Annotated in this window: 50 protein-coding genes and 1 tRNA gene (1 of these 51 running past the window's edge); 17 read left to right on the forward strand and 34 right to left on the reverse strand. The window is 73.1% G+C overall.

What is annotated here, in order from left to right; translation table 11 throughout:
- Nucleotides 1–142 precede the first annotated feature (142 nt).
- Nucleotides 143–607 (reverse strand): GatB/YqeY domain-containing protein, encoded by a 465-nt coding sequence (locus tag AB0E88_RS24365; protein WP_361634024.1) that lies wholly within the window; start codon nt 605–607, stop codon nt 143–145.
- Between the two features lie 196 nt (nt 608–803).
- On the opposite strand from AB0E88_RS24365, the gene AB0E88_RS24370 reads away from it, so the two are divergent.
- From AB0E88_RS24370 to AB0E88_RS24380, 3 genes are all read left to right on the forward strand, one after another.
- Nucleotides 804–1,730 (forward strand): metallophosphoesterase, encoded by a 927-nt coding sequence (locus AB0E88_RS24370; RefSeq protein ID WP_361634027.1) that lies wholly within the window; start codon nt 804–806, stop codon nt 1,728–1,730.
- Nucleotides 1,731–1,935: 205 nt separating this feature from the next.
- On the forward strand, nt 1,936–2,733 hold the full coding sequence (locus AB0E88_RS24375; RefSeq protein WP_361634030.1) for a Pr6Pr family membrane protein: 798 nt from the start codon (nt 1,936–1,938) through the stop codon (nt 2,731–2,733).
- A 33-nt stretch (nt 2,734–2,766) separates the two neighbouring features.
- Nucleotides 2,767–2,840, forward strand: a tRNA-Pro gene (locus AB0E88_RS24380).
- Between the two features lie 64 nt (nt 2,841–2,904).
- Here the strand turns inward: AB0E88_RS24380 and AB0E88_RS24385 are convergent.
- From AB0E88_RS24385 to AB0E88_RS24430, 10 genes are all read right to left on the reverse strand, one after another.
- Entirely contained in the window at nt 2,905–3,450 is a 546-nt protein-coding gene (locus tag AB0E88_RS24385) for a Pycsar system effector family protein (protein ID WP_361634033.1), read from the reverse strand.
- An 83-nt stretch (nt 3,451–3,533) separates the two neighbouring features.
- The gene (locus AB0E88_RS24390) at nt 3,534–4,790 is read right to left on the reverse strand and encodes a DUF4407 domain-containing protein (RefSeq protein ID WP_361634036.1); all 1,257 of its coding nucleotides are present in this window, start codon (nt 4,788–4,790) and stop codon (nt 3,534–3,536) included.
- 268 nt (nt 4,791–5,058) lie between these two features.
- On the reverse strand, nt 5,059–6,135 hold the full coding sequence (locus tag AB0E88_RS24395) for a hypothetical protein (protein ID WP_361634039.1): 1,077 nt from the start codon (nt 6,133–6,135) through the stop codon (nt 5,059–5,061).
- On the reverse strand, nt 6,132–8,423 hold the full coding sequence (locus AB0E88_RS24400) for a hypothetical protein (RefSeq protein WP_361634041.1): 2,292 nt from the start codon (nt 8,421–8,423) through the stop codon (nt 6,132–6,134). The genes AB0E88_RS24395 and AB0E88_RS24400 overlap by 4 nt, the downstream gene beginning before the upstream one ends.
- Nucleotides 8,416–9,294: a hypothetical protein gene (locus AB0E88_RS24405; protein ID WP_361634044.1), complete on the reverse strand. Its 879-nt coding sequence runs from the start codon at nt 9,292–9,294 to the stop codon at nt 8,416–8,418. The genes AB0E88_RS24400 and AB0E88_RS24405 overlap by 8 nt, the downstream gene beginning before the upstream one ends.
- A 96-nt stretch (nt 9,295–9,390) precedes the next feature.
- The gene (locus tag AB0E88_RS24410) at nt 9,391–10,098 is read right to left on the reverse strand and encodes a Crp/Fnr family transcriptional regulator (protein WP_361634047.1); all 708 of its coding nucleotides are present in this window, start codon (nt 10,096–10,098) and stop codon (nt 9,391–9,393) included.
- Between the two features lie 205 nt (nt 10,099–10,303).
- A complete protein-coding gene (gene tatA, locus AB0E88_RS24415) occupies nt 10,304–10,498 on the reverse strand; it encodes a Sec-independent protein translocase subunit TatA (protein ID WP_361634050.1) in 195 nt (64 codons plus the stop codon).
- 101 nt (nt 10,499–10,599) lie between these two features.
- Entirely contained in the window at nt 10,600–12,450 is a 1,851-nt protein-coding gene (locus AB0E88_RS24420) for an LCP family protein (RefSeq protein ID WP_361634053.1), read from the reverse strand.
- Nucleotides 12,451–12,553: 103 nt separating this feature from the next.
- Entirely contained in the window at nt 12,554–15,424 is a 2,871-nt protein-coding gene (locus AB0E88_RS24425; protein WP_361634197.1) for an HAD-IC family P-type ATPase, read from the reverse strand.
- Between the two features lie 81 nt (nt 15,425–15,505).
- Nucleotides 15,506–15,868 (reverse strand): metalloregulator ArsR/SmtB family transcription factor, encoded by a 363-nt coding sequence (locus AB0E88_RS24430; RefSeq protein ID WP_361634056.1) that lies wholly within the window; start codon nt 15,866–15,868, stop codon nt 15,506–15,508.
- Nucleotides 15,869–16,038: 170 nt separating this feature from the next.
- Between AB0E88_RS24430 and AB0E88_RS24435 the strand changes: the two genes are divergently transcribed.
- Nucleotides 16,039–16,431, forward strand: a complete 393-nt coding sequence (locus AB0E88_RS24435) for a BlaI/MecI/CopY family transcriptional regulator (protein WP_361634059.1) — start codon at nt 16,039–16,041, stop codon at nt 16,429–16,431.
- A 3-nt stretch (nt 16,432–16,434) separates the two neighbouring features.
- Nucleotides 16,435–17,463 carry a M56 family metallopeptidase gene (locus AB0E88_RS24440; protein ID WP_361634062.1) on the forward strand — a complete coding sequence of 343 codons (1,029 nt, stop codon included), beginning with the start codon at nt 16,435–16,437 and terminating at the stop codon, nt 17,461–17,463.
- Nucleotides 17,464–17,473: 10 nt separating this feature from the next.
- Here AB0E88_RS24440 and AB0E88_RS24445 read toward each other — a convergent pair whose 3' ends face one another.
- On the reverse strand, nt 17,474–18,103 hold the full coding sequence (locus AB0E88_RS24445; RefSeq protein WP_361634065.1) for a hypothetical protein: 630 nt from the start codon (nt 18,101–18,103) through the stop codon (nt 17,474–17,476).
- A 267-nt stretch (nt 18,104–18,370) separates the two neighbouring features.
- Here AB0E88_RS24445 and AB0E88_RS24450 point away from each other — a divergent pair, with 267 nt between their 5' ends.
- Together AB0E88_RS24450 and AB0E88_RS24455 are read left to right on the forward strand one after the other, a co-directional pair.
- Complete coding sequence (locus AB0E88_RS24450) at nt 18,371–18,583, forward strand: DUF4287 domain-containing protein (protein WP_361634068.1); 213 nt, start codon at nt 18,371–18,373, stop codon at nt 18,581–18,583.
- A 280-nt stretch (nt 18,584–18,863) separates the two neighbouring features.
- Nucleotides 18,864–22,889: an AAA family ATPase gene (locus AB0E88_RS24455; protein WP_361634071.1), complete on the forward strand. Its 4,026-nt coding sequence runs from the start codon at nt 18,864–18,866 to the stop codon at nt 22,887–22,889.
- Nucleotides 22,890–22,945: 56 nt separating this feature from the next.
- Here AB0E88_RS24455 and AB0E88_RS24460 read toward each other — a convergent pair whose 3' ends face one another.
- Nucleotides 22,946–23,689, reverse strand: coding sequence for a PIG-L deacetylase family protein (locus AB0E88_RS24460; protein ID WP_361634073.1), 744 nt, complete (start codon nt 23,687–23,689; stop codon nt 22,946–22,948).
- A gap of 130 nt (nt 23,690–23,819) precedes the next feature.
- Entirely contained in the window at nt 23,820–27,143 is a 3,324-nt protein-coding gene (locus AB0E88_RS24465; RefSeq protein WP_361634076.1) for a FlgD immunoglobulin-like domain containing protein, read from the reverse strand.
- 296 nt (nt 27,144–27,439) lie between these two features.
- Here AB0E88_RS24465 and AB0E88_RS24470 point away from each other — a divergent pair, with 296 nt between their 5' ends.
- Nucleotides 27,440–28,234: a glycosyltransferase gene (locus AB0E88_RS24470; RefSeq protein ID WP_361634079.1), complete on the forward strand. Its 795-nt coding sequence runs from the start codon at nt 27,440–27,442 to the stop codon at nt 28,232–28,234.
- Here AB0E88_RS24470 and AB0E88_RS24475 read toward each other — a convergent pair.
- Together AB0E88_RS24475 and AB0E88_RS24480 are read right to left on the reverse strand one after the other, a co-directional pair.
- On the reverse strand, nt 28,222–30,156 hold the full coding sequence (locus AB0E88_RS24475) for an NAD-binding protein (RefSeq protein WP_361634200.1): 1,935 nt from the start codon (nt 30,154–30,156) through the stop codon (nt 28,222–28,224). The two genes, AB0E88_RS24470 and AB0E88_RS24475, sit on opposite strands and share 13 nt — an antisense overlap.
- Before the next feature lie 143 nt (nt 30,157–30,299).
- Entirely contained in the window at nt 30,300–32,126 is a 1,827-nt protein-coding gene (locus AB0E88_RS24480; protein WP_361634082.1) for a prolyl oligopeptidase family serine peptidase, read from the reverse strand.
- A gap of 170 nt (nt 32,127–32,296) precedes the next feature.
- Between AB0E88_RS24480 and AB0E88_RS24485 the strand changes: the two genes are divergently transcribed.
- Complete coding sequence (locus tag AB0E88_RS24485) at nt 32,297–33,148, forward strand: SURF1 family protein (RefSeq protein WP_361634085.1); 852 nt, start codon at nt 32,297–32,299, stop codon at nt 33,146–33,148.
- Here the strand turns inward: AB0E88_RS24485 and AB0E88_RS24490 are convergent.
- The 8 genes from AB0E88_RS24490 to AB0E88_RS24525 all read right to left on the reverse strand — a co-directional run bounded on the left by AB0E88_RS24490 (nt 33,118) and on the right by AB0E88_RS24525 (nt 40,733).
- Entirely contained in the window at nt 33,118–34,188 is a 1,071-nt protein-coding gene (locus tag AB0E88_RS24490; RefSeq protein WP_361634088.1) for a hypothetical protein, read from the reverse strand. The genes AB0E88_RS24485 and AB0E88_RS24490 overlap by 31 nt on opposite strands.
- A 113-nt stretch (nt 34,189–34,301) precedes the next feature.
- Nucleotides 34,302–34,904: a SigE family RNA polymerase sigma factor gene (locus AB0E88_RS24495; RefSeq protein ID WP_361634091.1), complete on the reverse strand. Its 603-nt coding sequence runs from the start codon at nt 34,902–34,904 to the stop codon at nt 34,302–34,304.
- A 454-nt stretch (nt 34,905–35,358) separates the two neighbouring features.
- Complete coding sequence (locus tag AB0E88_RS24500) at nt 35,359–36,411, reverse strand: aspartate-semialdehyde dehydrogenase (protein ID WP_361634093.1); 1,053 nt, start codon at nt 36,409–36,411, stop codon at nt 35,359–35,361.
- Between the two features lie 28 nt (nt 36,412–36,439).
- Nucleotides 36,440–37,711, reverse strand: a complete 1,272-nt coding sequence (locus AB0E88_RS24505; protein WP_361634095.1) for an aspartate kinase — start codon at nt 37,709–37,711, stop codon at nt 36,440–36,442.
- A gap of 194 nt (nt 37,712–37,905) precedes the next feature.
- A complete protein-coding gene (locus AB0E88_RS24510; RefSeq protein ID WP_361634098.1) occupies nt 37,906–38,487 on the reverse strand; it encodes a Uma2 family endonuclease in 582 nt (193 codons plus the stop codon).
- Nucleotides 38,488–38,537: 50 nt separating this feature from the next.
- A complete protein-coding gene (locus AB0E88_RS24515; RefSeq protein WP_361634101.1) occupies nt 38,538–39,467 on the reverse strand; it encodes a hypothetical protein in 930 nt (309 codons plus the stop codon).
- 307 nt (nt 39,468–39,774) lie between these two features.
- Nucleotides 39,775–39,960, reverse strand: a complete 186-nt coding sequence (locus AB0E88_RS24520; RefSeq protein ID WP_361634104.1) for a DUF397 domain-containing protein — start codon at nt 39,958–39,960, stop codon at nt 39,775–39,777.
- Nucleotides 39,957–40,733 (reverse strand): helix-turn-helix transcriptional regulator, encoded by a 777-nt coding sequence (locus tag AB0E88_RS24525; RefSeq protein ID WP_361634203.1) that lies wholly within the window; start codon nt 40,731–40,733, stop codon nt 39,957–39,959. The genes AB0E88_RS24520 and AB0E88_RS24525 overlap by 4 nt, the downstream gene beginning before the upstream one ends.
- Before the next feature lie 96 nt (nt 40,734–40,829).
- On the opposite strand from AB0E88_RS24525, the gene AB0E88_RS24530 reads away from it, so the two are divergent.
- Nucleotides 40,830–41,270 (forward strand): hypothetical protein, encoded by a 441-nt coding sequence (locus AB0E88_RS24530; RefSeq protein WP_361634107.1) that lies wholly within the window; start codon nt 40,830–40,832, stop codon nt 41,268–41,270.
- On the opposite strand, the gene AB0E88_RS24535 is transcribed toward AB0E88_RS24530, so the two are convergent.
- From AB0E88_RS24535 to AB0E88_RS24545, 3 genes are all read right to left on the reverse strand, one after another.
- On the reverse strand, nt 41,221–41,883 hold the full coding sequence (locus AB0E88_RS24535) for a DUF5063 domain-containing protein (protein WP_361634110.1): 663 nt from the start codon (nt 41,881–41,883) through the stop codon (nt 41,221–41,223). The genes AB0E88_RS24530 and AB0E88_RS24535 overlap by 50 nt on opposite strands.
- Entirely contained in the window at nt 41,876–42,475 is a 600-nt protein-coding gene (recR, locus tag AB0E88_RS24540; RefSeq protein WP_361634113.1) for a recombination mediator RecR, read from the reverse strand. The genes AB0E88_RS24535 and recR overlap by 8 nt, the downstream gene beginning before the upstream one ends.
- A gap of 76 nt (nt 42,476–42,551) precedes the next feature.
- Entirely contained in the window at nt 42,552–42,896 is a 345-nt protein-coding gene (locus AB0E88_RS24545) for a YbaB/EbfC family nucleoid-associated protein (RefSeq protein ID WP_361634116.1), read from the reverse strand.
- A 279-nt stretch (nt 42,897–43,175) separates the two neighbouring features.
- On the opposite strand from AB0E88_RS24545, the gene AB0E88_RS24550 reads away from it, so the two are divergent.
- Nucleotides 43,176–43,928, forward strand: coding sequence for an SLATT domain-containing protein (locus AB0E88_RS24550; protein WP_361634119.1), 753 nt, complete (start codon nt 43,176–43,178; stop codon nt 43,926–43,928).
- A 195-nt stretch (nt 43,929–44,123) separates the two neighbouring features.
- Here the strand turns inward: AB0E88_RS24550 and AB0E88_RS24555 are convergent, their stop codons facing one another.
- From AB0E88_RS24555 to AB0E88_RS24565, 3 genes are all read right to left on the reverse strand, one after another.
- The gene (locus AB0E88_RS24555) at nt 44,124–46,769 is read right to left on the reverse strand and encodes a protein kinase (RefSeq protein WP_361634122.1); all 2,646 of its coding nucleotides are present in this window, start codon (nt 46,767–46,769) and stop codon (nt 44,124–44,126) included.
- Nucleotides 46,770–46,840: 71 nt separating this feature from the next.
- Nucleotides 46,841–47,299 carry a MarR family transcriptional regulator gene (locus AB0E88_RS24560; RefSeq protein WP_361634125.1) on the reverse strand — a complete coding sequence of 153 codons (459 nt, stop codon included), beginning with the start codon at nt 47,297–47,299 and terminating at the stop codon, nt 46,841–46,843.
- A complete protein-coding gene (locus AB0E88_RS24565; protein WP_361634127.1) occupies nt 47,296–47,913 on the reverse strand; it encodes a DJ-1/PfpI family protein in 618 nt (205 codons plus the stop codon). Before AB0E88_RS24565 ends, AB0E88_RS24560 begins: the two co-directional genes overlap by 4 nt.
- A gap of 180 nt (nt 47,914–48,093) precedes the next feature.
- Between AB0E88_RS24565 and AB0E88_RS24570 the strand changes: the two genes are divergently transcribed.
- From AB0E88_RS24570 to AB0E88_RS24580, 3 genes are all read left to right on the forward strand, one after another.
- Nucleotides 48,094–49,452 (forward strand): aspartate aminotransferase family protein, encoded by a 1,359-nt coding sequence (locus AB0E88_RS24570; RefSeq protein WP_361634130.1) that lies wholly within the window; start codon nt 48,094–48,096, stop codon nt 49,450–49,452.
- Nucleotides 49,453–49,556: 104 nt separating this feature from the next.
- Complete coding sequence (locus AB0E88_RS24575) at nt 49,557–50,294, forward strand: GntR family transcriptional regulator (RefSeq protein ID WP_361634133.1); 738 nt, start codon at nt 49,557–49,559, stop codon at nt 50,292–50,294.
- Nucleotides 50,295–50,384: 90 nt separating this feature from the next.
- Nucleotides 50,385–51,035 (forward strand): hypothetical protein, encoded by a 651-nt coding sequence (locus tag AB0E88_RS24580; protein ID WP_361634135.1) that lies wholly within the window; start codon nt 50,385–50,387, stop codon nt 51,033–51,035.
- Nucleotides 51,036–51,047: 12 nt separating this feature from the next.
- Here the strand turns inward: AB0E88_RS24580 and AB0E88_RS24585 are convergent, their stop codons facing one another.
- From AB0E88_RS24585 to AB0E88_RS24595, 3 genes are all read right to left on the reverse strand, one after another.
- Entirely contained in the window at nt 51,048–51,338 is a 291-nt protein-coding gene (locus tag AB0E88_RS24585) for a hypothetical protein (protein ID WP_361634138.1), read from the reverse strand.
- A 90-nt stretch (nt 51,339–51,428) separates the two neighbouring features.
- Nucleotides 51,429–51,623: a hypothetical protein gene (locus tag AB0E88_RS24590; RefSeq protein WP_361634141.1), complete on the reverse strand. Its 195-nt coding sequence runs from the start codon at nt 51,621–51,623 to the stop codon at nt 51,429–51,431.
- A 67-nt stretch (nt 51,624–51,690) separates the two neighbouring features.
- Nucleotides 51,691–52,974, reverse strand: coding sequence for an adenylosuccinate synthase (locus tag AB0E88_RS24595; RefSeq protein ID WP_361634144.1), 1,284 nt, complete (start codon nt 52,972–52,974; stop codon nt 51,691–51,693).
- Nucleotides 52,975–53,182: 208 nt separating this feature from the next.
- On the opposite strand from AB0E88_RS24595, the gene AB0E88_RS24600 reads away from it, so the two are divergent.
- Entirely contained in the window at nt 53,183–54,013 is an 831-nt protein-coding gene (locus AB0E88_RS24600) for a diacylglycerol kinase (RefSeq protein ID WP_361634146.1), read from the forward strand.
- A gap of 32 nt (nt 54,014–54,045) precedes the next feature.
- Here AB0E88_RS24600 and AB0E88_RS24605 read toward each other — a convergent pair whose 3' ends face one another.
- Complete coding sequence (locus AB0E88_RS24605; protein WP_361634149.1) at nt 54,046–54,549, reverse strand: MarR family transcriptional regulator; 504 nt, start codon at nt 54,547–54,549, stop codon at nt 54,046–54,048.
- Between the two features lie 73 nt (nt 54,550–54,622).
- Here AB0E88_RS24605 and AB0E88_RS24610 point away from each other — a divergent pair, with 73 nt between their 5' ends.
- Complete coding sequence (locus AB0E88_RS24610) at nt 54,623–55,525, forward strand: ABC transporter ATP-binding protein (RefSeq protein WP_361634152.1); 903 nt, start codon at nt 54,623–54,625, stop codon at nt 55,523–55,525.
- Nucleotides 55,522–56,835 carry the 5' portion of an ABC transporter permease gene (locus tag AB0E88_RS24615; RefSeq protein WP_361634155.1) on the forward strand. 255 nt of this gene lie beyond the right edge of the window, so the window shows 1,314 of its 1,569 coding nt (coding positions 1–1,314); its start codon is at nt 55,522–55,524; its stop codon lies off the right edge, out of view. Before AB0E88_RS24610 ends, AB0E88_RS24615 begins: the two co-directional genes overlap by 4 nt.

The raw sequence follows: 56,835 nt of genomic DNA on the forward strand, positions 1-56,835 counted from the left end.
CATCGGGCCCAAACACGGCCCCGGCCCCGGGCCCGGGGTTCCCGCGCCCCCCCGCCCGCGGGGTTTTACGCCGGGGGGGCCCCCCCTTGCGCAAGGGGCGCCCCGCCGTCGTATCGGCTTGTTCAGCCCGCGAGGTGCTGCTTCAGCCCGCGAGGTGCTTCTTCACCGCGGCGGCGACGCGGCCGCCCTCGGCCTGGCCGGCCACCTTCGGGTTCACGATCTTCATGACGGCACCCATGGCCCGCGGGCCCTCGGCGCCGGCGGCCTTCGCCTCCGACACGGCCTGGGAGACGATCGCCTCCAACTCGTCGTCGGACAGCTGCTTGGGCAGGTAGGCGGCGAGGACCTCGCCCTCCGCCTTCTCCCGCTCGGCCTGCTCGGCGCGGCCGCCCTGGGCGAAGGCCTCGGCGGCCTCCCGGCGCTTCTTCGCCTCGCGGGTGATCACCTTCTGTACCTCGTCGTCGGAGAGCTCGCGCTTCTCCTTGCCCGCGACCTCCTCCTTGGTGATCGCGGCGAGCGTCAGCCGGAGCGTCGAGGAGCGGAGCTCGTCGCGCTCCTTGATCGCGGCGTTGAGGTCTTCCTGCAGCTTCGACTTGAGCGTGGTCATGGGGGCGATTGTCGCAGGTGCGGCGGGCGCGACGCCCGTCGATTAATCGTGGAGCTCGGTTTGTCCCCAGGGGTTGGTCGCCACGGGGGCGGGTTGTCGACGGGTGCTGGTTGTCCACAGGGGGTTGGTTGTCCACAGGGGGCTGGGTGTCCACAGGCCGGCGCGGCCGGGTGAGCGCATCTGACACGATGTCCGTATGCGCGCGCGATACAAGGTCCCCCTGGGAATCGCGGCGGCTGGCGCCGCCGGTCTGGTGTACGCGGCGGGCTTCGAGGCCCGCTCCTTCCGTCTGCGACGGGTGACGATCCCGGTCCTGCCGTCCGGGATGCGCCCCCTGCGCGTGCTGCAGGTCTCCGACATCCACATGGTCTCCGGCCAGCGCAAGAAACAGCGCTGGCTGCGCTCGCTGGCCGGTCTGCGCCCCGACTTCGTGATCAACACGGGCGACAACCTCTCCGACCCGGAGGGCGTGCCCGAGGTGCTGGACGCGCTCGGCCCGCTGATGGACTTCCCCGGGGCGTACGTCTTCGGGTCCAACGACTACTACGGCCCCCGCCTGCGCAACCCCGCCCGCTACCTGGTCGAGAAGGTCCAGGGCAAGCACGGCCTGAACGGCAACCCGCCCGCCGTCGGCGTGGTCCACAACCCCTGGGAGGACCTGCGGGACGCCTTCGACGCGGCCGGCTGGCTGAACCTGACCAACACACGCGGGATGCTGAAGATCGACGGGATCTCCGTGGAGATGACGGGTCTGGACGACCCGCACATCAAGCGGGACCGCTACACCCGGGTCGCCGGCGGCCCCTCCGGCGCGGCCGACTTCTCGATGGGCGTGGTCCACGCGCCCTACCTGCGGGTACTGGACTCCTTCGCGGCGGACGACTACCCGCTGGTCCTGGCCGGCCACACGCACGGCGGCCAGCTGTGCATCCCGTTCTACGGCGCCCTGGTCACCAACTGCGACCTGGACACGGACCGTGTGAAGGGCCTGTCCACGCACACGGCCGAAGGCCGTACCGCCTTCCTCCACGTCTCCGCGGGCTGCGGCACGAACCGCTACACCCCGGTCCGCTTCGCCTGCCCGCCGGAGGCGACGCTGCTGACGCTGGTGGGGAAGGACTGACGGCGCCGCCAGCAGGGTGAGGTGAGGTGGCCCGGACGGCCGGGAGAACGGAAGGCGCGTCGGGGGGCGCAGAACCCCCGACGCCCCGGAGGAGCGGACGGCCAGGGTGCCTCCGCACCCCGGACGTCCTGCCAGGGTGCCTCCGTCCCCCGGACGGCCCAGCCCGAAAGGCCCCTGTTGCCCCTTTCCGCCTAACTTGGGGAGCATGACCGCCCCGATACCCAGGGACATCCCGGACCTGCCCGCGATCCCGGGAACCCACCCCGCCGTACTGCCCTCACCGGTCCCCGCCGCGGCGGTGGTCCCCCCGATCCGCCGCCCGCTCACGGCGGTGTACCGCGTGCTGATCGCCCTGCTCGCCGCCGCGGGAGTGACGCTCTACGTCCTCCTGGGCAGCCCCGCACGGGTCCTGTCGTACTTCACGATCCAGAGCAGCATCCTGCTGGCCGTCGTCTGCCTCTTCTCGGCCCGCCGCGCCTGGACGGCCCGCCGCCCGCTCCCCTCGGCCATGACCGGCGCCGCGCTGCTCTACGTCGTGATCACGGCCCTCGTCTACCACCTGCTCCTGGCGAACACGGCGAGCCCGTTCTCCATGGCCGGCGCCGGCGCCCCGACCGGCTGGCAGGCGGTGGCCAACCAGCTCCTGCACACGGTCGTCCCGGCAGCCGCGGTGCTGGACTGGCTGCTGCTCACCACCCCCGGCCACCTGCACCTGCGCCAGGCGGCGACGTGGCTCGTGTACCCCCTGGCCTACCTGGCCTTCTCCCTGGTCCGCGCGGAGTTCCTGCTGCCCGGCACACCGGCCCGCTACCTCTACCCGTTCCTCGACGTGGAGCAGCACGGCTACAAGAGCGTGCTGGCGAACGCGCTGCTCCTGGGTCTGTCCTTCTACGCCCTGGCGATCGTCCTCGTGATCCTCGACCACGTCCGCCCCAACCCGCTGCGACGCCACCCGCGCCCGCGCTCCAGAACCGGATTTCGTCTCCAGCCGCCAGTGGGCTAAAGTAAACGTCGTCGCCGCGACAAGCAGCGACATCGGGGTGTAGCGCAGCTTGGCAGCGCGCTTCGTTCGGGACGAAGAGGTCGTGGGTTCAAATCCCGCCACCCCGACACTGGTCAGGACCCTCCTACGGATATCCGTAGGAGGGTCCTGATGCGTTTGCGGGACGCGGGGTCACGTCGTCGCTCCTGTCGCCACCCCCAGCAGGAAAAGTACGCAGGACGCCGTGGCCCAGGCCAGTGCGTGGCGGATGCAGCGGTACTTCGTCCAGGCGATCTGGGACAGGGCCGCCAGCTGGCTCAGGTCGCGGGCCGTGGGATCGGTCCGGCGGACCATCTGCTCCAGGTGCGCGACCGAAGCCGTCCTCGCGTCGCCGAAATAGTGGGCGCCGCGGGAGTCGGCGCCGGAGCCGGAGGGACGGCCGAGCCGGGGGGTCACGGCCAGGCCCAGCAGCACGAGGGCCGGGGCGCAGGCGGCGCACCCCGTCCAGAACAGGAGCTGAGGGACGGCCGGGTAGTGACGCGGCGCGATGGCCCCGCTGCCGATCGCGCCGAGCACCGCGGCCAGGGCCGCGCCCAGGAACCCGAGCATCACGGCGGCCTTGCTGTCGGCCTTGACGAGCTCCTCACGGACTTCGGCCAGGAGGATCCTCGTCAGCTGGGCGCCGCCGTCGGCCGGGAGGTTGGTGCTGGGGCCCGTGTCGTCCCCGGGCGTGGTCATGGCATGGTCTCCTTCACGTTGCCGGCAGGCGGCCGCCCCGGTGTGCGAGGCGGCCGCGGTGCCGTGGCCGGACGGGCGGAGCGTCAGATCGACGAGCGGCGGATCTCGTCCTCCAGTGCGTTGATCGCCTGCCGCACCCGTATGTTCATGGCTGCCGTGTGTTCCCGGAACGCCGCCTCCTGCTCGGCGCGATGGCGGCGCACCTCCTGCTCGATGCCGTCCTGGGCCATCTCCAGATCCGCCAGGGCCCGGCGCTCGGCGAGCCTGACCTCCTCGGCGTGGATCTTCACCGCGCTGTTGCTCTCGTTGCTGAGCATCCGGTCATAGGTGGTCTCGCCACTCTGGAACTTCACCAGCACGGGAAGCACATCGAGGAACACGAACAGCAGGCGCACCAGCCAGACCCGAGCGGCCAGCGAAGCGTTCCCGCTCGCCAGTTCGTCGAGCGCCCGGACCCGCTCCAGGGCGCCGATCTCCTTCTGCTTCGCTCGCTCCTCGGTCAGCCGCTGTTCGATGGCCTCGGCCCGCGCCTTGCGGAAATCGCCCCGCGACGCGGTCAGCGCACCCTCCATCGCGGCGATGCGGCTGTTCATGCCGGCGAGACGCCGCTCGTTCTCCTGGGTGTGGTGCGTGTTCCGGTAGTCCTGTGCCTTGGCACGCAGACGCAGGCACTCCGAGGTCCGCTGAAGGCGTCCCGTGGACACGACGTAGATGAGCCGGCGGCATTCGTCCCGTACCTCGGAGTCGATCGCCTCCAGCGCGCCGCTCTCCGCGTCCACGCGCTTCTGCAGGGCGGCCGCGTCCGAGCGCAGGGTGCTCAGTTCCTCCGCCTGCTCCCCCGGCGCCGCGCCGAAGGACAGGATGTACGTCGTGTCGCAGCCCTCGGGGGTGACGGTCTGCGTCGCCGCCGGTACCGGGTTGCAGCGGACCAGGTGGGAGCGCAACTGGTCGATGTCGGCGGAGCGTTCGTCCAGGACGTGCTTCTCGATCGCCGTCTGGAAGATGCGCAGCACCAGCGGTTCGGCGATCACGACACCGACGAACAGGGCTATCAGCAGCCGCATCACCAGCGGCCCGACCCGGCGCCGCGCGTTCGGCTGCGGCGTGACCAGCCAGCGGTCGAGATTGAGCACGAACAGCATCCAGATGGCCGCGGGTACCAGCGCGAGGAGCGAGGGCCTGCCGAGCGCCTCACTCGCGAAGTTCCACATGGAGAACGCCGCGATGACGGAGGTGCCGAACACCACCCCGCCGAGCGCCGTGTACTTGCTCCGTTCGAAGCGGACCCTGGCCAGCAGTTCCTCGTCCACGCCGGTCAGGGAGCGCAGCCGTCGCGCCACGTCGGTGCCGGTCGGGCGGCGGAGGCCGCCCGGGGCCCGGGTTCCGTCACCGGACGGGCGCGGCAGCGGACCGCCACCCGCCGGACGGGGGCTGCCGACGACCGTGCGGGGGCCTGGACCCGGCGCGGAGGGGCCTCCAGCCGGCGCACCGGCGCCCTCTCCCTTGGTGCGGGCTGCGGCCCGTCCGTTCACGACGCGGGTCGCCTTGCCGTCACCCGCTGTCCGGCCTCTCCCTCGGCGGGGAGCCGACCCGTGGTTCGTCAGGTAGTCAGTCAACGAGATCGTCCTCGTCCTTGACGAAGCCGCCCTGCGGGTCCCGGGAGACGCTGCCGCCGCCCGCCGCACGATCGGGACGGGACGGTCCCGACTCGACCATGCGGACGGTGTCGGCGACGGCCCCGACACCGGGTGAGCCCAGTCCTCCGGTCTCCCGCAGAACCTGGTCCAGCACCTGGTGGTAGTCGACGTACTCGCTGCCGCTCATCTGCCGCAGCAGCGTCAGCAGCAGCTCGCGGCGCAGCTGCACCTCGGCCGTCTCCTGCGCCTGCGCGTGGGTCCGCTCCGCCACCTCGCTCTTGTACCGGCGGGCCGAATCCTCCTCGGCGAGGCGGTGGATGCGCGCCGCGACCTCGGTGACGTCGATCTCCTTGCGGGCGATGCCGAAGGCGTCCACATGGTCCGAGCCCTGCGCCAGCAGCTCCGCGATCCGCTGGGCGTCCTCCGTCTCGAAGTCACGCTGTCCGCGCCGCAGTTCCCAGGACCGCCGCTCGTCACGCAGCTTCTGCTCCCAGTTGCGCAGGTCGTCCGAGGCGGTGTGCACCTCGGCGCTGACGAACTCCACACTCATGCCGGCCACCCGCGGCGGCACGATCGCGCTGTAGGCGGTCATACGGCGGCCCACCTCGGCGCGCACCGCGTTGATCTCCTCGACACGGTGTCCGGCGCTCACTCTGGGCAGCTCGCCGTCGCCCATCAGATAGGCGCGCAGCGGAACGGTGACGTCGATGATGCCCTGCCGGGCGACAACGGCCGGGTCGATGACCTGGCAGGTGAACGAGGTGCGCATGGTGAAGGTGTCCGCCTCGCTCACCGACGGCAGCGGGCGGTCCACGTCGACCAGGCGGGCCCGGGTGTCGACCAGGCTGACCGAGGACGCCTCGAGCACGTCGGGGTGGGACGGGTCGAACACCATGCCCTCGGGGAACAAGCGGTAGTTCCCCCCGGTGCGGAAGACGTAGGCGGCGCCGGGCGGCAGCGGCGGCAGGTCCTCGCGACGGCGACGGCGGGACCACCAGGTGCCCTGCACCGTGGCCAGGATGTGCTCGGCTATGACGGGATAGTTCACTTGGCTCGGCCTCCTTGGGCGGAAGGGGAGGATGCGGTGGGGATGACGGGCGTGGCGGAGCGCCTGGGGCCCGCCGCCCGGCCGCGCAGTGTGCCGAGGAGCACCTGCGCCAGCTCGCGGGTGCCGGGGACGGCGTAGTCGGGGTGTCTGAGGGCGATGGGCAGGTGCCGGCAGAGCGCTTCCCACTGGCGTGGGGTCATGGCCTCACGCATGGCGTCGCCGAGCTCACGCACGGCGTCCGTGACGGACGGGTCCTCACGCAGGTGCACCAGGGTCCGGCACAGCGCGGCGACGGCCCTGCTGCGGCTGCTGCTGTGCAGGACGTCCGTCCAGAGCGCCGCGAGATGGCGGGCGCTGTCCGGGACCGTGCGCAGCAGTGCCGCGGCGACGGGTTCGGGAGCGTCCAGCCGGGCGGCTTCCAGAAGCTGGGCGGTGGTCCGCAGGGCGATCGACCGCTCCTGGGAGCCCGGCGCCGCCTTGCTCAGGACGGTCCGCACGTACCGGAGCGTGAGCAGGGCCCGCTCGGGGTCCTGCTCGGCGCTCTGCAACAACAGGACCAGGGAACGGCGCGCCGCGACGGCGATGCGCTCGCCTCGGTGGGTCAGGAACCACAGCCAGTTGAGCGCCTCCATGCGGTACAGCGAACCCAGGTTGCCCGTCAGCGCCATGGCCGCCGTCACCGCCCGGCCGGGACCGTTGTTGTCCGTCCAGTTCAGGACGATGTTCAGGGCCTGTGGGGCGAGGTGCTCGGACGTGGACATGAACTGGAGCGTGATCGCGGCGGTCACCCGCTGGCTGGTGATGCCGTCGGACCACACCTTCAGCAGGTTCTCGTCGACCTCGACGAGTGCGTGCCGGGCCAGCAGTGCGACGCCCCGGGCCACCTCGGTCCGCGTCTCCAGGTCCCCGAGCAGCGCCAGCTCGCTCAGCCACCGGCGCATCGGGTACCAGAGCGCGTACCCGTACAGCTCGTGCAGTTCGGCGATGACCAGTTCACGGATGCGGGGTGAGGTGAAGACCAGGCGCCGCTCGCTGCGGCCGGCGTCCTTGCCGGGGCCGGGACGGTGCTCGGTCGTCACGAGCCCGACCGCGCGCTCCCGCCACCGGGCGCGGGACTGGTGGTGCGCCGTGCCGCTCAGCAGGGTCGTGGTCGAGCCGTCGGACTCCGCGACCGGTTGCTCACCGCTCAGTTCGAAGGTGCGCACATGGGCGGCGAGCGCGGCGCACTCCCTTTCCAGCACCCTCTCGGGTATGCCCTCCAGGAAGGCCAGGGCCGCGAGGGCCAGCAGGTCGTCCGCGGCCGGCTGCTGACCGAACCACTCGCGGACCCGCTCCCGGTAGCGGTCCCGCAGGGTGTCCAGCGCCCGCTCCGCGCCTTCCTCGGACAGGGTCACGGCCGCGGCGACGACATCGGCGGGCCGCCGCTGCTCGCCGATCCGCCGCAGGAGTTCCTGCTCGGCATCCGGTTCGACGCGCACCCGCGGCAGCTTGTTCCGGCAGTGCTCGAACAGTTCCACGGGATCGGGGGCCTGCCAGGGCACGCAGTGGTCCCGCAGGGCCAGCCGCCGGTGGGTCGTCTCGCCCGCGGTGATCACCAGGTACGAGCCCTGCCGGAGCAGCTTCTCGCTCAACCGCCCGATCCCGTACGCCTGCACCGCCTCGACATGCAGCTCGCCGACGTAGTCGAGGATGACGTATCCCTGGCCCGCCTTGAGGTCCCGTGAACGGGCCAGGTCGGCGAGGGCGTTGGCCGGCGACAGGCTGCGCAGCCTGGCTCCCCGGCCCAGGACCGCCCTGAGCAGAGCGAGGGACCCGGCACCGCGGCCGCAGCCCTCCGGGCCGGTCAGCACGACGAGGCCGTGGTCGAGCAGCTTGCGGCGCGCTTCGTCGAAGCAGGGCCGGGGAGGCAGGTGGAAGCGCAGGGCCCGGTCGGTCCTGCCGGGGTCGATGGTGCCGGGGGAGAGCCCGACGGACGATGCGGCACCGAACCCGAAGGCGGCCGAGGAGGCGTCGACGACACCGTAGAAGTTGTTGTTGACGAGCTGGTGGACCTGGCTCAGATCGTCATAGCCCCGCTCGTCCTCCTCCCGTTCGTCCGGTGCCTTCCGGCGCTCGTGGCCCGCGTCGCGGACGGGGGCCGGACCGGGGTCCGTCTCCCCGGCCGGCGCGTGATCCAGGTCGTCCGGCGTCGCTGAGGCTTCGTCCGGCGCAGGGGGCGCGGGATCGGTGCCGCCCGGGGGGTTCTCCGCGTCGGGCGGCCCGCCGTCGGGGACGGAGGCGTCAGGCACCGGGGCTCCCGAAGCCGAAGACGGCGCCCCGGGCGTCCACCGGCCCGGACATGTTGTTCACGTTGATGTTGCCGGCCCGGTACTCGTTGCTGATGCCCGCCGAACCGCCCGCGACGGCCGGCGTGGACCGGTCCGCAGCGGGCTCCCCCGACACCGGGACCGACGCCGGGTCCGACGCCGGGACCGCGGACTCGCCCGACACCGGGACCGCGGGCTCCGACGCCAAGACCGACGCCGGGGCCGCGGACTCCCCCGGCTCCGCGCTCCCGGGCTCGTGCGCGACGGTGACCGGTGCGCCGGGTATGTGCAGCCAGGCCGCGGCGCGGTATTCCTTCACCTGCACGGCCACGCGCGTGAAGTCCTCGGTGCGCAACGTCGTGTGCCCGCCGACTACTTGGGACGCGAACACCTCGTCGGACAGCAGCACCACCAGGTCGGCGCCGGGGTGCGCGGACAGGGCGTCGTAGAGCGCGGGGGCGTTCAGGAGGCGCGCCGTGGCCACCACGGCCGCGCCGGCGAAGCCGTTGTCGGCCAGCTCCACGAGTCCCTGGTGCACCACGACCCGCAGCCGGGTCTGCGCTTCCCGGACGCGCTGGGCGTTGTGCTCCCGCAGTACGGCCGCGAGATGGCGGACGTAGTCATCGACCAGGCGGGCCTCGGTGCCGTCCACGGGACGCACGGCGAGCTGCTCGTCACCTTTGCGCTGGATCTGCCACCGGGTGCGGTCGAACCCGGCGCCCCTGGCGGCGCGGTCGAGAAGGCGCGGCAGCTCGTGCTGGATCTCGGACTGCCTGCGGTCGTTGTTGCTGCCGTAGGCCTGTGCGTCCACGGCGATGCATATGCACGGATAGAACCCGAGCCACTCAACCACCCGATCATTCCTCTCTGGCAGGCGGCCACAGGCGGAACACCGCCTGTGAAGTGCGTGCACGAGAGGCTAGGAGAGGTGCTGAGAACTGATCCCGTATCAATACGGGTTGTCGGCCACGACTTTGGCGAATTCCAGCAGTTTCGGAACATCACAGACGGTTATGCTGCGGTAACTGCGCTCCACCAGTCCCTTGGCGGTCAGTGCGGCCAGGCTCTTCTCGGCCGTGTTGAGCGCCAGACCGGCCAGTGAGGCGAGTTCTCCCTGGGTGAGCGTCACACCGAGATCGCACCGCTTGCCGTCGCCGTCGGGTACGGGCTGGGCGTACGCCTGGCTCAGCTCGGCCAGCACTCGGGCCAGCCGGGTCAGCGAGTCGTAGGCCCGGAAGTCGATCCGGCGCCGGTTCGCCCAGCGCAGCCGGGCGCACAGCATGTGGAGGATGGCCCGCATCGCGTCCGGATGGCGGCTGAGGAAGGCCTCCAGCGCCCCGACCTGGATGACCCGCGCGGCGACGTCACCGCACGCGATCACCGTGCCGGACCTGGGCCGCTCCTCGAACGCCGCCATCTCGCCGACCAGGTCGCCCCCTATGCGCACCGAGAGCAGCATGTCGTAACCGCTCTCCGTGCTGGCCACGACCTTGACCACGCCGCTCGTGAGCAGCAGGACGTGCCTGCTGTCGTCGCCCTGCTGCAGCAGCGCGCGATGCGGCGGGTAGGTGATGGGAGTGCCCTGGCGCAGGAGTTCGAGGCGCGTCGCGTCGCGCAGCCGGCCGAGAAAGGTGGACGGCGGCCATGAGTGATCCACGAACACCCCCGGCGGTCTCGGTGCGGCCCAGCACGCTGCTCACTGCCCGACCATGCTGCCGCGCCACCCCGCCTCGGCACACAAACTGCACCACATGTGGCCGGATCGGTCTCTTCACAGCCGAAATTGATCGAATGAATATTCGTCACGGGCGGGAAGGTTCGGGTGGGTGCCGGTACCGTCCCGGGTCACCCCCGGCGGATGCTCACCGTTCGACCGCTTCGCCGGCGGGGACGGCGGTGTCCGCGTCCGTCTTCATCGCCCTGGCCTCGCTCTTGAGGATGCGCAGGGACTTGCCCAGGCCACGGGCGGCTTCGGGCAGTTTCTTGGAGCCGAACAGCACGATGATGACGATCGCCACGATCAGCAGGTGCCAGGGCTCCAGGCCGTTGCGGAGCATGCGGTCCTCTTTCCTCTCGGTCGATTTCTTCTCGGTCGGGCAGCCACTTGTTCACTTGCTTTATTGCGCAAGTGTATAGCGTACGGGGTCGGGGTGACGGTTCACGCGTCCGAGTCGGGCTTCGTCCGGGCCGCCGCGTACGCCTCGGCCGGAGTCATCGGCACGCCGTTCAGCTCCACCGTCTTGTAAGGGCTGACCTTGGCGCACGTCTTGGCCTGGTCGGCCGTCTGGGCGTGGGCGTCGGCCGTGGCCGCCTTGGTGTCGGCGGGGGCCGGTGCGGAGGCGGTGCCCGGGTAGCTCGTGCCGGACGGCCAGTCGGCCCCGATCACCAGGGTCAGGGCCGCGCCGGCGCCTTCCTTCAGATGCGAGGCGGGCAGGTTCAGCGCCTTCGCCACCGTCTCGGCCTGCGCCTTCTGCCCGGCGCCGTAGGTCAGGGTCGTCGACGCGGTGCGGCTCGGGGCGTTCGCCGTGCCCGCGCTGCGGCTGAAGCCCTGCTCCGTCAGCGCCGCCGCGACCGCGGACGCCCGGCCGGTGATCGCCGTGCCGTTCTCCACCGTCACCGCGATCCGCGAGGCCGGGACGGGCGGCGTGGACTCCTCGGGGGTGGCGTCACCGGCGGGCGAGGCCGCCGTCGAGGGCTTGGCGCCCGGCGTCGCCGACAGCGACTGGTCGTTCGCCATGGTCGCGAAGAGGGTCCTCGCGCCCGGGCCCACCACGACACGGTCGCGGTCACGGGGGTCGGGGGCCGTCTGCATCGTCGTGAACGTCATGGCCTTGGTGGGGACCTTGTCCACGTCCGTCGCCAGGGCGACCAGCTTGCGCACGCTGCCGAGACCGTCGTCCACGGTCAGCGCCTTGGTCGCGGCGTCGGCGAGGTCGTAGACCGCGGTGGGGTCGGTGAGTGTGCCGGCGCTCTTGAACTTGCGGAGCATCGCGCTGAGGAAGATGTGCTGGGAGACGGTACGTCCCAGGTCGCTGCCGTCGCCGAAGCCGTGCCGCGAGCGGACGAACTGAAGGGCCGCCACGCCCTTGAGCGTGTGGGTGCCCCGCGACAGCTTCAGGTGCGAGTACGTGTCGTAGACGTTGTCACTGACACAGACCGAGACGCCGCCGACCGCGTCGGACATCTTCACCACGCCGGAGAAGTCCAGCTTCACGAAGTGGTCGATGGGGATGCCGGTGAGCTGGTGGACGGTGGCCACCTGGCAGGCCGGGCCGTACTCCAGGGCGCTGTTGATCTGGCCGTAGTAGCCGGGGGTCGAGCGGCCCGTGTCGGTGTTCTTGCAGGCCGGGACCTGGGTCATCGTGTCGCGCGGGATGCTCATCACGGTCGCGTTGGAGCGGTCGGCGGATATGTGCACCACCATCTCCACGTCCGCGTTGCTGCCGGTCTGCACCCCTGTCTTCGCGCAGCCGCCGCCGAGCTTGCAGTCCTCTTCGCTGGTGCGGCCGTCCGAGCCCATGACCAGGATGTTGATCGGGGTGCGGCCGAAGGCGTCCGCCGTCTCCGTGCCGCCCTTGCCGTCCAGCGAGACGCTGTTGATGTTGCCGTTCAGGTGCTCGTAGAACCACCAGCCGACGCCGGCCGTGACGAGGACGAGGAACGACAGGAAGATGCCGGCGGCCCTCAGCAGCCGCCTGCCCCGGCTCAGCTGCCGGGGCCGTCGCCGTGCGCCGGCGTCCGGGCGGGAGCGTCCGCGGGGGCCGGCGCCGTCAGCCCGGCGGTCCCGCTGACGGGGCGCCGGCCGGTCCGCCGTACGCCGCCCGCCGGGCTGGCCGGTCGCACGGCCACCGTCCGGACCGGTCGGGCGATTGCCGTCCGGACGGGCCGTGCGGCCACCGTCCGGGCCCGCCGTGCGGCCGCCGTCCGCCCCGGGTCCGCGCCCGCCGGGCACCCGGGTGCCGCGGTGGCGCGTGGTCCGGCCGCCCGGGCCGTTCCACGGCTCGCTCATCTGCCACTCCCCCTGAACGGTCGGGCGTGTTGCTTGCGTGATTGCGCAATCTAACAAACATGGAGCAGTGGCAGTACGGCACCTGCTCGGTACCACCAACCCTTTACAGGGGAGGCACGTGCGCGGCGCACGGTTCCACGGGGTCGGTCACATCACAGTGCTCCCGCGTGCGGCAGCGCCGTTCGTAGCGGGCTCTCGCCGCCAGCAGGAACACCGCGTACACGGCCAGGACGGCGGCGAGGAGGGCGTAGTACACGGCCGGGAGGGCGGTCAGGCCCAGGGCCGGGCCGAGCGGGGACGGCGGGAGGGCCAGGCCCACCGCGACCAGGGCGAGCGCCGCCCAGGCCACGGGCCCCGGACGGCGCCCGGACCCGCCCGGGCCGCCGCGCGCTCCGGCCGCCCGGCGGCCGGCCCGGAGCAGCAGCATGACCAGGGCCTGGGTGAGGAGGTTCTCCGTGAACCAGCCCGAGTGGAACACGGCCTGATCGTCCCCGGTGCCCGGGCCGTCCAGGGTGAGCGCGAGGACCGCGAAGGTGGCGAGGTCGGCGACCGCGTTGAGCGCGCCGAAGACGGTGAGGAAGCGCAGCATGTCACGCGGCCGCAGCAGCGTCGGCCGGCGCAGCACCGCGGGGTGCGGGCGGTCGTGGGCGAAGGCGAGCTGGGCGGCGTCGAAGAACAGGTTCTGCACGAGGACCTGGGCCGGGAGCATCGGCAGGAAGGGCAGCAGCAGCCCCGCCGAGAGCATCGCGATCACGTTGCCGAGGTTGGAGGAGAGGGTGACCCGCAGATACGTCGCGATGTTGCCGCCGGCCCGCCGGCCCGCGGCGATGGCGTGGGCGATCGCGGTGAGGTCCTTCTCGGCGAGGACGACGTCGGCGCCCTCGCGGGCCACGTCGGCCGCGTCACGCGGGGCGATACCGACGTCGGCGGTGCGCAGCGCGGGCAGGTCGTTGACGCCGTCGCCGAGGAAGCCGACGGTGTGCCCGGCGGCACGCAGGGCGCCGGTGATCCGCGCCTTGTGGTCCGGTGTGCAGCGCGCGAAGACGGTCGTACGGCCGGCCAGGTCGGCGAGGGCCGCGTCGCCGAGGGAGTCCACGCGGTCGCCGACGACGACGGCGTCGTCGGTGAGGTGCAGCCCGAGGTCGCGGCAGGCGCGGGCGGCCGTGGCCGGGTGGTCGCCGGTGAGGATCTTGACCGTGACGCCGCCGGCGGCCAGGCCCCGCAGCGCGTCGGCGGCGCTCGGGGTGAGCGCGTCGCGCAGGGTGACCAGGCCGCGGAAGGTGAGGCCGCGCTCGTCGGCCGGGGTGTAGGGGCGGGTGCGGGCGGGGCGCTCGGCGGTGGCGACCGCCAGGACCCGCAGGCCGTCACCGGCGTGGCGGGCGGCGAGGTCGTGGGCGCGGGCGCGCTCGGCGTCGGTGAGCGCGCACCGCTCCAGGACGGACGTGGCGTCTCCCTTGACGACCAGGGTGTGCCTGCCGAGGCGGCCGGGCGTGCGCACGACGGCCGTCGCGAGGCGCCGCAGCGGGTCGAAGGGGAGCGCGGCGACACCGTCGTACGCCATGGGGTCGCGCTCCGGGACGCACGGCGCGGCCTCCGGCTGCGGGACGCACGCCGTGGCCTTTGCCCGCGGGGCGTACGGCGCCGCCTCCGGCTGCGGGAGGTGCGCCGTCGGCTCGCGCTCCGGGGCGTCCCTCATCAGCTGGAGCTGTGGGGCGTACGCCGTGGCCGCCGACTGCGGGAGGCACGCCGTGACCTCGCACTCCGGGGCGGCGGGCGCCAGGGTGGTCGGCGCGGTGTCGTGCGCTGTCGGCTCGCGCTCGTCGGCGGGCAACGGCAGCGCCGCCTCCAGCAGTGCGTCGTCCAGCGCGTCCGGTTCCGGGAGGTCGGCCAGGTGCAGGGTCCACCAGGCGTTGACGGCGGCCCAGTGCAGGACGTCGGGGTCGTCGCGGCCGGTTGGGTCGAGGGCGCCGTGGACCACCGGGCGATCCTGCGTGAGGGTGCCGGTCTTGTCCACGCACAGCACGTCGGCGGCGCCGAGGTCGTGCAGCGCGGGCAGCCGGCGGACGATCACGCCGTGGGTCCGGGCGAGCAGCGCGGCGCCGCGGGCCAGGCAGGTGGTGACCAGGACGGGCAGCATCTCCGGGGTCAGCCCGACGGCCACCGCGACGGCGAACGGCAGTGTCTCCAGCCCGCGGTCGCGCAGCGCCGCGTTGGCCATGAGGACCAGCGGCGGGGTCAGCAGCATGAAGCGGATGAGGATCCAGGAGATGCCGTGGACCGACCGGTCGAAGGCACTGGCCGGCCGCCGCTCGGGCTGCCGGGCGTGGGCGGCGGCGAGGCGGGTCCGCGCGCCGGTCGCGGTCACGACGGCGGTGGCACTGCCCGAGACCACGCCGCTGCCCTGGTAGCAGTGCTGCGGCTGGTCCGGCGCCCCGCCGCTCCCGCCGGCCTCGGCCGACTTGGCGACCGGCGCCGACTCCCCCGTCAGCGCCGACTGATGCACCGTCAGGCCACGTGCGCGCAGCAGCCGTACGTCCGCCGGTACCAGGTCGCCCGGGCCCAGCCGGACGATGTCGCCGGGGACGAGCTCGCCGACCGGGATCTCCCGGCTGACGGGCGTCGCGCCCTCGTCGGCGCGGCGCCGCACGGTGGCGGTGGTGGCGACCAAGCGCCGCAGCGCGGCCGTGGACCGGTCGGCCCGGTGCTCGCCGCTCGCGCGCAGGACGCAGCTCACCGCGACCAGCAGCAGGATCACCGCGGCGGTCCCCCAGGCGAGGACGACGGCCGACACCAGTCCGAGGCAGAGCAGCACCGCGGTGAACGGCTCGCGCGCGCTGCGCGCGAACAGCCGCGGCCAGGACGCCTCGCGTCGCGCGGGCAGCACGTTGTCACCGCAGCGGGCCAGCCGCTCCTGCGCCTGCGCCTCGGTCAGGCCGCGCGGACCGCTGCCGAGTCCGCGCAGGACCTCCAGCACCGTGTCCGGTTCACGGCGACCGGCGTCCCGGGCCGCCGCGCCCGGCCCCGGGGCCGCGGTGCTCTCCGCCACCGGTCGCTCTCAGCCACCGATCCGGCGCAGCCGGTGGGCCGGAACTGCGCTCTGCCCGGCACGGGCGGTCATCTGGCCGACCATGACCCTGACCAGCGTGACGATGTCCGGGTCGTCGATGTAGTAGACCTGCCGCCGGCCCTCGCGCCGGGAGCGGACGAGCCCGGCGAGTTTCAGCTTGGCCAGGTGCTGGCTGACCGCGGGCAGCGCGCCGCCCACCCGGTTCGCGAGGTGCGTCACGTCGCTCTCGCCCTGCGCCAGGGCCCACATCAGGTGGAGCCGGGCCGAGGACGCGAGCAGTCCGAAGGCGGCGGCCGCCTCCGCCAGCACCTCGGCGGGCGGGTCCTCGAAGCCCCCGACGTTCTCCGTCACAGCCCTCTCCCGTCCCACCCTGTTCCCAGCCGACGCCTGTGCGCCCACCCATCGTAGAAGGGGCCGCCCACCGCCTTCGTTCGTACGGCGGTGAGCGGTCACGCCCTTTGTACGATGTGACGCCCACCCCACGGGGAACCGGGCGGGCCGAGGCGGAAGGGAGGCAGCGCGTGCGGGAACCGGAACCGGACTCGCGCCGTCGGCGCAGGGCCAACGGCACGCTGGAGACGCGCGTGCTCGCGGCGCTGCACGAGGCCGACGGGCCCGTGACCGCGGGCTGGGTGCAGGAGCGGCTGGCCGCCGGCCTCGCCTACACCACCGTCGTCACGGTGCTGGCCCGCCTGCTGGCCAAGAACGCCGTCACGCGCCGGCGCGAGGGGCGGTCGTTCGTGTGGATGCCCGCAGCGGATCCGGCGGGGCTCGCCGCGCTGCGGATGCGCAAGGTCCTGGACGGTGAGCAGGACCGCCGGGCGGTGCTCGCCAGCTTCGTCACCGGGCTGCCGGAGGGCGACGAGCAGTTGCTGCGCGAACTGCTGGACCGGGCCGGTGGCGAGGAGCAGTAGCGGATGGGGATCTTCGTCTTCCTTCCGCTGGTGCTGCCGCTGACCGCGTGGCCCGTCGCGCGCCTGGCGGAGGGCCGCCTGCACCCGCGTACGGCGACGGTGCTGCTGACCGGCGTCGCCACGGTCATGGCCCTGTGCAGCACCGTGTGCCTCGCGCTGCTGATGGTGGTCGGCACGGCGCAGTTGCCGGGCAATCCGCTGCCGGACGGCTGGTCGGATCCGGAGGTCCGCGAGAGCGTGCCGCGGCACGAGGTCGCCGGGAAGGCAGCGATCCCGGTGCTGCTCGTGGTCGTCGGCGCCTGCGGCCGGGTGCTGCTGCGCCACTGGCGGGTGCGGTGGCGCGCCCACCGAGCCCTGGCCGGGCTGCCGCGGCGCGAGGTCGCGGTGCTGTCCGACGCCGAGCCGTACGCCTACGCCCTGCCCGGTGGCCCGCGGGACCGGGTGGTGGTGTCCACGGGCCTGCTGCGATGCCTCGACGCGCGCGAGCGCCGCGCCCTGTTCGCCCATGAACGGGCGCATCTGGCCGCCCGGCACCACCGCCATCTGCTGCTGGTGCGCCTTGCGGCCTGCGCGAACCCGTTCCTGCTGCCCCTGCGGACCGCCGTGACCTATACGGCGGAGCGCTGGGCGGACGAGGAGGCGGCACAGGCCGTCGGCAGCCGCCGGACCGTGGCCCGCGCGATCGGCAAGGCGGCGCTGGTCTCCCGCGACGCCCCGACCCCCACCCTGGCCGCCTTCGCCGCACCGGCGCCCCCGACCCCGGCACCGCCCCCGACTCCGGCGCCGCCCCCGACCCCAGCGCCGCCGACCGCGTTCTCGGCGTTCGCCGCCGGCGACCCGCCCGGGCCGTTGCCCCGGCGGGTCGCCGCGCTTCTCGGGCCGGCGCCTGCCGTGCGGGCGTGGCCGTCCCTGTTCACGACCGTCGGCCTGGCCCTGTGGACCGCGGCCACCGGGGCCGTGCTGTCCGCGCTGTTCTCCGCCAACTCGGCCGTCACCCTGCTGTGCCTGCTCCGCGCCGCGACTCCCCTGTGAGCCGCGCGGATCAGGACACGCCCTTCGGTGCCTGCTCCCCCGCCGGCGCTGCCTCCACAAGGCCGAGCAGGAAGGGCACCACCCCGCGCTCGAGCAGCGCCCGTTCCCACCTCTGCCTGGCCCTGTCGGCGGCCGTGTCCGCCGTGTCCGCCGTATCGGCCGGCCCTGCGGGCCCGGTCGCCCACAGCCAGACCACGTCGGCGACCGCCGCTCCCACGGCCAGGGCGCCGATCAGCAGACCGGCCGTGAGGAAACCGTCGCCCATGTAGGGGTGGCCGTCGAAGGCGCGCAGGCCGTAGCCGGTCAGCAGGAACGCGGCCGCCACCACGGCCGAGACACCGGGCAGGAGCACCGCCGGCGGAGGCAGGGCCCGGCGTGCGCCGGCCTGCCCCGCGGCCGGGTCGGCAGTGGGTGCGCAGGACGTGGGCAGCAGGCGGGCGTAGTCCCGGTACTCGGCCTCCGCCGCCGCGGCGATGGCCGTACGGGCCCGCACCGCGCGCAGGCGCAGCTGCTCCCGGTCGACCGCGCCGTCGGGGGCGCGGTCGAGGGCGTCCTGGACGGGGCCGCACGCCAGGGCCTGGTCGAGCACCCGCTCGAAAACGACGGCGAGCTCCGGCGCCGACGGTCCACCACACGTCATACGTCCCCCGATGAAGGTGAGGACTGGCGAGTGTAATGGTTCCTGGGTTGCGCAAGCTTGAAAGACAAACAAGTGGGTAGCGGGCACCTGCGGAACGCAGGCACCGGCCCGGGGCATCCACGGAGACCGAACCAGCGTGGGAGAGCTACGGGAGGCCGGAGCCGGCGTGTGACGCATGCCACTCGTGCCGGGCGATCAGTGACCGCCCGGCGACCGGTCATAAGGAGTGACACGAAGCGAGCGACAGCCGACGAAGGAGCCGCAGGGATGACCGACGCAGTCAAGGGCCCCGCCAGTTACTTCCCGTCCATCGAGAAGAAGTACGGGCGTCCGATCTCGGAGTGGCAGGACGTCATCCGCGCGGCGCTGCCGGCGAAGCACATGGAGCTGGTGCGCCTGCTCAAGACGGAACACGGACTGGGTCACGGCCACGCCAACGCCCTCGTCGCCCACACCCTCGCGGAGGCCGATACGGCGTGAGCCCCGTGCCCCTCGTCCGAGGCGGGGGCCGCGTCCGTCGCACCGTCCGGCACCGGTCCCTCCCCTCGTGCGGACCGGTGCCGAGCGGTGCGGACGGTATCGATCCGGGCCCGGTCGGCGCTCGGCTCGGATCGAGAGCGGCGGATCTGGGATCCTGCCAGAGCGGGCCCGTCCCGAGGAGGCAGAGCCGTTCGTCCGGCCGCGTCCGCGCAGGTCAGGCGTATAGGGTGAGTTTTCCGGACCGGACGAAAGACGCGGGGGAAGTAAGGGGTGGGACACCTTGAGTTCCGACTCAGGGGCACGCACGGCCTTCGCGGAGCGGCTCGCGCTGCTGTACGGCGAGGCCGGTAACCCGCCTCTCAAGCGCGTGGCCGAGGCCGTGGTCCGGCTCCAGCGCGTCGACGAGCGCGGGCGGCCCGTGCGGGTGTCCGCGCAGCGCATCAGCGACTGGCGGCGGGCCAGGAACGTACCCGCGCAGTTCACCGCTCTCGCCGCGGTGCTCCAGGTGCTCATCCCGCAGGCGCGCCGGTTGCAGCCCACCCCGGTGAGCCCCGGCCTGTACGACCTCGGCGAGTGGCAGCGGCTGTGGGAGAGCGCGGTGGCCGGCCCGGTCGCGGAGCGCCCCGCGCACTCCGGGCAGGACCCGCCGCAGCCCGAGGAGAACGCGTCCGTGACCGGCGGGGTGTGCCCCTACCGGGGTCTGGCCTCCTACCGGCAGCAGGACGCCCGCTGGTTCTTCGGCCGGCAGCGCAGCACGGACACCCTGGTGGAGCTGCTGCGCTCGGCCGAGCGCAGCGGCGGACTCGCGATGCTGGTCGGTGCGTCCGGCGCGGGGAAGTCGTCCCTGCTGAACGCCGGTCTGGTGCCCGCGCTGCGGGACGGCGTCCTCGACGGCGGGGCGGAGCGGACCGTGGTGCAGATGGTGCCGGGCGCCCATCCCCTCGCCGAGCTGCGCCGCCGTATACCGGGGCTGCCGGACTCGCCCGGCCCGGCGGACGCCGTCGGGGTCCTACCGCCCGCGGTCTCCCCCGCCCCCCATGAGCAACCCGGCCCCCCGCACGAGCTGCCCGCCGCCGCCCCCGAGGCCGTGCGGAGCGCCGTCGCCGCCTGGGCCGGTGACGGGACCCGCCCCGTCGTCATCGTGGACCAGTTCGAAGAGACGTTCACTCTCTGCGTCGACGAGGACGAGCGACGCGCCTTCGTCCGGCTGCTGCACGCCGTCTGCGCGGGCGAGGATCCGCCCGTCCTCGTCGTCCTCGGCATCCGCGCCGACTTCTACGAGCGTTGCCTCGCCCATCCCGAGCTCGCCGACGCGCTCCAGCACCGGCACATGGTGCTCGGGCCGCTGACCAGCGCCGAGCTGCGGGACGCGGTGACCGGTCCGGCCAAGGCGGTCGGCCTGGAGCTGGAGGCGGGGCTGGCCGAGCTGATCGTGCGGGAGGTCGGCGCGGACGGGCCGCGCGGCACGCACGACGCAGGGGTGCTGCCGCTGCTGTCGCACGCCCTGCTGGCGACCTGGCAGCGGCGCAAGGGCGGCCGGCTGACACTGGCCGGCTACCGGGCGGCGGGCGGTATCCAGGGCGCGGTCGCGGCGACGGCCGAACGGGCCTGGGCGGAGCTGGACCCGGCGGCGCGGGCCGCGGCGCGGCTGCTCCTGCTGCGGCTGGTGCGCCTCGGCGAGGACACGCAGGCCACCCGGCGGCGCGGCACCCGGCGGGAGCTGACCGCGGAGGCCGCCGATCCGGACAAGACGCAGGAATCGCTGGAGGCGCTGGTCCGGGCCCGGCTGGTGACGCTGGACGCGGACACCGTGGAGATCACCCACGAGGCGCTGCTGCACGCCTGGCCGCGGCTGCGGGACTGGATCGACGAGGACCGCTCCGGGAACCTGCTGCGCCAGCGGCTGGAGGAGGACGGCCGGGCCTGGGAGGCCTCGCACCGCGACTCCTCGCTGCTGTACCGGGGCTCCCGCCTGGAGCAGGCCCGCAGCTGGGCGCACGCCGCCGGGGACACCCTGCTCACGCGCGGCGCGGTGGAGTTCCTGGCCGCCTCGGTACGGCTGCGCCGGCGCACGGTGTGGATCAGCCGGGCCGCGGTGTCGGCGCTGGTGGCGCTCGCGGTGGTGGCGGCCGGTGCGGCCGTGGTCGCCTGGCAGCAGCGCGACGACGCCGTGTTCGAGCAGGTCGTCGCCGAGGCCGACCGGGTGCAGGACACCGACCCGTCGCTGTCGGCCCAGATCGACCTGGTCGCGCACCGGCTGCGGCCGGGTGACGAGGGCACCCGCAACCGGCTGCTGTCGATCGTGAACGCCCCCCTGGCGACCCAGCTGGCCGGGCACACCGGCGCGGTGTACCTGACGTCGTTCAGCCCGGACGGCCGCCTGCTGGCGAGCGCCGGTTACGACCGCACCGTACGGCTGTGGGACGTGGCCGACCCGCGGCGCCCGCGACCGCTGGGCAGGCCGCTGACCGGGCACACCAGCTGGGTGAGCAGCGCCGTCTTCGGCCCGGACGGCCGCACCCTGGCCAGCGCCGCGGACGACGGCACGATCCGGCTGTGGGACGTTTCCGACCCGGCCCGGCCGCGACCGCTCGGCGCGCCGCTGGACGCGCACGCGGGCACGATCTATCTGCTGGCGTTCAGCCCGGACGGCCGCACCCTCGCCTCCGCCGACGAGGATCACACGGTACGGCTGTGGGACCTGGCCGACCGGGCGCGCCCGAGGCCGCTCGGGGAGCCGCTGGCGGGGCACGGCGCCGCGGTGCGCTCGGTGGCGTTCAGCCCGGACGGGCGCACCCTCGCGGCCGGCGGGGACGACGCGGTGATCCGGCTGTGGGACCTGTCCGACCGGCGCCGCCCGCGGCAGCTGCCGGGCGAGCTGACCGGGCACCGGGCGACCGTGCACTCGGTGGCGTTCAGTCCCGACGGGCGGACCCTGGCCAGCGGCAGCGCCGACGACACGGCACAGCTGTGGGACGTGGCCGACCCGCGGCGGCCGCGGCGGCTCGGCGCAGCGCTGACCGGGCACGCCGGTCCGATCTGGTCGGTGGCCTTCAACCCGCAGGGCACCCTGCTCGCGATCGGCAGCGCGGACTCCACGGCGAGCCTGTGGAACGTGACGAACCCGGCGTTCCCCTCCCAGGTCGGGCAGCCGCTGGCAGGGGGCAGCGGGGAGATGTACACCGTCGGCTTCAGCCGCGACGGCCGGACGCTGGCGACCGGCAGCGGGGACGGCCGGGTGCGGCTGTGGTCGGTACCGACGTCGGACATGGCCGGGCACGTCGGCGCCTTCCGCCCCGACGGCCGCGTGCTGGCCACGGCCGCCGAGGACGGCATGGTCCGGCTGTGGAACGTGCAGGCGCCTGGCCGCCCCGCCCGCCTGGGAGAACCGTTTCCTCCGGGGCACGGCCACATCCGCCGGATGGTGTTCTCCCCCGACGGGCACGTCCTCGCCGTCCTCATGGCCAGCAGCGAGATACGGCTGTGGAACGTCACCGACCCCGCGCACCCCGTGCCCTACGCCCCGCCGATCGCGCTGCGCATCCGCTACGCGGGCGGCGACGCGCTGACGTTCAGCCCGGACGGCCGCGTCCTGGCGTCCGCCTACGACGACCGCACCGTCCAGCTGTGGAACGTGGCCGACCCGGCCCGCCCCCGCCCGCTCGGCACACCGCTCACCGGACACCAGGGGTACGTCTACTCGCTCGCGTTCAGCCCGGACGGCCGCACCCTGGCCAGCGGCAGCGCGGACGCCACGGTCCGCCTGTGGAACGTCACCGACCCCGCGCGCGCCGTACCGCGCGGCCGCCCCCTCACCGGGCACCGCGGGCCGGTCAACGTGCTCGCCTACAGCCCCGACGGCCACACGCTGGCCAGCGGCAGCGACGACGACACGGTCCGGCTGTGGAACGTCACCGACCCCGGCCGCGCCACCGGCCTCGGCCACCGGCTCACCGGCCACACCGAGGCCGTCGTCTCCCTGACGTTCAGCCCGGACGGCGCCACCCTGGCCAGCGGCGGCAACGACACCACGGTCCGGCTGTGGGACGTGGCCGACCCCTCCTCGCCGGAACCGATCGGCGCGTCGATGAGCGCCCGCGCCCGCACGGGCAGCTTCCTGTCCTTCGCCCCGACGGGCCGCATGCTCGGCGTCTCCAGCGGCGCGGACACGGTCCGCCTGTGGAGCCTGGACGCCGACACGGCGATCAACCACATCTGCGCGACCACCCGAGGCGTCCTGACAGCGGAAAAATGGCACGAATACCTACCCCGCCTGTCCTACGACCCACCGTGCGGGGAGCCCTAGGCCAGGGTGCGTGAACGAGCACCGCAACCGCCCGCGTCCGGCCGTCGGCGAGCGCGTCAGCGCAGCGGACCGCCGACGGCCCGGCGGATGTACCACTCGGTGCCGATCAGCTGCCGTTGCTCCTCCTCCGGCAGTGCGGCGAGGCGGCCCGGGAGAGCGCCGCGCCGCACCTCGCTGCGGTGGGCGAGGACGGCGCGGAGTTTGCGCGGGAACCAGGGGCGCACGTCCAGCGCCGTGGTGACGTCCGCGTCGGGCACGCTGTGCATCGGACGGCCGGGGCGCATGAGGCGCGGGCCCAGTGCGCGGGCGGCGGAGTCGGGGTGCGTGGCCAGGTAGAGGGCGCGCGGGCGCCATGGGGCACCGGTGCCGGGGTGCAGGCCGGGGCGGCCGGCCTCGGCGACCGCGAGTGCGGTGACACGGTGGGTGCGGGCGTGGTCGGGGTGGCCGGTCAGACCGCCGAGGGCGTCGTGGGTGACGACGGCGTCCGGCCGGAAGGAACGGATGTGTGCCACCAGCCGACGCACCGCCTCCGCGAGCGGCGCGTCCAGGAGGCGGGCCGCGCCCGGCGCCGAGTCCGGGACCCCGGCGTCGGCGTAGCCGAGCAGCCGCGGCTCTCCTGCCCCGAGGACGCGCAGCGCCTGCGCCAGCTCACCGGCGCGTCCGGTGCCCTCGGCCCAGGTCGCGGTCACCACGGCGGTGCGCGCCCCGGCTTCCGCCTGCCGGGCCAGCAGGCCGCCCGCCGACAGCGACTCGTCGTCCGGATGGGCGAACACGGCGAGCAAGCTCGCGGAAGGAGTCATGCGGAAAGCCTTTCAGCGGAGAACGCGCGGCCACACACGGTGGCCGTACCTTCCGGCGCCGGGGCCCGGCGAAGAGACGGGACACCGTCGGACGACAGCGCGCCGCCCCCTCGCACGGGCCGCCGCCCGGTCATCCGGTGTAGTAGCCGAACACGTCCACGATCACCTCGGTCGAACCGGCATGGTTGTAGAGGAAGACCTTGCCGTCCACGACCGGCACCACCACCAGGTTCGCGACGGTCCGGCCCGGCAGCAGGTTGATGTGGGAAACCGTCGGCGTCCCGGACCTGGTCGTCGCCGCCACGTAGGTCGGTGCCGTGGCCCCCGTGGCCGTCACGTTCAAGACCACGGCCGACGCCCCAGCCGGGACACCGCCGTTGCCCGCGAGTTGCAGAGCCACGCTCTGGCCCGGACGGAGCTGCCGCCCGCCGAGCCCCTGCCGGGTGTCCATCACCCGCGTCGGCGCCAGCGGCCGGAACCGCGAGCCCTGGGAGGCGGCGGCGGTGAAGTAGCCGGACACGTCGGACAGAAGATCCACCGTTCCCGCGTGGTTGTACAGCGTCACCTTGCCGTCCTTCACGGGGACGATCACGGCGTTCGCGACCGTCTGGCCCGCCGTCAGGTTCAGGTTCGACGCGCTGGATCGCCGGGTGCCGTACGGGTAGGCGGACACGAAGCTCGCCGCCGTCGGGTTGGTCGCCGTGACGTTCATGACCACCGCCGACACCCCGGTCGCCGGAACCCCGCCGCGTCCGGCGACCTGCACGGTCACCGTGCGCCCGGCGCCCACCTTGGCCTTCGGCGCCCCCAGGCCGCTGCGCGTATCCAGCACCCGGGCCGGCTCCACCGGCCGGAACCGGTCTCCCCCACCGCTCAGGGTGTAGTAGCCGGCCACGTCCGCGATCAGGTCGACCGTTCCCGCGTGGTTGTACAGCGTCACCTTGCCGTCCCTGACCGGGACGGTCACCAGGTTGGGCACGGTCCGCCCCGCGGCCACGTTCAGGTTCGAGGACGTCGGCCGCTGGTCGCCGTACGGATAGGCCGACACGTACGTACCGGAGGAGGCGTTGGTCGCCGTCACGTTCAGCACGACCGCCGACACCCCGGCCGGGGCCACTCCGCCGCGTCCGGCGACCTGCAGGGTCACCGTGCCATGGGGGCCGACCTTGGTCTTCGGCGCGCCGAGACCGCTGCGGGTGTCCAGCAGCCGCGTGGGCGCGACGGGCTCATAGGTGCCGAGGCCACCGTGGGTGAGGAACACCTGCCCGCTCCGGCGCAGGTCGCCACCGACTCCGTCGGCGGGCGCCGCGTCCAGCTCCCAGCGGTAACCGCCGTCGGCCAGATCGGCACCGCTCTCATCCTTTCCGTCCCACACGGCCTTCACCACGCCCCGCGCTTCGCCTCCGTGGAGCGTGCGCACCGCGGTGCCGGCCTGGTTCCTGACGGTCACGGTCCAGGACGCGGCCGGCTTGTTCAGCCACCACTTGCCGGTCCAGGACGCGCTCGAGGCTGCTACACGGTCGAGGGTTTCGGGCAGGGAGGAGTCGAGGACGGACAGCGCGGAGGCGGGGATGCCGGTGGAGACGACGTGCAGGCGCTCCTGTTCGTCCGGGTAGTAGACACGGCCTCCGAAGCGGTCCACGGCCCAGGCGCCCGTGTAGCGGGACGTGCTTCCGAGTACGCGCGTCGCCCCGGTGCCGCGCAGCGGGGTGAGGGACAGCACGCCGTTCTTGGAGTGGGTGAGGTATCCGTCGCCCAGCTGCGCCGCCAGGGCATCGTGCTCGGGCACGGGGATGTCGGTGCCGGTGGTCAGGTCACGGACGCCGGACTTCTTCTCGTAGTTGCACTCCCAGTAGACGAACGACCCCCACACCTGAAGATCGGTCAGGTCACAGTCGGACACCTTCAGCGTCCGCTTGACCGTCCCGGAACCCACATCGACGACGTCGACCGCACCCGGTGCCCCGTTCTCGTGCCACAGCGTGCCTCCCACGAGTGCCATTGCCTGGTTGCCGGAGTCCGGACGCCGCAGCACCACCTGCTGGGTGTCCAGGTCGGCCACCTGCATCTCGTGGTTGTAGGCGTAAGAGGCGATGTACCGGCCCGATGCCCGTCTTGACGGGGTGTAGCCACTGGGCAGCTCAGGGACGGGCGTACCCGGAAGGCTCTGCCCGGCTTCCACCACGTACGTCTCGCCGTCAGCGCCGCCGAACACCGTGCGGCCGTCGCCGGTCTGGTCCTGCCACGAGCACTCGACCTTCGTGGGGCAGACACCCTCGGGGTCGAGCTCCCGCTTCGGACCGGCGGCCGTCGCACCGCTGACGGTCAGCTCGCGTTCGCGCGTACGCGAGGTGGTGTACGGCAGCGTCTCGTTCGTCAGCAGGACACCGTTGGCGGCCATCATCTGCCAGTGCCGCGTGGGGGCGAGCGGAATGTCGGCGACCTTGCTCACCACCAGCTCGCCGTCGTGCCCGGCTTGGACGGAGTGGACCGTGCGCTCGCCGCCGGGACCGGAACGCGCCGCGATCACGCGTCCGTCGGAACCGACCTCAGTGTCTCCAGTGATCCGGTCGAGCACGTCCTGCTGCGGTGCGCCGCCCGCAAGCGGCCGGATGACCAGGCGGTCGCCGCCCTCGCCGGGGACGCGGACGAGAACGCGGTCGCCGAAGAGGGTGACGGGTGTTCCTCCGGCCCACTCGACATCGTGAAGCGGGGCGGAGAGATCACCCAGAAGGTCCCAGATCCGCAGGCGGCCGGGGGCGGCGAAGCGGAACAGGTACCGGTCCCGCCGCACGCTGGTGACACCGGTCGTGGGCGTTGCGAAGTCCGCCGGTCGCGCGGTGAACGCACGGTCGACCCACACGTGCTTCGGCACGCCGTCGATGGAATAGGAGAGGAAGAGACCGTAGGGGTTTTCGCTGCTCGAGAAGAGCGTCCGAGGCTCCGCGCCCTCGGGCAGTTCGAGTACCCGGTCTGTCAGGTTCCCCTGGTCAGGGGTCAGCAGGTGCCAGATCCAGGGCTTCTTCTCCTCGTAGGTGACGAGGGACTGTCCGAGCGTCGTCCTCAGCTGCTGCCCCGGAGGCACCTTGATCTTGCGCACTGCCCGGGTGGCCGGGTCCCACAACAGGGCCGTGTACTGGGTGTCGAAGCTGACGATGACGTCGGTGCCGGTCCCCCTGGGATAGGACAGGGGTATCCGGGTCCGACTGCCGTCCGCGAAGGAGTACCAGCTGTATCCCCCGTCGGACGAGCCCTGGACGAAGCCGGTGAGCCCGATGATGGGCAGCTTGCCCGCGTCCGGCGCCACGGACAGCTCCGCCGGTAGCACCAGCTCCGTGGAAGCGCCGTCCGCCGTTGCCGTGCCCGCTCCCATCGGTGTGAGCGCGACGACTGCCGCAGCCGTGACCAAAGCGGCCGCCGTGCGGTGCACACGGCGGCTGTCGATGAATCGCAAGAAGATTCCTCCCCCACCCCAACGCTCACGCGGGCTCCCCACCCGCCGCAAGTCCGCCGAGGCTACCAGCACTTCGAACGCGCTCGAACGCGAAGGAACGGCGCCGTTCAGCACGGTGGCGGAGGCACCGGCCGGTGGCTGCCCGGCGTACGAGGGGCTTGTTACGCTGGGGCCGGCCCGGTCGCTGGTGGTTCCCCCGTCATCAGCGGCCGGGCTGCTTGCTGGGCGGGCGGGGCGATACGCCCGGCTCGTGGGTGTCGTTCGTTCCCGTTCGAGAGAGGCAGGTGAGGGACGCCGTGCACCGGCGTGTCGTCATCGTCACCGCGGTCCACGCTCCTTCGGCCCGCTTCCTGCCCGAGGCCCACGCCTCGCTGTGTGCGCAAGCGCTGCCCGACGGCTGGACGTGGCACTGGGTGATACAGGAGGACGGCGAGAGCGACGCCGTGCGCCCGTACGTCCCCGACGACCCCCGGATCACCTTCCGGCAGGGCCGTCCGGGAGGCCCCGGCGTCGCCCGCACCCTCGCGCTCGCGCATGCCGACGGCGCGTACGTGAAGGTCCTCGACGCCGACGACCGGCTCCCCCCGGGCACGCTCGAGCGCGACCTGGCCGCACTGGAGGCCGACCCCCAGCTCGGCTGGGCCACCTCCCGCGCCCTGGACCTCCTGCCGGACGGCACGACCGTCGGCTTCCCGGGCGACCCGGCCGAGGGCCCCCTCGAGCGGGGCGCCGTGCTCGACTTCTGGGCGGCGAACGACTACCGCGCCCAGGTCCACCCGGCCACCCTCTTCGTCCGCCGCGAGCTGCTGCTCGCCCTCGGCGGCTGGATGGCCCTGCCGGCCTCCGAGGACACGGGCCTGCTGCTCGCCCTCGACGCGGTCAGCCCGGGCTGGTTCACCCGGGAGACCGGCCTGTACTACCGCAAGTGGGACGGTCAGGTCACCGGCCTGCCCTCCCATGTGGACCCGGTGGAGCGCAGGGCCCGCATGGCGGTCGTGGAGGCGCGGGCCCGAGCGCTCGCCGGCCTGGGCTGGGACAGCCGGCGGCCCGGCCGGCCCGCCGCCCCGCGGGTGCCGCATCAGGTGCGCTGAGCAGCCGCCCGGCCGCGCCGCCCCAGCAGTTCCGCCAGCCCCCGCCGGGTCGCCGCCAGGATCACCCGGTCCTGCGGGCGCAGCACATACGTCTCCGGCAGGTCCCACACCAGACCCGACGGCCTCGGCTCCGCCGCCTCCGGGTCGGCCGGCTGGTCGGCGGACGCGGCCGTGTCCAGGGCCAGCACCCGCCACGAACCGGCCCGGAAGGCCGCCCCGACCGTGCGGCCCTCCAGCTGCGGATGCCCGGCGACGTCCACCGCCGCGAACAGCAGCACCCGCCGCTCCACCGGGATCGCGCCGAGGATCTGCCGGCCCAGCATCGCCGCCGCGAAGGCGGGCGCGGCCAGGTGGGACACGCTGCGGCTGCGGGTCCGGGCGTGCGGGTGCGCGGCGCGCAGGGTGCGGTAGACGGCGGTCGCGAAGTCGTCGTCGTACAGCCGCAGCACGGTCCGCAGGTCGGGGCGGATGCCGCGGGCGTACAGCACGGCCTCCAGGTTCGTGGCGTCGGAACTGGTCACCGCCAGCAGCGCCGACGCCCGGTGGATCTTGGCGGACTCCAGGACGCCCTCCTGCGTCACGTCCCCGAGCACCACCGGCACCCGCAGCCGCCGCGCGGTCGCCAGCCCGCGCGCCTCGGGCCCGGCCTCGACGCACACCACCGGCACGTCCAGCTCCCGCAGCCTCGTCAGCACCCAGGTGCCGATCTTGCCGAGGCCGAGCAGCACCACATGCCCGCCCATCCCGCGCGGCGGCTTGCGCAGGGCGGACGCGCTGCGGAAGGTGCCGAGCCCCTCCAGCACCGCGGCCAGCAGCACCGGCAGCAGCAGCAACCCCACCAGTCCCGACAGGAGTTGGAGGATCTGCCTGCCCGTGGAGGCGCCGACGGCCGGGTCGTTGATGGCGAACAGGTCCAGCAGCGTCAGATACAGCGCCCCGAGCGGATGCACCCCCGTCACCAGCCACAACGCGACCGCGAGGGCGAGCACACAGCCCACGAGCCCGGTCAGCGACCAGCGCAGCCGCCGCGAGAACAACGACCCGAACGGCGGTACGACGGCCCCGATGCCGCGCCGCGCCCCGGCGGCCGGCGCCGAGGTGCCGTCCCCGGCGTACGCCACCTGCTCCAGCACGACCCGGCCGCACCGCCCCGCCGCCTCCTGCACCGCCGCCGTGTCGGGCAGCAGCTCGGGGCCCCGCTCGTCGACGCCCTCCGCGCCCGCCGTGGCGTTGCCGGGCGGCGACAGCAGCGCCAGGGTCGCCAGTCCGGGGGCCGGCTGCGGTCCGCGCCCCGGCGGCTGCTCCACCGCCCGCAGCATCAGGCCCTCGGTCTGGACGACCTTGGTGGTGCCGGCGACGGCGGCAGCGGCCAGCGCGGGCGCGGCCGTGTCGGCGTCGGAGAGCACGGTCGTCGACGCGTCACCGGCGTCCTCACCGGTCGCCAACGCGGCCGCCTGATCGAGGAGTTCCTCGATGTGCTGGCCCAACCGCCGGTTGTACAGCCGCAGGACCAGCCTGAGGCGGGGGTTGAGCCGGCGGGCGGTGAGCGCGGCGCGGATGTTGGTCTCGTCGTCGTCGTACACGAGCGCCAGCGCGGCGGCCCGCTCGACGCCCGCGTCGGCGAGCACCGCCTCGGTCGGCTCGACGGCCTCCACGAGCCGCTCCCGCCGGCCGGCCGCGTCACCACCCGCGTCGACGCCGGGGCTGCCCCCGCCGTTCGCCGCGCCCGCGGCGCCGAGGCTGACGGCGGCGCCGACCACCCGGTCCAGCAGCGCCGCCGACACCGCCCGGGCCCGGCCGACCACCGGCGGCCGGACCGTGCGCTGCGTGGACGGCACGACGAGCGTGACCTGCTCGCCGTACACACCGCGCAGTTCGGCGGCCAGCCGGTGCGCGAGCGCGTCGTCCCCGCACACCACCATGTGCGCGGCGGCGTCGGCCGGTGCGCCCTGACTCGGAACCGTTCCCACGAGGGGACAGACTGCCCCACCCGGCGGCTGGTTCCACCCCGGCACCGGACGGTTGACGCATGACGGGTGACGGGGTGACGGGTGATGAGTGGCGGCTACGGCTTCGGCAGATGCCGCTCGGCGAAGTCCAGCTCCAGCCGCACCTGCTTGATCCGCTCGTCCACGACCAGCGAGCCGTGCCCGGCGTCGTAGCGGTACACCTCGTGGACGGCCCCGCGGGCCTGCAACCGCTTGACGTAGTTCTCGATCTGGCGGATCGGGCAGCGCGGGTCGTTCACCCCGGCCGAGATGTAGACCGGGGCCTTGACCTGGTCGACGTAGGTGATCGGCGAGGACGCCTCGAAGCGCTCCGGGACCTCCTCGGGGGTGCCGCCGAGCAGGGTGCGGTCCATCGCCTTCAGCGCCTCCATCTCGTCGTGGTAGGCGGTGACGTAGTCGGCGACCGGGACCGCGGCGATGCCCAGCGTCCACAGGCCGGGCTGGACGCCGAGCCCCAGCAGGGTGAGATAGCCGCCCCAGGAACCGCCGGTGAGGACCAGCCGCTCGGGGTCCGCCAGGCCCGACTCGACGGCCCAGGCGCGCACCGCGGCGATGTCCTCCAGCTCGATCAGGCCGACCCGGTGCTTGAGGGCGTCGGTCCAGGCCCGGCCGTACCCGGTGGAGCCCCGGTAGTTGACCCGCACGACCGCGTACCCGTGGTCGACCCAGGCGGCCGGACCGGCGGCGAAGGAGTCGCTGTCGTGCCAGGTGGGGCCGCCGTGGATGTCGAAGACGGTGGGCAGCGGACCGCCGGCCCCGGCCGGCTTCTGCACGAGCGCGTGGATACGGCCGCCGGGCCCCTCCACCCACACGTCCTCCACCGGCACCGAGCCGGGCGACTTCAGGCCGGGCGGGTCCAGGACCACGGCGCCGGCGGTCGAGCGCACCGCCGACCGCTCGGCCGAGGACGACCACAGATACTCCACGGTGCCGTCCGGGCGGGCGGTCGCCCCCGACACCGTGCCCGGAGGGGTCGGGATCCTCGTCAGCTCGCGCGCCGCGAGGTCGTAGCGGAAGAGCTCGCTGCGCGCCTCGAAGCTGTGCGCGATGAGCAGGGCGCTGCCGTCCGGGTACCACTCGGCGCTCACGTCGCCGGGCAGCTCGAGCGCCAGGTCGCTCTCCTCGCCGGTCGCCACGTCCCACACCAGCGGCTCCCAGCGGCCGCGGCGCTGGTGGCCGATGAGCAGCCGGGTGTCGCCGTCCACCGGGGCGAAGCCCAGCACCTCCAGGCCCAGCTCGACCGTGCCGCCCTTGGTGTCGTCCAGCTCGGCGACGGTGCTGCCGTCGGGGCGGACCACGCGCAGCGCGGAGTGCATGGCGTCGCCGTGCTCGGTGTGCTCCAGGGCGATCAGCGTGCCGTCGTGGGAGAGGTCGCCGACGCCGGCCGACTCGCGGTGCCGGTAGATCTCCACCGGCTCCTCGCCCTCACGGGCCACGTAGATCGTCGTACCGTCCTCGTCGGTGGAGCGGCCCACCACCGCCGTGCGCCCGTCTCTGCCGAGGGCGAGGCCCGCCGGGTAGGAGGGGGCCAGGCCCGGGGCGCCCGGCTCGTGCTCGCCGCCGGTGAAGGGCTGGCGGCGCCAGACGCCGAACTCGTCGCCGTCCTTGTCGTCGAACCACCAGATCCACCGGCCGTCCGGTGAGAGCACGCCGTCCGTCGTGCCGTTGGGCCGGTCGGTGACCTGGCGCTGCTCGCCGCTCGCCCGGTCCCAGGCGTACAGCTCGTACGTCCCGGTCGCGTTCGACACGAACAGCGACCGGTCCGGGGCGTCCTCGGCCCAGTCCGGCAGGGACACCCGGGGCGCCCGGAAGCGCTTCTCCCAGTCCGGCATTTCCTGGCTCTGCTGCCGCCCCTGCGAGACGGGCCCGTTGCTCTCAGTCATGGGCCCATAGTGCCTGGTCCTCCGGCGGTTTGGCCGGGGCCCTCCCCAGCCTGTGGACAACGCGGGTGCCGCGCGACCAGCCATCCACCCGCCCGCGGACGGCGAACCGCGGCACACCCCGCCCGCCCCCCGCGCCGAGCACAGCGCAGCGCCCCCGTACCGTTGGTGGTGTGTACCGGTTTCTGCTGACGCCCCGCTGGTGGGGGATCAACGTCTTCGTGCTGTTGGCCATCCCCTTCTGCGTCTTCATGGGGTCCTGGCAGCTGAGCCGCTTCGAGGACCGCGTCGACGAGCACCGCGACGCCAAGGCCACCGCCACCGCCGCGCAGACCGAGGCCCCGCGCCCGCTGGCCGAGCTGCTGCCCGTCGACAAGGCGACCTCCGGCAGGCAGGCCACCGCCACCGGCCACTACGACCGGCAGCTGCTCGTACCCGACCGGCAGCTGGACGGCCGCCACGGCTTCTACGTCCTGACCCTGCTGCGCGTCGACGGCGGCAAGGCCCTGCCCGTCGTCCGCGGCTGGCTGCCCGGCACCGCCGACCCGGCCAAGACCCCGGCGCCGCCGGCCGGCCGGGTCACCGTCACCGGCGCGCTCCAGGCCCCGGAGACGCCCGGCGACAACGGCGTCAGCGCCCAGGGCGGCCTCCCGGCCGGGCAGACCGCCGCGATCAGCTCGGCGACCCTCGTCAACCTGGTGCCGTACGACGTGTACCCCGCGTGGATCACCCTCGACAAGGGCGACGCCGGGATGAAGGCGGTGCCCGCGAGCGCGCCCTCGGACACCGGCCTCGATCTCAAGGCGTTCCAGAACCTCGGCTACACCGGCGAGTGGTTCGTCTTCGCCGGCTTCGTCGTCTTCATGTGGTTCCGGCTGCTGCGCCGCGAGGTGGAGTTCCAGAAGGACGCCCGCCTGGGCCTGCTCCCCGAAGCCGGAGCCGGCGTGGATCCCGAAGCAACCGATGCCGGCGCCGGCACGGCAGGCGGCGCGCCCTACGACTCCGCCAGCAGCCCCGTCCGGTAGACCGTCCCCGCACACGCACCGGTCACCGTCACGGAGACCGACGGCGAGCCGGCCTGCGGGGTGTGGGTCACGACCACGCTGCCGTCGGCGGCGCCGCCCTCGGTGACCAGCTGGGTGGTGGTGCCGGTGTCCCCGCCGGTGGACGTGCCGGTGTCCGTGGCCGCGTCCTGGCTGGGCGACGGGGCCGGCGACGGGTTGCCGGAGCCACCGTCCCCGCCGCCGCCCGTCGTACCGCCGCCCGTGCTGCCGCCGCCGCCCGTGGGGCAGGTCGACGAGGGCACCCAGGCGAACTTCACGTCGTAGGCCGAACCGGGCGCGAGGACCAGCCGCGGCACGTACAGCGACGGGTCGGACAGCGCGGACGCGGCGTCACCCGCGGTGTGCTCCACGACCGAGATCTTCGCGGCGTCGGCCGCCCCCTGCGCCGTGAAGCCGACCGTGCCGGAGCCGCCGACGGCGCACTTGGCGTCGGAGACGTTGGTGACGCGGAAGGTGCCGTAGACGATGCCGGCGGAGTCGGGTGCCTCGGCCGTGGCGGTGGCGTCGCCGAGCTGCGCGGACGTGCACTCGGGGACGCTCGCCGGACTGGACGCGGAGGGTCCGGAGCCGGCCGGGGCGGAGGAGCTGCCCGCGCCGCCCTTGCCCTTGCCGGGGTCCTTGGTCCCCGGCTCGGCCTTGCCGTGCGCGGGACCGGTGGCCCCGGTGCCGGACGTCTGCCCGCCGCTCGGGTCTTTGCCCTGCCCGGTGCCGCCCTGGGCCTGGGAGCTGTTGCCGGCGATGGAGGGGTCGGCGTCGGTGCCGGTCGCCTGCGAGACGTGCACCAGGGCGGGGATGGCGGTGCCCACGAACAGGGCGGCCGCCGCCATGCCCACCGCCGCCTGCCGCTTACGGGCCCGGCGGGCCGGGACCGCGCGGCGCAGGTGGTCCAGGCCGCCCTCGCGCGGTTCGATCTCCTCGACCGCCTGGTGCAGCATCCGGCGCAGGGCCAGCTCGTCCGAGTCGAGCCCCTCGGGGCTCTGGTCGTCGGGGCCGTGGTTCACAGTTCCGTTCCCAGCGTGCGTTGGCTTCGGCTGTTGCTCGCGTGGCGAACCCGGGTCCTGCCGGGCGTCCGGCTCATGACGTTCGTGGTGGTCGCCGCCCTCGGCGCGCGCGGTCATGTCCGCGCCCCCATGGCCCCGCGCAGGGCCGCGATGCCACGCGAGCCGTACGCCTTGACCGAGCCCAGCGAGATACCGAGGGTCTCGGCCACCTGGGCCTCGGTCATGTCCGCGAAGTAGCGCAGGACGAGCACCTCGCGCTGGCGGCGCTGCAGACCCTTCATCGCCTGGATGAGGGAGTCGCGCTCCAGCTGGTCGTAGGCGCCCTCCTCGGCGCTGGCCATGTCCGGCATCGGCTTGGACAGCAGCTTCAGGCCGAGTATCCGGCGCCGCAGCGCGGACCGGGACAGGTTGACCACGGTCTGGCGCAGGTAGGCGAGGGTCTTCTCCGGGTCGCGGACCCGCTTGCGGGCGGAGTGGACGCGGATGAACGCCTCCTGGACGACGTCCTCGCAGGAGGCCGTGTCGTCGAGGAGGAGAGCGGCGAGGCCCAGCAGGGAGCGGTAGTGCGCCCGGTAGGTCTCGGTGAGGTGGTCGACGGTCGTACCGGCCGCCACCGCCTCGCTCTGGTCCGCGCCGTCACGCTGACCGGGAAGGCGGGCGGGCCGCGCTGCGGGCATGGGCGCGATCACCGGCATGCCACCGGACGGGCCGGCCATGCGCGGTCGAAGGGCCGGCGGACGGGGCCGAAGGGCCGTGCCGCGCGCTGCCGCAGGAAAGTCGAGTACCTCTGCCACGCCAGTTGGACCCGTTTCCCCCCGGGAGGGTTGTACGCGCCCGGCGTCACTTTTGCGCCGCCCGACACTGAGTCGTGTGCCGTCATGAGACCCGCTCTTCCCCTGTGTCCGTTTGCGACCGGGCGTCCCCGCGCCCGGCCGGGGCCGTCCCCAGGCCCTGACCGACGCGCCTCCCGCAGCCCGGAAAAGGGCGATCGCAAAGACGCTCCCCGCCGTCCGCGTGGTTGCGGAGGCGGGGAGAAAAATCTTCGGACGGCCAGGTGGCACGTTTCAAGTGGCCTGGACCATCGTCCTGATCACATGATTTCCACAGATCCTACAAAGGACCACTGACAACGCGACCGGTTTTCCCTCCAGGGGAAACGACGGGTACGGCTCAGCCGCGCTCGGCGGCCACCAGTTCGGCGAGCTGAGCCGCGTTCAGCGCGGCCCCCTTGCGCAGGTTGTCCCCGCAGACGAAGAGTTCCAGCGCCGTCGGGTCGTCCAGCGCCCGGCGGACCCGGCCGACCCAGGTGGGGTCGGTGCCCACCGCGTCGGCCGGCGTCGGGAACTCGCCCGCGGCCGGGTTGTCGACCAGGACCACGCCGGGCGCGGTCGCGAGGATCTCCCGGGCGTGCTCGACGGTGACCTCGTCCTGGAAGCGCGCGTGGAGAGTGAGGGAGTGCGTGGTGACGACCGGGACGCGCACGCAGGTCACGGCGACCGGAAGGGACGGCAGGCCGAGGATCTTGCGGGACTCGTCGCGGACCTTCATCTCCTCCGAGGACCAGCCGTCCTCGGCCAGCGTCCCGGCCCACGGGACGACGTTCAGCGCGACGGGCTCCGGGAACGGCCCGGTGTCGTCGCCGACGGCCCGCCGTACGTCGCCCGGGTTGGTGCCCAGCTCGGTACCGGCGACCAGGGACAGCTGCCTGCGCAGCGTCTCCACGCCGTCCCGTCCCGCACCGCTCACGGCCTGGTACGAGGACACCACCAGCTCGCGCAGCCCGAACTCGGCGTGCAGCGCGCCCAGGGCGACGATCATCGACAGGGTGGTGCAGTTGGGGTTGGCGACGATCCCGCGCGGCCGCAGCCGTACGGCGTGCGGGTTGACCTCGGGCACGACGAGCGGGACGTCGTCCTGGAGCCGGAACACCGCGGAGTTGTCGATCACGACGGCGCCCTTGGCCGCGGCGATCGGCACCCAGCGGGCGGCGATGTCGTCGGGCACGTCGAACAGCGCGATGTCGACCCCGTCCAGGGCCTCCTCGCTCAGCGCGAGCACCTCGGTCTCCGCACCGCGCACGGCCAGCTTGCGGCCGGCCGAGCGCGGTGAGGCGATCAGGCGGATCTCGCCCCAGACGTCCGCGCGCTGGGACAGGATCCGGAGCAGGACCGTGCCGACGGCCCCGGTCGCTCCCACGACCGCGAGCGTCGGACGGTCCCTCATCGGCGTACGCCCCGGCGGGCGCGGGCGGTCATCGCCCGGTGCCTCCGTAGACGACGGCCTCGTCGCTGTCGGAGTCGAGCCCGAAGGCGGTGTGCACCGCGCGGACGGCCTCCGGCACGTCGTCGGCGCGGGTGACGACCGAGATGCGGATCTCGGAGGTCGAGATCAGCTCGATGTTCACACCGGCGTCGGACAGGGCGGTGAAGAAGTCCGCGGTGACGCCCGGGTTGGTCTTCATACCGGCGCCGACCAGGGAGATCTTGCCGATCTGGTCGTCGTAGCGCAGCGAGTCGAAGCCGATGCCGGAGCGGTTCTTCTCCAGCGCGTCGATGGCCTTGCGGCCCTCGGTCTTCGGCAGCGTGAAGGAGATGTCCGTCAGGCCCGTGGCCGCGGCGGACACGTTCTGCACGACCATGTCGATGTTGATCTCGGCATCGGCGATCGTGCGGAAGATGGCGGCCGCCTCGCCCGGCTTGTCGGGCACACCGACGACCGTGACCTTGGCCTCGGAGGTGTCGTGCGCGACACCGGAGATGATGGCCTGCTCCACCTGCTTGTCCCCAATCGGTTCACTGCTGACCCACGTGCCCTGAAGTCCGCTGAAGCTGGACCGGACGTGGATCGGGATGTTGTAGCGGCGGGCGTACTCCACACAGCGGTGGAGCAGCACCTTGGACCCGGACGCGGCCAGCTCGAGCATGTCCTCGAAGGAGATCCAGTCGATCTTCCGGGCCTTCTTCACCACGCGCGGGTCGGCGGTGAACACGCCGTCGACGTCGGTGTAGATCTCGCACACCTCGGCGTCGAGCGCCGCGGCGAGCGCGACGGCGGTGGTGTCACTGCCGCCCCGGCCGAGGGTGGTGATGTCCTTGGTGTCCTGGCTGACGCCCTGGAAGCCGGCGACGATGGCGATGTTGCCCTCGTCCAGCGAGTCCCGGATACGGCCCGGCGTGACGTCGATGATCCGGGCTTTGTTGTGGACCGAGTCGGTGATGACACCTGCCTGGCTACCGGTGAACGACTGGGCGCTGTGGCCCAGGTTTTTGATCGCCATGGCCAGCAGGGCCATGGAGATCCGCTCTCCGGCGGTCAGCAGCATGTCGAGCTCGCGCCCGGCAGGGATCGGGGATACCTGCTCGGCGAGATCGATCAGCTCGTCCGTCGTGTCGCCCATCGCGGAAACCACGGCGACCACCTGGTGGCCGTTCTTCTTGGCTTCCACGATCCGCTTGGCGACGCGCTTGATGCCTTCGGCATCGGCTACGGAGGAGCCTCCGTACTTCTGCACGACAAGGCCCACGTGCGCTCCTCGCTCCGTTTGTGTTCTTTCCGCAAGTACGCCGGTGTACCGCGGTCGGTTCAGTCTATCGAGCGCCCGTTTTCACCCGTCGTGATACCGCATCGTGAGATGTACGGGCGGCTCGTGTCAGACAGGCTCATGCCCAGGGGGGCGGGGGGCACGCGGAATGTGGGTCGGGTCACATGCTGAGACGGTCAGTCGGCGAGGTCCTCGAGGGGCGTCGTGTCGAGGGTGATGTCGACGGGGCCGGGGAGCTTGACGGGGGCGCCGAAGGGGAGCTTCTCCTGGTGGCGGTAGCGGCCGTCCTCCGGCTGGTTGAACACGACGACAGAGCAGTCACCGCGATCCACCAGGAGGTAGACGGGGATGCCGGCCGCCGCATAGCCGTCGGGTTTCTCGACACGGTCCCGCTGGTCGGTGTCCGGGTCGTACGACGTGATCTCGACAGCCATGAGCACCCCGTCGGCCTGGGACCACTCGCCGTGCCCCTTCAGGCTTCCCCTGGGGACGAGGACGGCGTCCGCGCGCGCCCGGCCCCTGCGATACGCCTCTGTCTTCAGCCCACGCTCGGGGTACAGCCGCAGATCCGGGCGAGCCTGCATGCATTGCTCCAGGAGCCACATGTAGATCTCACTGTGGTTGCCGTCCGGCATGGGCTTGACCAGGACCCTTCCATGGACGAACTCCAGCCGCACGGTCTCCGGGGCATGGCGTTTCAGTTCTTCGAACTCCTCGACGGACATCTGCGGCCGGTGCTGCTCAGTCCTGGGGGTCATGGCGTCGCCTCCTCGACACCATGGTGCCCGGACCGGCACGTCCCGCACGCTCACCCGTTCCTCCCGGCCCTCGGGCGCAGGCCGCCTGCGCGGCGTACCTCGGCGGCCCAGCGGGTGACGTCGACGACGCCGGTGTCCGGAGCCGGGGTGGTGAGGAAGGTGTCCGGGACGTATCCGGGGAGCGGTCCGGCCGGCTCCTCCGTCTCCAGCTCGGCCCGGCAGTCGAGGCACAGGCCGTCCACGATCTTCGCGGTGAGTTCGTCGGCGTCGCAGGTGACGCAGCACATGATCACGCGGTCGATCCGGGCGCGGCGGGCCGCCTTCTGCCGGATCTTCGCCTTCTTCGGCGGCATCTTCGTCTCCAGTCGGTTGCGGGCCAGACCGCCCGGGTTCGTGACGGTCGCGGGAAGCCCGTCGGTCAGGGCCCGGGTGATGTCGTTCGGTGTCGACCCGCGGGACAGCCACTCGGCGGCGAGGTTTTCGAGGGCGTGACAGTCCGAGTCGGACAGGGGCATGCGTGCGTCGGCTTCGCGGAGTCCGGCCAGCGTGCGGTAGGCGGCGCTGCCGGACTCCTCCGGAGCGGCTTCGTCCGCCGGCTCCTCCGGTACGTCCGACTCCTCGGTGCGGGCCAGTCCCGGGCCGTACCCGTCCATGACGATCCGGCCCTTGCGCGCCCGCGCGAACTCCGCCCACCACTCCGGTGACCTGGGCGTACGCGACCAGTACGTCCGCGTCACCCAGCGCATCGAGTTGTCCTCGACGGTGATGTGCTCCCGGATGTGGCGCAGGTGACCGGCGTCGGTCAGCAGCCTCATCGACGAACGGACGGCCTGCTGGCCGTAGCGGGGGTGGTGGGCCGCGATCGCCTTGTAGCCCATCGCGTGACCGTCGTGCAGGTGGTCGATGAACAGCGCCAGGTCGCGTTCGCGGTCGCGCAGGTGTGCGAAGTCCTGGTCTGCGTGCGGGTCTTCGTCACCCACAGAGCGCTTTCCGTACCCCGTTTTGGCCAGGGGGTGGGACGGGGAGGGCAGGACAGGATTAGGGTAGGCGTAAGCCACCATCGAAGGGTCCATTCGATGCGTAGGTCGAGGCCCCGGAGCCGGTGTTGGCGCACCGACCGGGGCCGATCTATGTGCCGCGAACCTAGAGCGGCTTTACGTTCCGACGCAAGCCGATCACGGAACGTCACTCTTTCGAGGTAGGGCGTCCCAACTCAGGTTCAGGCTTGGTTGGTTGGGTCGGTTTCACCCAGCCCAGAGCCCATGGGAAGAGCTCGAAGCCCGAGGCTCAAGCCCCGGGCCGAAGTGCGGAGATGAACGCCGTCCAGGTGCGGGCGGGCACAGTGAGATGCGGGGCGGCGGGGGTCTTCGAGTCGCGGATGTGGACGGTGGTGGGGGTGGCGGCGACTTCGACGCAAGCGGCGCCTTCCGAGTCGCTGTAGCTCGACTTGGACCACTTCAGCTGGTCGCTCATGGCTGATCCACCATCCGCTCGATGAAACGGGTCGACTCATCGGGGCTTAGAGCCTCCGCGCGGATCATGCTAAGCCGCTCAGTAGCGCGGCTGACGACCGCCGGGTCGGCCGAGAGGTGACTACCCAACTGGCCCTCCGTGTAGGCGAACCGTTCGTGATCGCGGTTCACCAGTAGAACGATCGGCCCCATGAGCGCCGACGCGACAACACGCTCGAAGGGCAGCACCTGAAGCGCCACGTTCGGCAGGCAAGAGGTCTTCAGTAGGTGCTGCAACTGCTCGGAGTTCACAAGAGGAGTACGCAGAGCTGCCTCATAGACCACGAAACTGAAAGCCACCGGGGGCTTGCGCTTGGCGAGGACGGACTGCCGTTCCAGCCGAGCCGCGATCCTCTCCTCCACCGTTTCCTCATCCAAGACGGGAACGTGATTCTCGATGAGTGCCCGCGCGTACTCCTTCGTTTGCAGCAGCCCCGGGATGTGCGTGACCTCGAACCACCAGAGGCTGATCGCCTCCCTCTCCCGCTCCATGAACTCCTGCGCCCGGGGCGGGAACTTCTCCCTGCTCAGGTAATCCTTCGCCGCGCTCAGCATCCCCTCCGCCCCGCACAACTCATCGGCCACGTCCAGGACTCGGGCCGTCGGCATGCGTACGCCCTGTTCCATCGCCTTGATGGTGTCCGGGGAGTAGTTGGAGGCGGCGGCCAACTCCTCGCGGGAGACGTTCGCTTTCGTGCGCCAGCGTTTCAACTGGTTGCCGATGAAGCGCCACATGGGGGGCTGCTGGGTCACAGGTCGCACCTCCGGCCGGTACACCGCGTCGTGTATCACCTGGGTCACTACCGACCGTAGCCATCGGGACGCCACCGTGTGACCATGACCGACAGAATTCACCGGCCCTCCTGGGTCCCCGTCCTCGGGCACCGGCTGCGCCTCGCCGGCGTGCACTTCGACGCCGTACGGATCGAGGGGCGCCGGGGCGAGGCCGTCGCCGACTGGCTGATCGAGCGGGCCGACGACGACGCGGGGCCGATCGTGTGCGCGGGCGGGGGCGGGACGCGGTGGGTGTACTTCCTGCTGGCGCCGGGGACCGTGCACCGCCACGACTGGCGGCTGGGCGTCCAGCGCTTCGGGCGGCGCGCGGACCGGACCGTCACCTACATCGGCGTACCGGCGCTGGAGGGCGACACCTGGCCGCTGCGCTGGTACAGCGAGCCGACGCCCACCGCGCCGTTCGTCGACGCGGAGGCGCTGCTCGCCGTCACTTCCCCGGGTGCATCCCCAGTGGGTCGCCGATCTCCTGGGCCATGACGCGGCCCGCCTCGATCTCCAGGGTGTCGTCGCCCAGGTCGGACTGGTCGGTGTCGAGGCCGTCCAGTTCCTCCAAGGGCTGGTTGAGGCGGACGTGGATCAGGACCGACTGGAGGGCGCGCAGGACGGCCGAGGCGGTGGGGCCCCAGTTGGAAAAGTAGGAGAACTGCCACCACCACAGGGCCTCCGTGGTGCGGCCGGCCCGGTAGTGGGCCATGCCGTGGCGCAGGTCGGTGACGATGTCGGCGAGATCGTCGGAGAGCCGGGCCGGGACCGGCGCCTTGCGGGGCTCGTAGGGGTCGAAGACCTCGGAGTAGACGTCGACCGGGTCGAGGAGGCGGACGAAGTTCTCACGGAGGGCGTCCGCGTCCAGGTCCGGGCCGGTGTCCGGCTCGTAGCGCTCCTCGGGGACGATGTCCTCGTGGGCGCCCAGGCGTCCGCCGGCCAGCAGGAGCTGGGAGACCTCCAGGAGGAGGAAGGGGACCGCCGAGGCCGGCTCGTCGCCCTTCGCCACCTCGGTGACGGCCACCAGGAAGCTCTCGATCTGGTCCGCGATCTGGACGACGAAGTCGTCCGGGTTCGGGTCGGTCGCGTGCAGCGTGGCGTCAGACATCTAGCAGTCGTCTCCCCTCGAAGGCGCGGCCGAGGGTCACCTCGTCCGCGTACTCCAGGTCGCCACCCACCGGGAGGCCGCTGGCCAGGCGGGTGACCTTCAGGCCCATGGGCTTGATCATGCGGGCGAGGTACGTCGCCGTCGCCTCGCCTTCGAGATTGGGGTCCGTGGCCAGGATCAGCTCGGTGACCGCGCCGTCGGCCAGCCGGGCCAGCAGCTCCCTGATGCGCAGGTCGTCCGGGCCGACGCCCTCGATCGGGCTGATGGCGCCGCCCAGCACGTGGTAGCGGCCGCGGAACTCGCGGGTCCGCTCGATCGCCACGACGTCCTTCGGCTCCTCCACCACGCAGATCACCGCCGGGTCGCGGCGCGGGTCACGGCAGATGCCGCACAGCTCCTCCTGCGCGACGTTGCCGCAGGTCGCGCAGAAGCGGACCTTCGCCTTCACCTCGAGCAGGGCGTGCGCCAGGCGCCGTACGTCCGTCGGCTCCGCCTGGAGGATGTGGAAGGCGATCCGCTGCGCGCTCTTGGGACCGACGCCGGGCAGCCGCCCCAGCTCGTCGATGAGGTCCTGGACCACGCCTTCGTACAACGGACTGCCGTCCTTCCTGGGGTTCCTGTCACTACGTACGGTAGAGGGCCCGCGCCTTACTCAGAAAGACGGGCGACTAGAACGGCAGGCCGGGGATACCGCTGCCGCCGCCGAGGCCCTGTGCCAGGGGGCCGAGTTTCTGCTGCTGGAGGCTCTGCGCGTTCTCGTTGGCCGCCTGGACGGCCGCGACGACCAGGTCGGCCAGCGTCTCGGTGTCCTCCGGGTCGACGGCCCTCGGGTCGATCTTCAGGGAGCGCAGCTCACCGGAGCCGGTCACGGTGGCCTTCACCAGGCCGCCGCCCGCCTGGCCGTCGACCTCCGTGTTCGCCAGCTCCTCCTGGGCCCTGGCAAGGTCCTGCTGCATCTTCTGCGCCTGCTGCAGCAGCTGCTGCATGTTCGGCTGGCCACCACCGGGGATCACGTCTCAGCTCCTTGGCGTCGGTGCGTGCGTTCCGTAGCGGAATTACCGCTCGGAATGAGCCTACGTGGTCCGGGAGGGCATCGCCCCGCCACTCTTTCGAGTGAGTCGATCTCGTCTCCTATACCTGATCAAGGCCCTCTTCCGGGCGGAAAAGAGGCTAAAGGTCATCCATCGCCACCCATTGGGCGGTAGGAAGGGTCCGGCGCATCAGCATCACGCGTCACTGGGTCACGCAGCGTGATCGGTCGCGGTCGGTCGGGATCAGTAGGGAGTGCCGGGGTGGGTCAGCCGGAGATGCAGCCCGAGGGTCCGCCTCAGGACGGGTGGGGCGAGGGTGCAGCCGGGCTGCGGCCGGGCGATCTGACCGGGCGGGCGTTCCCGCTCGGCGACTGGGGGGAACCGGCGCAGCGGCTGGACGAGCTGTACCGGTGGGTGGAGCGCGGCGCGCTGGAGACGTCGGCCTGGTATCTCGCCGACCGGGTGTGGAAGCGGCGCGGGGCGCGGCTGCTGCGCAGCGGCGCGGCGATGGGTGCCGTCGCCGGGGCCGCGCTGCCGCTGCTGGACCTCACCGGCGTGATCGGCGGGGTCGCGCCCTGGGGGTATCTGGCGCTGATGCTGGCCGTGGCGTGCGTGGGCGTGGACCGGTTCTTCGGGGTGACGTCGGGCTGGATAAGGGACGTGGCGACGGCACAGGCCGTGCAGCGCCGGCTCCAGGTGCTCCAGTTCGACTGGGCCTCGGAGAGCGTGCGTGAGGTGCTGGGCCCGGCGGAGGGCACGGCGAGCGAGGCCGCGGACCGGTGCCTGGGGGTGCTGCGGCGCTTCTCGGAGGACATCACGGAGCTGGTGCGCACCGAGACGGCCGACTGGATGGTGGAGTTCCGCACCGGGTCGGCGCCGCTCGGCATCCAGTCGACGGTGGCCTCTCCCGGTGCGCGGCAGGACGGCACGGTCGTGCACGGGCGGTTCCCGATGCCGCCGGGTGGCGGGACCCGGCCGAACATGCCGCGGCAGCGGCCGCCGGAGCCTCGCTGAGGCTGTTCGGGGAGCGGGCGGTTGCCGGTCGTTCTGCGGCTGCGGGTGGGTGGGGGCTGGTCGCGTCCGCGCGGCGCAGTCGCCGTCAGACGCGGCCCGCGCCTCTGGGGAGTCGCCGTCACGTCGGCCCGCACAGCCCCGCGGCCCTCGGGGGTTGCGGTCACGTCGGTTGCGAAGTCGCCCCGGGCGGGCGGGTCAGCTCTGGCGGGTGTAGGTCAGTTTCTCTCCGTTGCTGGTGTTGACCCGCTCCAGGGTGCCGTCCGGGAGCAGGGTGACCTCGCTGGCCGCGCCCGGGGAGCAGGAGGTCGCCGGGCCGGTGACCACGGTGGACGGGCCGATCTGCAACGGACCGTTCGGGCCGGGTGCCGCGCTGAGGGACGCCGTGAACTCACAGTGGTAGGTGCCGCTGCCGGCCGGGCCCTCGGCGACGAGGGTGAGGACCGTGTCGCCCACCTCGCCCTGCCGGATGGTCAGCACACGCGTGTTGAGGCCGGTCCCGTTGTCGATCGTCGTGGCCCAGGTCCCGAGGTATCCCTGCGGGACGGTGCCGCCCTGCGCCGACGGGGACGGGTCGGCTGACGGGGTGTCGGTGGTCGGCTGCGGGGAGGGCTGCGGGCCCGTCGTGGTCGGGGACGGCTTCGGCTCCTGGGCCGAGCCGCCGCCGCTCATGAACGCGTACACCGAGCCGCCTGCGGCCAGCGCGACGATCACCGCGATCACGACGAGCAGCACGGTGGAACGGCCGCTGCGGCGCGGTGGCTCCTGCGCCCCGAAGGGCGGGGGCCCGTACGGCGGTGTGGCCCCGGGCCCGCCGCCGGGTGCCGCGTACCCCGGCCCGCCCCAGCCACCGGGCTGCCCCGGGTAGCCGTAGGCGCCGGGCGCAGGCGACGGCTGGGGATGCGGGTGGCCGTACGGGGCGGGGGCCACCGTGTTCTGCGGGTAACCGGGGCTCCCGCCGTACGGGCCCTGCGCTGCCGACGCCTGCGCGTGCTGCACGCCGGGCTGCGGGGGGACGCCGTACGCCGCGGGCGGGTGACCGGGCTGGTGCGGATCGGACGGGGTGTGCGGGGCGTGCGGGGCGGGTGTCGGGTGGGCCGCCTGGGGGTGGCCGTGCGGGGGTGTCTGCGCGGGGGCGGGCGTGCCCGTCGCGGCACCGGCACCGGCACCGGCACCGCGCGCTGCGGCGCCGCCCGCTCCGGCGGCCATCGTCGGCAGATACCCCGGCTGCCCCGGCGGAGGCGGCCCGGCCACCCCGTCCCGGGGACCGGGCACACCGGGTGCGCCGGGTGCGCCGGGCGCTGCGGCGGCGGAGGCGTGCTCGGGCGCGGCGCCGGGGCCGCCGGCCGGGGCGGGCGGGGCGCCGGCCGGGGCGGGCGGAACGGCCGCCGGGGCGTCACCGGGCACGGTGGGCCGGGCGCCCGCGGGGCCGCCGGGACCCGGGGCCGCGGTCCCACCGGGGCCGGGGGTCACGGCCCCACCAGGGCCGGAGGCCGCGGCGCCGACGCCACCGGAACCGGCCGTCGCCGCCCCACCAGGACCGGAGGTCGCGGCACCGGCGCCGCCGGATCCGGCCCGCCCGGCACCCACGGCGTCACCGGGACCGAGGGCCCCGGCGCCACCGGAACCGGGTGTCACCGCCCCACCGGAACCGGAGGCCCCGGCACCGTGGGCGCCGCCGGGCTCACCCGAACCCGGGGTCGCGGCTCCACCCGGACCGGGGCTACCGGCGCCCGGGGTGCCGCGCGGGGCGTCCTGGGCCGTGGCCTGGGGGGCGCCCTGGCGGGGCGGGCCGGCCGCGGCGGAGCCGGGGGCCGCCGGGACGCCGGGGGCGGCGCCGTCGTCCGCCCCCGCGTCACCCCGGGCACCCGGCGCGTCCACCGCGCCGGCGGCGACCGCACCCGTCGTGCCCGGCCCCGCGCTCTCCGGGTTCTCCGTGTCCAGCAACCGCACCGCGTGGCGGCCGAGTTGGGCGACCAGGGAGCCGGGGAGCCAGGGGTCGCGGGAGCGGCCGTCGGTGACGGTGTCCTCCGCGCCGGTGTGTGCCAGGACGCGGTCCAGGGTGGGGCGGGCGGCGGGGTCCTTGCGCAGGCACTCGCGGACCAGGTCGGCGATGCCCTCCGGCACGCCCTCCAGGTCGGGTTCCTCCTGGGCGATGCGGTACATCAGCGCGTGCGCCCCACTGGTGGCGGAGCCGAAGGGGAGGGTGCCGGTGGCCGCGTAGGCCAGCACCGAGCCCAGGCAGAAGACGTCGCAGGCCGGTGTGATGCGGTCGCCGCGCACCTGCTCGGGTGCCATGAAGCCGGGCGAGCCGACCAGCGAACCGGTGCGGGTGAGCCCCTCCCGGGCCGGGGTCTCCAGCGCCCGGGCGATGCCGAAGTCGATGACGCGGGGGCCGTCGATCGTCACCAGCACGTTGGACGGCTTCAGGTCGCGGTGGACGATGCCCGCCGCGTGGATGTCCTTCAGGGCGTGCGCGAGACCCGCCGCGAGGATGCGCACCGAGCGCTCCGGCAGCGCCCCGTGATCGTGGCCGACGACCCGCTCGAGGCTCGGCCCGGCGACGTACCCGGTGGCGACCCACGGCACGGCCGCCTCGGTGTCGGCGTCGAGCACGGGTGCCGTCCAGTGGCCGCCGACCTGCCGGGCGGCCTGCACCTCCTGCCGGAACCGGGCGCGGAACTCCTCCTGCGCGGCCAGCTCCTCGCGGACCAGTTTCACGGCGACCGTGCGCCCCCGGTCGGAACGGGCCAGGTACACCTGCCCCATCCCGCCGGCCCCGAGCCGCGCCAGCAGCCGGTAGACGCCGATACGGTGCGGATCCCCCGGCCCGAGCTTCTCCATGCCGTGCCCCTCCCCCTGTGCAACGGACCCACGATAGTTGCGGGGCCGGCGCGGGGTGGACGGGCCGGTGTCTACGGTTCCGTAACAGCCGGCCCGAGCTCGTCCAGGACCACGGACAGCCGCTCCAGCAGGGCGACGGCGGATGCCAGCTCGGCCTCGCCGAAGGCATCGGCCAGCCGGTCGGCGAAGGCCGCGTGCCGGGGGCCGATACGGGCGACGGCCTCGCGCCCCTCCTCGGTGGGGGCGAGGAGTTTGGCGCGGCGGTGCGCCGGGTTGGGCAGGTACTCGGCCAGCCCCCGCTCCACGAGCAGGTCGGCGATCCGCTGCACGCTCTGCCGGGTGATGCCCATGGCGCGGGCGATCCCGGCGACCGGCAGGGGCTCCGGCAGCACCGCCCCGAGCACCTGCCACCAGGCGGCGGTCAGCCCGGCCGGCCGGGCCATCTCCTCGGCGACGGCGAGGAACTGCCCGTTGAGCCGGAAGACGCCGAGCGCGCTGCGGCTGAGCAGGTCCTGACGGGCCCGGCTCACTGCGCCCCGGCCTGCTGCAGCTGGGCGTACGCCTTCGCGTCGGAGTCGTGGAAGAGGCGGTACCAGGCGTCGGTCACGTGCTCGGCGTAGGCGCCGAGCAGCCGGAAGATCTCCCGGGCGAAGGCGACCGGCTCGGTGGGGCCGGCGCTGATCAGCAGGCCGTCGGTGACGGCGTCCGCCTCGACGTACCGGTCGCCGCCGGCGTACCCGGTGGCCGCCAGGTACTCCGCCGCCCCGCTGGTGTGGGCGCGGTCGTCGAAGAGGCCCTCGCGGGCGAGCCCGCGGGTCGCCCCGCAGATCGCGGCCACGGGGACGCCGGCGTCCAGGAAGGCGCGGGCGGTGCGGGCGAAGGGGGCGAGGGGATCGCCGTCGGCGTTCCAGTCGTTCGCGCCGGCCAGGATCAGCAGGGAGCTGTCCTCGGGGCGCACCTCGTGCAGGGCGACGTCGGGCTGGATGCGCAGGCCGCCGATGCTGGTGACGGGCTCGCGGGTGGGGCCGACGGTCCGGACGGGGAAGCCGGCGAGCGCGAGGTGCGCGGTGGCGTGGCCGGTCTCCCAGTCGGCGAGGGTGTCGTAGACGGCGAGGTGCACGGGCTTGCGGTCGGTGCTGCTCATGGCTGCCTCCAGCGCGAAAGACCTTATGACAGCAGGCTGTCATTACGACAGTCTCCTGTCAATGTCCTCAGGGGGGTGCGGAGACACCGGCCCCCGTTCGACAACCTGTCGTGGAAACCCCCTGTCCACAGACAGGACGCCGATACCGCTTCCGCATCGCGGACATTTACGCTCGCCGTCATGACCCCTCATCTGCCCGACCCCCAGACCGGCGCCGCGGTGAAGGCCGCGGACCGCGCGCACGTGTTCCACTCCTGGTCCGCGCAGGACCTGATCGACCCGCTCGCCGTCGCCGGCGCGGAGGGGTCGTACTTCTGGGACTACGACGGCAAGCGCTACCTCGACTTCACCAGCGGGCTCGTCTACACGAACATCGGCTACCAGCACCCGAAGGTCGTCGCCGCGATCCAGGAGCAGGCCGCGACGATGACGACGTTCGCGCCGGCCTTCGCGCTCGAGGCGCGCTCGGAGGCGGCCCGGCTGATCGCCGAGCGCACCCCCGGGGACCTGGACAAGATCTTCTTCACCAACGGCGGCGCCGACGCCGTCGAGCACGCGATCCGCATGGCCCGGCTGCACACCGGCCGTGCGAAGGTGCTCTCGGCGTACCGCTCGTACCACGGCGGCACCCAGCAGGCGATCAACGTCACCGGTGACCCGCGCCGCTGGGCCAGCGACACCGGCACGAACGGCGTCGTCCACTTCTGGGCGCCCTTCCTGTACCGCTCCCGCTTCTACGCCGAGACCGAGGAGCAGGAGTGCGCGCGGGCGCTGGAGCACCTCGAGACGACCATCGCCTTCGAGGGCCCCGCGACGATCGCCGCGATCGTCCTGGAGACCGTGCCCGGCACCGCCGGGATCATGGTCCCGCCGCCCGGCTATCTCGCCGGGGTGCGCGAGATCTGCGACAAGTACGGGATCGTCTTCGTCCTGGACGAGGTGATGGCCGGGTTCGGCCGCACCGGTGAGTGGTTCGCGGCCGATCTGTTCGGCGTCGTACCGGACCTGATGACCTTCGCCAAGGGCGTGAACTCCGGTTACGTGCCGCTCGGCGGCGTCGCGATCTCCGGGAAGATCGCCGAGACCTTCGGCAAGCGGCCCTACCCGGGCGGGCTCACCTACTCCGGGCACCCGCTGGCCTGCGCCGCGGCCGTGGCGACGATCAACGTGATGGCAGAGGAGGGCGTGGTCGAGCACGCCAAGCGGCTCGGTGAGACGGTGCTCGCCCCCGCCCTCGCCGACCTCGCCGAGCGGCACCCGAGCGTCGGGGAGGTGCGCGGCACCGGCATGTTCTGGGCGCTGGAGCTGGTGAAGGACCGGCGCACGCGCGAGCCGCTCGTGCCGTACAACGCGGCCGGTGAGGCGAACGCGCCGATGGCGGCCTTCGCGGCGACGGCCAAGGCGCACGGCGTGTGGCCGTTCGTGAACATGAACCGCACCCACGTCGTCCCGCCGTGCAATGTCACCGAGGCCGAGCTGAAGGAGGGCCTCGCGGGGCTGGACGCGGCGCTGTCGGTGGCGGACGAGTACACGGTGTAGCTCCCGCGCGGGTCCCCCGCCCGGCCGAACGCGTAAGGTGGCGTGCTCGTAGACAGCCTGCGAGCCCGCCACCCCCGCGCGTTCCGGAAGGAGCCCCCACGACCATGCCCGGCAGTACCGGCACCGGCGCCGTGACCCGCAGCACCCTGCGGCAGCAGATCGCCGACGCACTGCGCGACGAGGTGCTGGCCGGCCGGCTCAAGCCGGGGCAGGAGTTCACCGTCAAGGAGATCGCCGAGCAGTACGGCGTCTCCGCGACACCCGTGCGCGAGGCGCTCGTCGACCTCGCCGCGCAGGGGCTGCTGGAGGCCGACCAGCACCGCGGCTTCCGGGTGCACGAGTACTCCGTCGCGGACTACCGGGGCATCATCGAGGCCCGCAGCCTGGTCGTGGAGGGGATGTTCACGGCCCTCGACGAAGGCCACAAGGGCTACCGCGACCTGCACGAACCGCAGGTGGCGGCGGCCGCCGCCGGGGTGCGGCGGCGCGCCGAGGAGGCGCAGCGGGCGGCGCGGGCCGGTGATCTGACCGTGCTGATCGGCTACGACCTCAGGTTCTGGCGGGAGCTGAGCAGTCTGTTCGGCAACCCCTATCTCGCCGACTTCCTGCACCGGCTGCGCGTGCAGTCCTGGGTGTGCGCGGTGCAGCATCTGCGGCTGCTCACCGATCTGCGCGGCCATCTGTGGGCCCGCCATACCGAGTTGGTCGATGCCCTGTCGGGGCGCGACACCGCCACCGCCCGGTCGATCGTCACGTCGTACAACGCGCACTCGCTCGCGCTGGTCGAACAGCTCGCGGCCCGCAGGGGTGAGGGGCGCGGCACAGGGGAAAACGTCCGCTGACCGGGACGTACCCGCGCCTTACGGGGGCGGGTGACAGCGAATACGCTGCCCTGACCAAGGCGTGCGCTGTTGCTGTGTGAGGAGCTCCTTTTGGCCTGTGACCTGTGGCTGGTACCGCTCGTCGACGTGTTGTGCCACGCGCCCGACAACCCGTTCGCCGAGGAACTCGCCCAGTACAACGCGGCACTCGCCGAAGCCGGCCTGCCGCCGGTGCCGGTGTACCAGTACATGCCGGGCTTGTCCGGCGACGTCGGCCCGGTCGCCGGGTTCGACTACGACGCCCTGCACTTCCTGCGGCGCGCGCACCTGCTCCAGCTGTGCGGGCTGCCGGTGACGCCGGTGGACGAACTCGGCGGGGACTACGAGCAGTTGCTGGAGATGTTCGAGACGACGGCCCAGCAGTCGCATCTGGTCTGGCACTACGACCATGCCGGCGCCTACGTGCCGCTGGACTTCCCGCACCCGCTGGCCAACGACGAACTCCTCGCGGGCGGTGGCCCGTTGGGCTCCTCACAGGGGCTGCTGCGGGAGCTGGAACAGGTCGCCCCGGCGCTCGGCATCGACCCGGCCAATCCGCCGGCACCGCCGCAACCGCCGCTGGAGCCGACGGAGTTGGAACAGCCGGCCGCACCGGCGCCGTACGATCCGAGCCCCTTCGCCCGCGAGCGTCACGTGTGGCTGGGACTGCACGCGGCGGCGACGCGGAGCCTGGCGCAGGGCTCGATGATCGTGTTCAGCTGACGGGCGGCCCGGTCACTGGAGCTGGGACAGACCCTGCTGCAGCTCGTCGAGGTTCATGACCGGCGTGACCTCGACATAGGCGTTCAGGTCGCTGAACAGGGGATCGAGGGCGGGCGGGATCTTCGAGCTGTCGGCCATGTCGACGACCATCAGCATCGACCGGTGCCCGTCCAGGGGGCCGAAGTAGACCGCTTCCGGCTTGATGCGGTCCAGGGCGGTCTTCACGAGGTCCGGCATCTTGCCGCTGCGAATGGCCTCGTTGCCGCGTTCCGTGTCCATGGTGGCTTTGACGAGCAGGCGCATCGCTCTCACCTTCTTCGTGGTCGATGGATGCCCCTACGGACTCACCTTATGTCCGGCAAGTCCGGTCCGCCCGCCCGCCGCAGGCGTGCGTCAGGCGATGAGGTGGATCTCCGGCGGCCACAGCACCCCGGTGGCCAGGAGGAGGGACGGTCCCAGGTGGACCGGGCACACCCGCAGGGCGGGGCGGCCGGGGCGGGTCACCTCGAAGCGGGCCCGCTCGCCGCAGTCGGTGCCGGCGACCTCGCCACCGTACGGGCCGCGGCACGGTACCTCACGCCGCTGCATGTCTCCATTCGAACGCACAACGGGCGCCCCCGCTTGCCGGGGGCGCCCGTGTGTGCTGCGGGAGGACCTACAGGAACGAGTTGATCTCGATCGTCTCGTCCCGGCCCGGCCCCACACCGATCGCGGAGATCGGCGCGCCGGACATCTCCTCGAGCGCCTTCACATACGCCTGCGCGTTCTTCGGCAGGTCGGAGAAGGACTTCGCCTTGCTGATGTCCTCGCTCCAGCCCGGGAGCATCTCGTAGACCGGCTTCGCGTGGTGGAAGTCGGTCTGCGAGTACGGCAGCTCCTCGACGCGCTTGCCGTCGATCTCGTACGCCACGCAGACCGGGATCTGCTCCCAGCCGGTGAGGACGTCGAGCTTGGTGAGGAAGAAGTCGGTCAGGCCGTTGACCCGGGTCGCGTAACGGGCGATCACCGCGTCGAACCAGCCGCAGCGGCGGTCACGGCCGGTGGTGACACCCCGCTCGCCACCGATGCGGCGCAGCGCGTCGCCGTCCTCGTCGAACAGCTCGGTCGGGAAGGGACCGGCGCCGACACGGGTCGTGTACGCCTTGAGGATGCCGATGACCCGGCTGATCTTCGTCGGGCCCACGCCGGCACCGGTGCAGGCGCCACCGGCGGTCGGGTTGCTGGACGTGACGAAGGGGTACGTGCCGTGGTCGATGTCCAGCAGCGTGCCCTGGCCGCCCTCGAAGAGCACGACCTTGTCGTCCTCCAGGGCCTGGTTCAGGATCAGCACGGTGTCGGCGACGTACGGCTTGATCTTCTCGGCGTAGCCCAGCAGCTCCTCGACCACCTGGTCGGCGGTGATGGCGCGCCGGTTGTAGAGCTTGGTGAGGATCTGGTTCTTGACGTCGAGGGCCGCCTCGACCTTCTGGTGCAGGATCGACTCGTCGTAGAGGTCCTGCACCCGGATGCCCACGCGGTTGATCTTGTCCGCGTAGGTCGGTCCGATGCCGCGCCCGGTCGTGCCGATCTTGCGCTTTCCGAGGAAGCGCTCGGTCACCTTGTCGACGGTGACGTTGTACGGCGTGATGATGTGCGCGTTGCCGCTGATCAGGAGCTTCGACGTGTCGACGCCGCGCTCGTTCAGACCGCTCAGCTCGGAGAGCAGGACCGACGGGTCGACGACGACACCGTTTCCGATGACGGGCGTACAGCCGGGAGAGAGGATTCCGGAAGGGAGGAGGTGCAGTGCGTACTTCTGGTCGCCGACGACGACCGTGTGGCCGGCGTTGTTGCCGCCCTGGTAGCGCACTACATAATCCACCGATCCACCGAGCAGGTCGGTGGCCTTTCCCTTGCCCTCGTCACCCCACTGAGCACCGAGCAGCACAAGTGCGGGCACGCGCGTACACCCCTTCCGGGCGGGGCATGTCCAAGGTCAGGGGCGTACGCGGAAGGGTTCCGCCGCGTGCACCACGGCCGTCGTTGGCCGCTACCGTCGGACCGGATGCCCCGGAATAGACGAAGCCCCTGGCGCAATAGCGCAAGGGGCTCTTGCACAAAGATGCTACCCGAGGAAGCGAGGCAGGACCGAGGTGGCGACCTTCGCGATGTCCGACCAGCTGTTGGTGATCATCGATCCGGTCGCCCGGCGGACGGACCCAGAGTCCGTCCGGATCGCGAAAGACGTGCTCAGCGCGGGTGCGGCGACGAAGGTGTGCCTACCGGAGGGGCCGGAGGAGTTCGCCCGGATGCTGCTGCGTCGGGGGTCGCGCAGGCCGGTCGTGGTCGGTGACGACCGTGCCCTGGCCCGGGCGGTGACGCTGCTGCACCGGCGGCGGGAGCTGGCCGGATGTGCGCTGTCGGTGGTGCCGGTCGGGGGCCGGCTGTCCGTGGTGCGCTCGCTCGGCGTGCCGACGGGCGCGGTGGCGGCGGCGCGGGCCGTCCTGGACGGGGCCGAGCGGCGCCTGGACCTGCTGGTCGACGACAGCGACGGGGTGGTGCTGGGCGGGCTGCGGATCCCGCCGCTGCGGGAGGCTCCGCCGGTCACGGAGGACGCGGAGGCGGCACGGCCGTGGCTGCGCACCTGCCGTTCCCTCGTGCACGCGCTGGTGCCCGCCCGCCCGGCCCGGGTGACGGTGGACGCCGGCGGTCCGGCCCGGCTGCGGGTGGAGGTCGACGGGGAGCTGCTGGTCGGCACCGGGCAGCCGGTGTCGGGCGTGTCGGTGATGCCGGGGGCCGCGGGGGTCGCGGAGGTGGAGGTGCGGCCGGTGTCCGTGGGCGCGGCGGCCACCCCGCTGCGGGCGGCGGGCCGCCTGGTCACGGTCACGGGCGCGGACTTCCGCTACCGCGCGGACGCGGCGGTGTCCGGCCCGGTCCGCCGGCGGACGTGGACGGTGGCCGAGGGGGCGTGGTCACTGACGGTGCCGGCCACGGGGTGAGCCGGGCTCCCGCGCGGGACGTGCGGTGCCGTTCAGCCCCTGCGCCGTGCCTCTCGGTGTTCCCGCCAGCGTTCCATCATCCCGGCGACGTCCTGCTCGATGAACTCGAAGAAGGCCAGCGTCTCGGCGAGGCGGGCGCCGGCCGGGGTGTCCGCGCCGAGGCCGGCCACGCCCTCACGCAGGGCGTCCTCCCAGCGCTTGATGATCGCCTCGCGATTGGTGAGCGCCTCGTACCACTGATCGCTGTGCACCCGGTACCGCTCGCGCCGCGAACCCGGCTCGCGCTCCCTCGAGACCATGTGCACCTGGGACAGATAGCGCACCGCGCCCGAGACGGCGGCCGGGCTGATCCGCAGCTGCGCGCCCAGCTCGGCCGAGGTCAGCGTCCCGGTGTCGGAGGCGAGCAGCGCGGCGAACACCCGGGCCGGCATGCGCGGCATGCCCGCCTCCACGAGCTGCGCCGCGAAGTGCTCGACGAAGCGGGAGACCGCCTCGGGGTCCCGTCCGTCCTGCCGCTCCACCGTGTCGTCGACCATGCACCCAGCCTAACGTCCCTTTCCATCTTTCTTTAACTTCACAAATTTCTGAAAGAAGCGTACGTTCGGAACCATGACGAAGGCCATCTCGGTGTCCGGACTGCACAAGTCCTTCGGCCGCACCCACGCCCTCGACGGACTCGACCTGGAGGTCGAGGCCGGCGAGGTGCACGGCTTCCTCGGTCCCAACGGCGCCGGCAAGTCCACCACCATCCGGGTCCTGCTCGGCCTGCTGCGCGCCGACTCCGGCGCCGCGCAGGTCCTCGGCCGCGACCCCTGGCGGGACGCCGTCGAGGTGCACCGCCGCATCGCGTACGTACCCGGTGACGTCACCCTGTGGCGCAACCTCACCGGGGGCGAGGTCATCGACCTGTACGGCCGGCTGCGCGGCGGCCTCGACGCGCGGCGCCGCGCCGAGCTGATCGACCGCTTCGAGCTGGACCCGACCCGCAAGGGCCGCACGTACTCCAAGGGCAACCGGCAGAAGGTCGCGCTGGTCGCCGCGTTCGCCTCGGACGTGGACCTGCTGATCCTGGACGAGCCGACCTCCGGGCTCGACCCGCTGATGGAGGAGGTGTTCCAGCGCTGCGTCGCCGAGGAGCGGCAGCGGGGCCGGACCGTCCTGCTGTCCTCCCACATCCTCAGCGAGGTCGAGGAGCTGTGCGACCGGGTCAGCATCATCCGCAAGGGCCGGACCGTGGAGACCGGCTCCCTCGCCGACCTGCGCCATCTGACCCGCACCAGCGTCACCGCCGAACTCGCGGGCCCGCCGAACGGGCTCGCCCGCCTGCCCGGCGTGCACGGCCTCGACGTCCAGGGCCGCCGGGTCCGTCTCCAGGTCGACACCGACCACCTGGACGCCGTGCTGCGCTCCCTCGCCGGGACCGGCGTGCGGTCCCTGACGTCGACGCCGCCGACCCTGGAGGAGCTGTTCCTGCGCCACTACCAGGGCACCGGGGACGAGGTGGCCCGATGACCGCCCTGGCCGGCACCGGCACCCTCACCCGCTTCGCCCTGCGCCGCGACCGGATGACGCTCCCGGTGTGGATCGCGGTCAACGCCCTGATGGTCCTGTCGATGCCGAACGCGCTGCGGGGCCTGTACCCCACCGACGCCGACCGCGCCGACCTGCTCCGCCAGATGTCCGCCAACTCCTCCCTGCGCGCCATGGTCGGCCCCGTCTTCGGCGACTCCCTGGGCGCGCTCACCGCCTGGCGCGTCGGCGTCTACGCCGGTGCGCTCGCGGCGGTCACCGGCCTGCTGGTCGTCGTACGCCACACCCGCGACGAGGAGGAGAGCGGGCGGCACGAACTCCTCGCCTCCGGCGCGGTGGGGCGGCGCGCGTCGCTCACGGCGGCCCTGCTCACGGCGGTGGTCGCGAACGCCGTACTGGCGCTGCTGCTGGCGGCGGGGCTGGCCGCGCAGGGCGCGGCGGGAGCCGTGGCGTTCGCGCTCGGCGTCGCGGGCACGGGTCTGGTCTTCGCCACGCTCGCCGCGATCGTCGCCCAGCTGACCGAGAGCGCCCGCCTGGCGCGCGGCCTGACGGCGGCCGCGCTGGGCGCGGCGTTCGTGCTGCGCGCGGCGGGCGACGCGGCGCGGGACGACGGCTCGTCCGCGCTGACCTGGCTGTCGCCGCTGGGCTGGCTGGAGAACCTGCGCGCCTTCGCCGGTGAACGCTGGTGGGTGCCGGCGCTGTTCACGGCGGCCGTGCTCGCGCAGGCGGCCGTGGCGTACGTCCTCGCCGCGCGCCGGGACGTCGGCCTGAGCTTCCTGCCGGCCCGGCCCGGACCGGCGGCGGGCCGGCTGGGCACGGCGGGCGCGCTGGCCTGGCGTCTGCAGCGCGGCGGCGTGCTGGGCTGGTCGGTGGGCTTCTTCGTCGCCGGGGTGGTCTACGGCGGGATGACCGAGGGCGCGGCCGACCTGGTCGGGGACAACGCGCGAGCCCGGGAGATCTTCGAGCGGATGGGCGGCCACGCCGGCCTCACGGACACCTTCCTCGCGTCGATGACCGGCGTGATGGGCCTGATCGCCGCCCTGTACGTCGTCGCCTCGGTGCTCCGGCTGCACGGCGAGGAGACCTCGGGGCGCGCGGAACCGGTCCTGGCGGGCGCGGTCGGCCGCCTGCGCTGGGCCGCCGGCCATCTGGTGATCGCCTTCGGCGGTGCGGCGCTGCTGATGCTCCTGACCGGCCTCGGCTTCGCCGCCGGGTACGGCAAGGAGGCGGGAGCGATCCTGGGGGCCTGTCTGGTGCAGGTGCCGGCGGTGTGGGTGATCGGCGGGACGGCG

Origin of the sequence: Streptomyces sp. NPDC028635 (genome assembly GCF_040637635.1) — a bacterium.
GTDB lineage: Bacteria > Actinomycetota > Actinomycetes > Streptomycetales > Streptomycetaceae > Streptomyces.

Bases quoted from the DNA above. Each gene is read 5' to 3' on its own strand.
- AB0E88_RS24605 (WP_361634149.1), bottom strand. From the start codon at position 54,549: ATGGTCGACGACACGGTGGAGCGGCAGGACGGACGGGACCCCGAGGCG.
- AB0E88_RS24365 (WP_361634024.1), bottom strand. From the start codon at position 607: ATGACCACGCTCAAGTCGAAGCTGCAGGAAGACCTCAACGCCGCGATC.
- AB0E88_RS24500 (WP_361634093.1), bottom strand. From the start codon at position 36,411: ATGAGGGACCGTCCGACGCTCGCGGTCGTGGGAGCGACCGGGGCCGTC.
- AB0E88_RS24460 (WP_361634073.1), bottom strand. From the start codon at position 23,689: ATGACTCCTTCCGCGAGCTTGCTCGCCGTGTTCGCCCATCCGGACGAC.
- AB0E88_RS24495 (WP_361634091.1), bottom strand. From the start codon at position 34,904: ATGGCCGGCCCGTCCGGTGGCATGCCGGTGATCGCGCCCATGCCCGCA.
- AB0E88_RS24475 (WP_361634200.1), bottom strand. From the start codon at position 30,156: ATGGTGGTGTGCGGGGACGACGCGCTCGCGCACCGGCTGGCCGCCGAA.
- AB0E88_RS24525 (WP_361634203.1), bottom strand. From the start codon at position 40,733: ATGTGGCGCTTCATCGGCAACCAGTTGAAACGCTGGCGCACGAAAGCG.
- AB0E88_RS24450 (WP_361634068.1), top strand. From the start codon at position 18,371: ATGACCGACGCAGTCAAGGGCCCCGCCAGTTACTTCCCGTCCATCGAG.
- AB0E88_RS24375 (WP_361634030.1), top strand. From the start codon at position 1,936: ATGACCGCCCCGATACCCAGGGACATCCCGGACCTGCCCGCGATCCCG.
- AB0E88_RS24570 (WP_361634130.1), top strand. From the start codon at position 48,094: ATGACCCCTCATCTGCCCGACCCCCAGACCGGCGCCGCGGTGAAGGCC.
- AB0E88_RS24510 (WP_361634098.1), bottom strand. From the start codon at position 38,487: ATGACCCCCAGGACTGAGCAGCACCGGCCGCAGATGTCCGTCGAGGAG.
- AB0E88_RS24420 (WP_361634053.1), bottom strand. From the start codon at position 12,450: ATGAGCGAGCCGTGGAACGGCCCGGGCGGCCGGACCACGCGCCACCGC.
- AB0E88_RS24440 (WP_361634062.1), top strand. From the start codon at position 16,435: ATGGGGATCTTCGTCTTCCTTCCGCTGGTGCTGCCGCTGACCGCGTGG.
- AB0E88_RS24610 (WP_361634152.1), top strand. From the start codon at position 54,623: ATGACGAAGGCCATCTCGGTGTCCGGACTGCACAAGTCCTTCGGCCGC.
- AB0E88_RS24535 (WP_361634110.1), bottom strand. From the start codon at position 41,883: ATGTCTGACGCCACGCTGCACGCGACCGACCCGAACCCGGACGACTTC.
- AB0E88_RS24445 (WP_361634065.1), bottom strand. From the start codon at position 18,103: ATGACGTGTGGTGGACCGTCGGCGCCGGAGCTCGCCGTCGTTTTCGAG.
- AB0E88_RS24480 (WP_361634082.1), bottom strand. From the start codon at position 32,126: ATGACTGAGAGCAACGGGCCCGTCTCGCAGGGGCGGCAGCAGAGCCAG.
- AB0E88_RS24600 (WP_361634146.1), top strand. From the start codon at position 53,183: ATGTCCGACCAGCTGTTGGTGATCATCGATCCGGTCGCCCGGCGGACG.
- AB0E88_RS24370 (WP_361634027.1), top strand. From the start codon at position 804: ATGCGCGCGCGATACAAGGTCCCCCTGGGAATCGCGGCGGCTGGCGCC.
- AB0E88_RS24565 (WP_361634127.1), bottom strand. From the start codon at position 47,913: ATGAGCAGCACCGACCGCAAGCCCGTGCACCTCGCCGTCTACGACACC.
- AB0E88_RS24590 (WP_361634141.1), bottom strand. From the start codon at position 51,623: ATGCAGCGGCGTGAGGTACCGTGCCGCGGCCCGTACGGTGGCGAGGTC.
- AB0E88_RS24520 (WP_361634104.1), bottom strand. From the start codon at position 39,960: ATGAGCGACCAGCTGAAGTGGTCCAAGTCGAGCTACAGCGACTCGGAA.
- tatA (WP_361634050.1), bottom strand. From the start codon at position 10,498: ATGCTCCGCAACGGCCTGGAGCCCTGGCACCTGCTGATCGTGGCGATC.
- AB0E88_RS24555 (WP_361634122.1), bottom strand. From the start codon at position 46,769: ATGGAGAAGCTCGGGCCGGGGGATCCGCACCGTATCGGCGTCTACCGG.
- AB0E88_RS24575 (WP_361634133.1), top strand. From the start codon at position 49,557: ATGCCCGGCAGTACCGGCACCGGCGCCGTGACCCGCAGCACCCTGCGG.
- AB0E88_RS24585 (WP_361634138.1), bottom strand. From the start codon at position 51,338: ATGCGCCTGCTCGTCAAAGCCACCATGGACACGGAACGCGGCAACGAG.
- AB0E88_RS24385 (WP_361634033.1), bottom strand. From the start codon at position 3,450: ATGACCACGCCCGGGGACGACACGGGCCCCAGCACCAACCTCCCGGCC.